The sequence below is a fragment of the Motilimonas cestriensis genome (assembly GCF_021295315.1).
Classification (GTDB): Bacteria; Pseudomonadota; Gammaproteobacteria; order Enterobacterales; family CBDFNC01; genus Motilimonas; species Motilimonas cestriensis.
Genome location: NZ_JAIMJA010000002.1, coordinates 115,343 through 173,013 on the forward strand (window position 1 = coordinate 115,343; position 57,671 = coordinate 173,013).

Annotated in this window: 56 protein-coding genes (2 of these 56 running past the window's edge); 27 read left to right on the forward strand and 29 right to left on the reverse strand. The window is 44.4% G+C overall.

Annotated features, from left to right (window positions below):
* Nucleotides 1–874 carry the final stretch of a chorismate mutase gene (locus K6Y31_RS02270; protein WP_233051231.1) on the forward strand. The gene continues 1,034 nt to the left of window position 1, outside the view, so 874 of the gene's 1,908 nt are visible here — the last part of the coding sequence; its start codon lies beyond the left edge, outside the window; the stop codon is at nt 872–874.
* Between the two features lie 19 nt (nt 875–893).
* The gene (locus K6Y31_RS02275; protein ID WP_233051232.1) at nt 894–1,766 is read left to right on the forward strand and encodes a DUF3108 domain-containing protein; all 873 of its coding nucleotides are present in this window, start codon (nt 894–896) and stop codon (nt 1,764–1,766) included.
* Between the two features lie 90 nt (nt 1,767–1,856).
* On the opposite strand, the gene tyrA is transcribed toward K6Y31_RS02275, so the two are convergent.
* Entirely contained in the window at nt 1,857–2,990 is a 1,134-nt protein-coding gene (gene tyrA / locus K6Y31_RS02280; RefSeq protein ID WP_233051233.1) for a bifunctional chorismate mutase/prephenate dehydrogenase, read from the reverse strand.
* An 11-nt stretch (nt 2,991–3,001) separates the two neighbouring features.
* On the reverse strand, nt 3,002–4,075 hold the full coding sequence (locus K6Y31_RS02285; RefSeq protein WP_233051234.1) for a 3-deoxy-7-phosphoheptulonate synthase: 1,074 nt from the start codon (nt 4,073–4,075) through the stop codon (nt 3,002–3,004).
* 369 nt (nt 4,076–4,444) lie between these two features.
* Between K6Y31_RS02285 and K6Y31_RS02290 the strand changes: the two genes are divergently transcribed.
* The 3 genes from K6Y31_RS02290 to K6Y31_RS02300 all read left to right on the forward strand — a co-directional run bounded on the left by K6Y31_RS02290 (nt 4,445) and on the right by K6Y31_RS02300 (nt 8,680).
* Nucleotides 4,445–6,139 carry a sensor histidine kinase gene (locus K6Y31_RS02290; protein ID WP_233051235.1) on the forward strand — a complete coding sequence of 565 codons (1,695 nt, stop codon included), beginning with the start codon at nt 4,445–4,447 and terminating at the stop codon, nt 6,137–6,139.
* The gene (gene btsR, locus K6Y31_RS02295) at nt 6,136–6,855 is read left to right on the forward strand and encodes a two-component system response regulator BtsR (RefSeq protein WP_233051236.1); all 720 of its coding nucleotides are present in this window, start codon (nt 6,136–6,138) and stop codon (nt 6,853–6,855) included. Before K6Y31_RS02290 ends, btsR begins: the two co-directional genes overlap by 4 nt.
* 397 nt (nt 6,856–7,252) lie before the next feature.
* Nucleotides 7,253–8,680 carry a carbon starvation CstA family protein gene (locus K6Y31_RS02300; protein WP_233051237.1) on the forward strand — a complete coding sequence of 476 codons (1,428 nt, stop codon included), beginning with the start codon at nt 7,253–7,255 and terminating at the stop codon, nt 8,678–8,680.
* Between the two features lie 146 nt (nt 8,681–8,826).
* On the opposite strand, the gene K6Y31_RS02305 is transcribed toward K6Y31_RS02300, so the two are convergent.
* From K6Y31_RS02305 to K6Y31_RS02315, 3 genes are all read right to left on the reverse strand, one after another.
* Nucleotides 8,827–9,453, reverse strand: coding sequence for a LysE family translocator (locus K6Y31_RS02305; protein ID WP_233051238.1), 627 nt, complete (start codon nt 9,451–9,453; stop codon nt 8,827–8,829).
* Between the two features lie 67 nt (nt 9,454–9,520).
* The gene (locus K6Y31_RS02310) at nt 9,521–9,955 is read right to left on the reverse strand and encodes a GNAT family N-acetyltransferase (RefSeq protein ID WP_233051239.1); all 435 of its coding nucleotides are present in this window, start codon (nt 9,953–9,955) and stop codon (nt 9,521–9,523) included.
* 226 nt (nt 9,956–10,181) lie between these two features.
* Complete coding sequence (locus K6Y31_RS02315; RefSeq protein ID WP_233051240.1) at nt 10,182–10,475, reverse strand: antibiotic biosynthesis monooxygenase family protein; 294 nt, start codon at nt 10,473–10,475, stop codon at nt 10,182–10,184.
* Nucleotides 10,476–11,252: 777 nt separating this feature from the next.
* On the opposite strand from K6Y31_RS02315, the gene K6Y31_RS02320 reads away from it, so the two are divergent.
* Complete coding sequence (locus tag K6Y31_RS02320; protein WP_233051241.1) at nt 11,253–12,080, forward strand: SDR family oxidoreductase; 828 nt, start codon at nt 11,253–11,255, stop codon at nt 12,078–12,080.
* A gap of 87 nt (nt 12,081–12,167) precedes the next feature.
* Here K6Y31_RS02320 and K6Y31_RS02325 read toward each other — a convergent pair whose 3' ends face one another.
* Nucleotides 12,168–13,139: an AraC family transcriptional regulator gene (locus tag K6Y31_RS02325; RefSeq protein WP_233051242.1), complete on the reverse strand. Its 972-nt coding sequence runs from the start codon at nt 13,137–13,139 to the stop codon at nt 12,168–12,170.
* A gap of 128 nt (nt 13,140–13,267) precedes the next feature.
* Between K6Y31_RS02325 and K6Y31_RS02330 the strand changes: the two genes are divergently transcribed.
* The gene (locus K6Y31_RS02330) at nt 13,268–13,741 is read left to right on the forward strand and encodes an anthrone oxygenase family protein (protein ID WP_233051243.1); all 474 of its coding nucleotides are present in this window, start codon (nt 13,268–13,270) and stop codon (nt 13,739–13,741) included.
* Between the two features lie 166 nt (nt 13,742–13,907).
* Nucleotides 13,908–14,261 carry a DUF2750 domain-containing protein gene (locus K6Y31_RS02335; protein ID WP_232800121.1) on the forward strand — a complete coding sequence of 118 codons (354 nt, stop codon included), beginning with the start codon at nt 13,908–13,910 and terminating at the stop codon, nt 14,259–14,261.
* A gap of 37 nt (nt 14,262–14,298) precedes the next feature.
* On the opposite strand, the gene K6Y31_RS02340 is transcribed toward K6Y31_RS02335, so the two are convergent.
* Nucleotides 14,299–15,207, reverse strand: coding sequence for a LysR family transcriptional regulator (locus K6Y31_RS02340; RefSeq protein ID WP_233051244.1), 909 nt, complete (start codon nt 15,205–15,207; stop codon nt 14,299–14,301).
* Between the two features lie 101 nt (nt 15,208–15,308).
* Here K6Y31_RS02340 and K6Y31_RS02345 point away from each other — a divergent pair, with 101 nt between their 5' ends.
* Nucleotides 15,309–15,599 (forward strand): putative quinol monooxygenase, encoded by a 291-nt coding sequence (locus K6Y31_RS02345; protein ID WP_233051245.1) that lies wholly within the window; start codon nt 15,309–15,311, stop codon nt 15,597–15,599.
* A 4-nt stretch (nt 15,600–15,603) separates the two neighbouring features.
* On the forward strand, nt 15,604–15,813 hold the full coding sequence (locus K6Y31_RS02350) for a DUF2798 domain-containing protein (protein WP_233051246.1): 210 nt from the start codon (nt 15,604–15,606) through the stop codon (nt 15,811–15,813).
* A 58-nt stretch (nt 15,814–15,871) separates the two neighbouring features.
* On the opposite strand, the gene K6Y31_RS02355 is transcribed toward K6Y31_RS02350, so the two are convergent.
* Nucleotides 15,872–17,218 carry an alanine/glycine:cation symporter family protein gene (locus K6Y31_RS02355; protein WP_233051247.1) on the reverse strand — a complete coding sequence of 449 codons (1,347 nt, stop codon included), beginning with the start codon at nt 17,216–17,218 and terminating at the stop codon, nt 15,872–15,874.
* A 54-nt stretch (nt 17,219–17,272) separates the two neighbouring features.
* Nucleotides 17,273–18,325, reverse strand: a complete 1,053-nt coding sequence (gene rlmF, locus K6Y31_RS02360) for a 23S rRNA (adenine(1618)-N(6))-methyltransferase RlmF (protein ID WP_233051248.1) — start codon at nt 18,323–18,325, stop codon at nt 17,273–17,275.
* Nucleotides 18,326–18,652: 327 nt separating this feature from the next.
* Here rlmF and K6Y31_RS02365 point away from each other — a divergent pair, with 327 nt between their 5' ends.
* Nucleotides 18,653–19,567, forward strand: a complete 915-nt coding sequence (locus tag K6Y31_RS02365; protein ID WP_233051249.1) for a LysR substrate-binding domain-containing protein — start codon at nt 18,653–18,655, stop codon at nt 19,565–19,567.
* Nucleotides 19,568–19,780: 213 nt separating this feature from the next.
* Here K6Y31_RS02365 and focA read toward each other — a convergent pair whose 3' ends face one another.
* Nucleotides 19,781–21,253 (reverse strand): formate transporter FocA, encoded by a 1,473-nt coding sequence (gene focA, locus K6Y31_RS02370; protein WP_233051437.1) that lies wholly within the window; start codon nt 21,251–21,253, stop codon nt 19,781–19,783.
* Between the two features lie 381 nt (nt 21,254–21,634).
* Between focA and K6Y31_RS02375 the strand changes: the two genes are divergently transcribed.
* Nucleotides 21,635–22,117, forward strand: coding sequence for a LabA-like NYN domain-containing protein (locus K6Y31_RS02375; RefSeq protein WP_233051250.1), 483 nt, complete (start codon nt 21,635–21,637; stop codon nt 22,115–22,117).
* A gap of 15 nt (nt 22,118–22,132) precedes the next feature.
* Here the strand turns inward: K6Y31_RS02375 and K6Y31_RS02380 are convergent, their stop codons facing one another.
* From K6Y31_RS02380 to K6Y31_RS02395, 4 genes are all read right to left on the reverse strand, one after another.
* Nucleotides 22,133–22,480, reverse strand: coding sequence for a Fis family transcriptional regulator (locus K6Y31_RS02380; protein ID WP_233051251.1), 348 nt, complete (start codon nt 22,478–22,480; stop codon nt 22,133–22,135).
* 66 nt (nt 22,481–22,546) lie between these two features.
* On the reverse strand, nt 22,547–23,248 hold the full coding sequence (locus tag K6Y31_RS02385) for a hypothetical protein (protein WP_233051252.1): 702 nt from the start codon (nt 23,246–23,248) through the stop codon (nt 22,547–22,549).
* Between the two features lie 103 nt (nt 23,249–23,351).
* Nucleotides 23,352–23,978: a LysE family translocator gene (locus K6Y31_RS02390; protein ID WP_233051253.1), complete on the reverse strand. Its 627-nt coding sequence runs from the start codon at nt 23,976–23,978 to the stop codon at nt 23,352–23,354.
* 83 nt (nt 23,979–24,061) lie between these two features.
* The gene (locus tag K6Y31_RS02395) at nt 24,062–24,535 is read right to left on the reverse strand and encodes an HPP family protein (protein WP_233051254.1); all 474 of its coding nucleotides are present in this window, start codon (nt 24,533–24,535) and stop codon (nt 24,062–24,064) included.
* Between the two features lie 109 nt (nt 24,536–24,644).
* Between K6Y31_RS02395 and K6Y31_RS02400 the strand changes: the two genes are divergently transcribed.
* The 3 genes from K6Y31_RS02400 (at nt 24,645) to K6Y31_RS02410 (ending at nt 26,703) form a co-directional block, all read left to right on the forward strand.
* Nucleotides 24,645–25,253: a TetR/AcrR family transcriptional regulator gene (locus K6Y31_RS02400; RefSeq protein ID WP_233051255.1), complete on the forward strand. Its 609-nt coding sequence runs from the start codon at nt 24,645–24,647 to the stop codon at nt 25,251–25,253.
* Nucleotides 25,250–26,236 (forward strand): Gfo/Idh/MocA family protein, encoded by a 987-nt coding sequence (locus K6Y31_RS02405; RefSeq protein WP_233051256.1) that lies wholly within the window; start codon nt 25,250–25,252, stop codon nt 26,234–26,236. Before K6Y31_RS02400 ends, K6Y31_RS02405 begins: the two co-directional genes overlap by 4 nt.
* 164 nt (nt 26,237–26,400) lie before the next feature.
* Nucleotides 26,401–26,703: a hypothetical protein gene (locus K6Y31_RS02410; protein WP_233051257.1), complete on the forward strand. Its 303-nt coding sequence runs from the start codon at nt 26,401–26,403 to the stop codon at nt 26,701–26,703.
* Nucleotides 26,704–26,719: 16 nt separating this feature from the next.
* Here K6Y31_RS02410 and K6Y31_RS02415 read toward each other — a convergent pair whose 3' ends face one another.
* Complete coding sequence (locus K6Y31_RS02415; RefSeq protein ID WP_233051258.1) at nt 26,720–27,031, reverse strand: TfoX/Sxy family protein; 312 nt, start codon at nt 27,029–27,031, stop codon at nt 26,720–26,722.
* A gap of 215 nt (nt 27,032–27,246) precedes the next feature.
* The gene (locus K6Y31_RS02420; RefSeq protein ID WP_233051259.1) at nt 27,247–27,744 is read right to left on the reverse strand and encodes a fasciclin domain-containing protein; all 498 of its coding nucleotides are present in this window, start codon (nt 27,742–27,744) and stop codon (nt 27,247–27,249) included.
* A 391-nt stretch (nt 27,745–28,135) separates the two neighbouring features.
* Between K6Y31_RS02420 and K6Y31_RS02425 the strand changes: the two genes are divergently transcribed.
* Nucleotides 28,136–29,266: an S-(hydroxymethyl)glutathione dehydrogenase/class III alcohol dehydrogenase gene (locus K6Y31_RS02425; RefSeq protein ID WP_233051260.1), complete on the forward strand. Its 1,131-nt coding sequence runs from the start codon at nt 28,136–28,138 to the stop codon at nt 29,264–29,266.
* A gap of 73 nt (nt 29,267–29,339) precedes the next feature.
* Complete coding sequence (gene fghA / locus K6Y31_RS02430) at nt 29,340–30,203, forward strand: S-formylglutathione hydrolase (protein WP_233051261.1); 864 nt, start codon at nt 29,340–29,342, stop codon at nt 30,201–30,203.
* A gap of 141 nt (nt 30,204–30,344) precedes the next feature.
* On the opposite strand, the gene K6Y31_RS02435 is transcribed toward fghA, so the two are convergent.
* A complete protein-coding gene (locus tag K6Y31_RS02435; protein WP_233051262.1) occupies nt 30,345–31,043 on the reverse strand; it encodes a hypothetical protein in 699 nt (232 codons plus the stop codon).
* 201 nt (nt 31,044–31,244) lie between these two features.
* On the opposite strand from K6Y31_RS02435, the gene K6Y31_RS02440 reads away from it, so the two are divergent.
* From K6Y31_RS02440 to K6Y31_RS02450, 3 genes are all read left to right on the forward strand, one after another.
* Nucleotides 31,245–32,744: an OmpA family protein gene (locus tag K6Y31_RS02440; RefSeq protein ID WP_233051263.1), complete on the forward strand. Its 1,500-nt coding sequence runs from the start codon at nt 31,245–31,247 to the stop codon at nt 32,742–32,744.
* A gap of 403 nt (nt 32,745–33,147) precedes the next feature.
* Entirely contained in the window at nt 33,148–33,723 is a 576-nt protein-coding gene (locus K6Y31_RS02445; RefSeq protein ID WP_233051264.1) for a hypothetical protein, read from the forward strand.
* A gap of 207 nt (nt 33,724–33,930) precedes the next feature.
* The gene (locus K6Y31_RS02450; protein WP_233051265.1) at nt 33,931–34,680 is read left to right on the forward strand and encodes a substrate-binding periplasmic protein; all 750 of its coding nucleotides are present in this window, start codon (nt 33,931–33,933) and stop codon (nt 34,678–34,680) included.
* A gap of 340 nt (nt 34,681–35,020) precedes the next feature.
* On the opposite strand, the gene K6Y31_RS02455 is transcribed toward K6Y31_RS02450, so the two are convergent.
* From K6Y31_RS02455 to K6Y31_RS02465, 3 genes are all read right to left on the reverse strand, one after another.
* Nucleotides 35,021–35,488 (reverse strand): Hsp20 family protein, encoded by a 468-nt coding sequence (locus K6Y31_RS02455; RefSeq protein WP_233051266.1) that lies wholly within the window; start codon nt 35,486–35,488, stop codon nt 35,021–35,023.
* A 262-nt stretch (nt 35,489–35,750) separates the two neighbouring features.
* Entirely contained in the window at nt 35,751–37,508 is a 1,758-nt protein-coding gene (locus tag K6Y31_RS02460) for a response regulator (protein WP_233051267.1), read from the reverse strand.
* 200 nt (nt 37,509–37,708) lie between these two features.
* On the reverse strand, nt 37,709–39,754 hold the full coding sequence (locus K6Y31_RS02465) for a CHASE3 domain-containing protein (protein WP_233051268.1): 2,046 nt from the start codon (nt 39,752–39,754) through the stop codon (nt 37,709–37,711).
* Nucleotides 39,755–40,123: 369 nt separating this feature from the next.
* Between K6Y31_RS02465 and yghU the strand changes: the two genes are divergently transcribed.
* The 3 genes from yghU (at nt 40,124) to K6Y31_RS02480 (ending at nt 43,424) form a co-directional block, all read left to right on the forward strand.
* Entirely contained in the window at nt 40,124–40,984 is an 861-nt protein-coding gene (gene yghU / locus K6Y31_RS02470) for a glutathione-dependent disulfide-bond oxidoreductase (protein WP_251080741.1), read from the forward strand.
* Between the two features lie 158 nt (nt 40,985–41,142).
* Entirely contained in the window at nt 41,143–42,141 is a 999-nt protein-coding gene (locus tag K6Y31_RS02475) for a DUF3080 family protein (protein WP_233051269.1), read from the forward strand.
* 170 nt (nt 42,142–42,311) lie between these two features.
* On the forward strand, nt 42,312–43,424 hold the full coding sequence (locus K6Y31_RS02480) for a DUF3541 domain-containing protein (protein ID WP_233051270.1): 1,113 nt from the start codon (nt 42,312–42,314) through the stop codon (nt 43,422–43,424).
* Between the two features lie 57 nt (nt 43,425–43,481).
* On the opposite strand, the gene speB is transcribed toward K6Y31_RS02480, so the two are convergent.
* The 3 genes from speB to K6Y31_RS02495 all read right to left on the reverse strand — a co-directional run bounded on the left by speB (nt 43,482) and on the right by K6Y31_RS02495 (nt 47,360).
* Entirely contained in the window at nt 43,482–44,408 is a 927-nt protein-coding gene (speB, locus tag K6Y31_RS02485) for an agmatinase (RefSeq protein ID WP_233051271.1), read from the reverse strand.
* Between the two features lie 201 nt (nt 44,409–44,609).
* Nucleotides 44,610–46,523 carry a biosynthetic arginine decarboxylase gene (gene speA / locus K6Y31_RS02490; RefSeq protein WP_233051272.1) on the reverse strand — a complete coding sequence of 638 codons (1,914 nt, stop codon included), beginning with the start codon at nt 46,521–46,523 and terminating at the stop codon, nt 44,610–44,612.
* A 228-nt stretch (nt 46,524–46,751) separates the two neighbouring features.
* On the reverse strand, nt 46,752–47,360 hold the full coding sequence (locus K6Y31_RS02495) for an arylesterase (protein ID WP_233051273.1): 609 nt from the start codon (nt 47,358–47,360) through the stop codon (nt 46,752–46,754).
* Between K6Y31_RS02495 and K6Y31_RS02500 the strand changes: the two genes are divergently transcribed.
* Both K6Y31_RS02500 and K6Y31_RS02505 read left to right on the forward strand, forming a co-directional pair.
* The gene (locus K6Y31_RS02500; protein ID WP_233051274.1) at nt 47,359–48,030 is read left to right on the forward strand and encodes an ABC transporter ATP-binding protein; all 672 of its coding nucleotides are present in this window, start codon (nt 47,359–47,361) and stop codon (nt 48,028–48,030) included. The genes K6Y31_RS02495 and K6Y31_RS02500 overlap by 2 nt on opposite strands.
* Nucleotides 48,027–50,495, forward strand: coding sequence for an ABC transporter permease (locus K6Y31_RS02505; RefSeq protein ID WP_233051275.1), 2,469 nt, complete (start codon nt 48,027–48,029; stop codon nt 50,493–50,495). The genes K6Y31_RS02500 and K6Y31_RS02505 overlap by 4 nt, the downstream gene beginning before the upstream one ends.
* 379 nt (nt 50,496–50,874) lie before the next feature.
* On the opposite strand, the gene K6Y31_RS22485 is transcribed toward K6Y31_RS02505, so the two are convergent.
* The 4 genes from K6Y31_RS22485 to K6Y31_RS02520 form a co-directional block, all read right to left on the reverse strand.
* Complete coding sequence (locus K6Y31_RS22485) at nt 50,875–51,270, reverse strand: GFA family protein (RefSeq protein WP_486624564.1); 396 nt, start codon at nt 51,268–51,270, stop codon at nt 50,875–50,877.
* A gap of 667 nt (nt 51,271–51,937) precedes the next feature.
* Nucleotides 51,938–52,102, reverse strand: a complete 165-nt coding sequence (locus tag K6Y31_RS02510; RefSeq protein ID WP_233051276.1) for a hypothetical protein — start codon at nt 52,100–52,102, stop codon at nt 51,938–51,940.
* A 201-nt stretch (nt 52,103–52,303) separates the two neighbouring features.
* Nucleotides 52,304–52,939: a transposase gene (locus K6Y31_RS02515; RefSeq protein WP_233051277.1), complete on the reverse strand. Its 636-nt coding sequence runs from the start codon at nt 52,937–52,939 to the stop codon at nt 52,304–52,306.
* A 107-nt stretch (nt 52,940–53,046) separates the two neighbouring features.
* Nucleotides 53,047–53,484 (reverse strand): DUF695 domain-containing protein, encoded by a 438-nt coding sequence (locus K6Y31_RS02520; RefSeq protein WP_233051278.1) that lies wholly within the window; start codon nt 53,482–53,484, stop codon nt 53,047–53,049.
* Between the two features lie 408 nt (nt 53,485–53,892).
* On the opposite strand from K6Y31_RS02520, the gene K6Y31_RS02525 reads away from it, so the two are divergent.
* Nucleotides 53,893–54,780, forward strand: coding sequence for a site-specific integrase (locus K6Y31_RS02525; RefSeq protein WP_233051279.1), 888 nt, complete (start codon nt 53,893–53,895; stop codon nt 54,778–54,780).
* Nucleotides 54,777–55,817, forward strand: coding sequence for an IS91 family transposase (locus K6Y31_RS02530; protein ID WP_427901887.1), 1,041 nt, complete (start codon nt 54,777–54,779; stop codon nt 55,815–55,817). The genes K6Y31_RS02525 and K6Y31_RS02530 overlap by 4 nt, the downstream gene beginning before the upstream one ends.
* Nucleotides 55,818–56,128: 311 nt before the next feature.
* On the opposite strand, the gene K6Y31_RS02535 is transcribed toward K6Y31_RS02530, so the two are convergent.
* Both K6Y31_RS02535 and K6Y31_RS02540 read right to left on the reverse strand, forming a co-directional pair.
* Nucleotides 56,129–56,992 (reverse strand): alpha/beta fold hydrolase, encoded by an 864-nt coding sequence (locus tag K6Y31_RS02535; RefSeq protein ID WP_233051280.1) that lies wholly within the window; start codon nt 56,990–56,992, stop codon nt 56,129–56,131.
* 316 nt (nt 56,993–57,308) lie between these two features.
* Nucleotides 57,309–57,671 carry the 3' portion of an IS91 family transposase gene (locus K6Y31_RS02540; RefSeq protein ID WP_233051281.1) on the reverse strand. Its footprint extends 786 nt past the window's final position, so the window shows 363 of its 1,149 coding nt (coding positions 787–1,149); the start codon falls outside the window, past its right edge — the gene reads right to left on this strand; its stop codon occupies nt 57,309–57,311.

A 57,671-nucleotide genomic window follows, 5' to 3' on the forward strand; every position in this document is an offset into this window, starting at 1 on the left:
TTTAGACAGCCCAGCCATGGCGCAAGCATTAGCAGAAATAACACCTCAAACTCAATATCTTAAAGTGCTTGGTTGCTATCCAAGCAATGAAGTAAAAGCGACTCAGGTGCCCGTCGCTCAACTGGCAAAAATTCATCATGAAGCTGAGCTTGCAACACCAGAGCCAAATAGCGAAGCGCACTCAATATCACTAAGTCAGCTTAATCAGGAATTTAACCTTATTGCTTGTGCAACCATCTCTAACGAAGATGACTTCGCCAGCCAAGCGCAACAATTAAAAAATGCTGGTGCGCAAGCTATCTTAATCAACCAAAAAGCAATTGATTCAAGCCTAAGTCAGCAAGGGCTATGGCAAGCTTGCCAGCAAAGGGCAAGAGCTCTTAACTTATTACTCATCATACCGGTGCAACAATTACATGCGCTTAATCACGCCGCCAAATATGCTGATTTACTTTATGTTCCCGGCGACCAAATGCACAACAGTGAACTATTAGAACAACTGGGTCGTCAGCATCGTCCGGTTATTTTAGTGCGCGCCAAAACGGCCAATAACGACAATTGGCTTAGCTGTGCAACCACTATTATGGAGCAAGGCAATCAACAAGTATTATTGTGCGAGCACGGCCAATATCAAGGTGAGCATACCCAGCTGAATTTAATGCAAACTTGTCGCCTTAAAGCCCATACTTCACTACCCATTTTGGTGCACGCCGATGGCGACATAACTGATAATGAGTTTCTTTTATTTAATAAAGACTTATATTCATTAGGTTTAAATGGCTCTATTATTGATACTAAGTCCAATGAGCCACAGCAATTGCAACGTTTAGGCACATTGAGTAAGCAAGTGAACACCTTAAAAAAGCATAACTAAACGGCAGGAGCCAAAATTTATGTGGTTACTTAACCCCTCAAAGTGCGCTTTGTTACCATTGTTAAGTTACAGCAAAGCAGGCTTATTGGCCTGCACCGTTGCTTTTACCGCAACCGTGCAAGCCAACGACGAATTAACGAACAACGAACTTGAAGCGCCAAGCCAAACGCAACAAGAACCCCAGCACGAGGCGGCGGTATCAAAAGCCATTAGCACTAGTTGTACCAATTCACTCAGCTATAAGTTCTTTTATAAAAGCAGTCATGTAGGAAATATTAATCGTCAACAAAAATGGCACAATCAACAAGCCGACATGTCTACCTCGGGTGAGGTGTCTTTTTTAATGTTTAACTTCACCGGTAATCATCAATCTAAGGTGTACTGGAATGACACTCAAAAGCAATATCTAACTCGTGAATTTAAACAAGATGTAAAAGGTTTAACTCACACTAAAGTGAGCGCGCTTTTTAGTGATAATGGCCTAGTCAGTAAAGTGATTGCTAATGATGAAAAGGCCGAATATTCTGATTTCAAATTACCTATTTTGGACTTTGAAGCCATTTCCACACAAATGCGTCAAAACCTGATTAGTAACACTAAAGAATTCGACTTTCTGATGCAAAAGAGTGATGAATTAGGTCATTATTATTTTAGCGTGGTCGGTGAAGAAGATCTCAATGTACTGGGCAAAAATTATCGCACTATCAAAGTTCAGCAAGTGAAGAAGAAAGATCGCAAACTGTATTTATGGTTTGCACCAGAGCTAGACTACCAACTAGTAAAAAGTACTTACAAGCGCAAAATTATTGATATCGAAGCCAACTTGAGCCAGTTTGACTTAGGTTGTGCCAAATTAAGTCTTAACGAAGCTAAACCTCAACAGGGCTTGTAACAAAAAATCAATTCACTTGCATAAAAAAGGAGCCAAACGGCTCCTGTTTTTTAAACACTTATTCTTAACTCGCTGTTCAGCTCACGACAACTAATCGTCTTGATAATGGCGACTATCATGAGCCTGCTGTAGCAGCGCCTTACTTTCTTTCATAAACATCTGCGCATAATCACCAAACCACTCGCTAACGCGGTTAAAAGACGCGACAAAGGCATCTTTATCACCCGCTTCAAGTAATTTAACCCCTTCGCCCAAAGAATGATGATAAGACTGAATCATCTTCAAGTTGTCCGGGTTCGACATGATAATGTCTGCATAGAGGTCAGGATCTTGTGCAAACAAACGCCCTACCATTGCCAACTCCAAGCGATAAATTGGCGATGATAGCTCAAGTAACTGCTTAACATCAGCGTTTACCGACTCCAAGTGCACGCCGTAAGCGAAACTGGTGAAGTGACGTAAGGCTTGGATCAAGGTCATCGCTTCATCATGGGCCTGAGCACTGGTGCGATACAAGCGCGCGCCCCAAATTTGCATTTGGGTAATAAGCCACTGGTATTGCTGCGCATCACGGCCATCACAGTAAGCGATCACTTGCTTAGCAAAGCTTGATATATCTGGGCCAAACATCGGGTGTAAACCAACCACTGGGCCGGAGTGTACATCCAACATCGCTTTTACAGGACCTGATTTGGTACTGGTAATATCCGCTAAAATACAGTCGCTCGGTAAATTGCCTAACCGAGCAATGGTTGATTCGGTAATTTCAATCGGCACCGCCACTAACACTAAACCGGCATTGCCGAGTAAGTCGTCAGCGCGCTGCCAATCATCTTTTTCCAGCACATCCACTTGATAACCAGACAAGCGCAGCATGTTAACAAACAACTTACCAAGCTGACCGCCGCCACCAATCACGACCACATTGCGCAGCTGTGGATGAACCGTTTTAAAACCGGTGTCATTCTCACTGGCATAAGACTCACGCATGGTGCGGCGTAAAATATCCTCAATCAGATCAGGCGGCACGCCTTTTTTTGTCGCTTCGTCACGTCGCTTAGCAAGCATTGCCGCTTCGCGGTCAGGGGCGTAAATGGGTAAGCCATGCTCACTTTTTACTTCGCCCACCTGCGCCACCAAAGCCAGTCGTTGCGCCAGTAAATCAACTAACTGCTGGTCGACTGAATCGATTTGGTTGCGTAAATTATCTAATGGATGCGCCATAAGCTTACCTATTATTGACCTAATCGCGCTTTTAGCGGAGCAACCAAGTTGTCATTGGTTTTCTTTAACAACTCAGCCGTGGTGTCCCAATCAATACAAGCATCAGTTACCGACACACCGTATTTCATTTCATCACGTGGTAGCTCAGCGCTTTGATTGCCCGCATTAATGTGACTTTCAATCATCACACCAATGATCGAGCGATTACCCGCTTGAATTTGGCTGATCACATTGTCACAAACCTTAGGCTGTAACTCATGGTTTTTACTTGAGTTAGCATGGCTACAGTCGACCATAATAGCAGGACGCAAACCGGCTTTTTCCATCGCTTGCTCAGCAAGGGCAACATTTACTGAGTCGTAGTTTGGCTGCTTACCACCACGTAAAATCACGTGGCCATCTGGGTTACCTTGAGTTTGCAGCAGTGCCACTTGGCCTTCTTGGTTAATGCCCATAAAACGGTGTGATGCTGCCGCTGATTGCGCCGCATTAATGGCCGTTGCTAAGCTGCCATCGGTGCCGTTTTTAAAGCCAACAGGCATTGACAAGCCACTGGCCATTTCACGGTGGGTTTGTGATTCTGTGGTACGCGCACCAATTGCGGACCAACTAAATAGCTCAGCTAAATATTGTGGGCTAATCGGGTCTAACGCTTCTGTTGCTACAGGTAATTCTAATTCAGCAATCCAAGCCAGTAATTCACGGCCTAGGTGCAACCCTGTTTCAACATCAAATGAATTATCCATATGTGGGTCATTGATAAAGCCTTTCCAACCAACAGTGGTTCTTGGCTTCTCAAAATACACTCTCATTACGATATACAGAGTGTCTTTATATTCATCATGCAATTTCTTTAAACGATAGGCATATTCTTTAGCTGCGTCTAGGTCATGGACGGAACAAGGACCACAAACGATCAGTAAGCGATGATCTTTACCGTGAATAATATCAGAAATGGTGTTGCGTGCGTCTTGCACAAATTGCAATGCTTTGTCTGATACCGGTAGTTTCGCTTTTAATTCTGCAGGGGTGATCAGAACTTGTTCTGAACTAATATGAACGTTATTGATACTGTCTTTTTGCATGATAAACCTAACTTAATATTTGTTTAGGATTGAAAAATGAGGCCTTAAAGAAACAATCATTCTTTGCCTCGCCTATCGTTTAACCAATCCGACATTGGTCATTTGTAGATAATTCAGCGTATGCCGAGATGACAAAATACCAATCAACGCCTGATTTGCAAGCCAGTTTTAGTTTTTATTAATATTATGAACAATTTTCGAGCTAACAAGGCACAGTAAAACTCAGTATTGATAGGGTTTTATGCGGGGTATTTAACAAAGTTATAAACAAAGCTGTTGTAAGATCAAAAAATCATAGATGACTTCCCTTTTCCTATTATTTCTTAGCTTTGGGAATGTTTTAAGCTTAAACGGGGTAAAAATCGCACTATGGCGCTTATTATTTCATTGATTCAACAGCTCAGCGTATTTTTGGTGATCGCGTACCTATTTAGCAAAACACCAATATTTAAGCCACTCGTTTCCATCTCAGTATCTTTACCTCATAAAGTTGTTATTTACTTGGTGTTCAGCAGCTTTTGTATCATGGGAACCTATTTTGGTTTAGCAGTACAAGATGCCATCGCCAATACCCGCGCCGTGGGGGCGGTATTAGGTGGGTTACTAGGCGGCCCCGTAGTCGGATTCTTGGTCGGGCTGACAGGCGGCTTGCACCGTTATTCGATGGGCGGCTTTACCGATGTGGCCTGCGCCATCTCTACTACATTAGAGGGATTAATGGGCGGGCTCTTGCACTTGTATATAGTGCGAAAACGTAACATTGAAGCCTTGTTTAGTCCTTTAGTTGCTTTTTTTATTACCTTAGCCGCCGAGGCAGTGCAAATGGCGGTCATTCTTGTGGTGGCAAAGCCTTTTACCCAAGCTTGGCAACTGGTCACCCTTATCGCCCCACCGATGCTGATAGCCAACGCCCTTGGCGCCGCCTTGTTTATGCATATGATCCGCGATCAAAAGGCCATGTTTGATAAATTTTCCAGTGCATTTTCAGCCAAAGCCATGTTGATTGCCGAGCGTACAGTGGGAATAATGGCCAAGGGATTAACTCAGCAAAGCGCCGAGCAAATCGCCAATATTATCTTAGAGGAAACCAAAGTCGGCGCGGTTGCGGTCACCGATAAGAAGCAAATATTGGCCTTCACTGGCATCGGCCATCAACATCATAAACCAGGCCGAGTGATCAGCTCACCACTCACCTTAAGCGCCATCAAAGACAACAAAATTGTGTTTGCCGATGGCGTCAACTTGCCTTATCAATGCAGTGTCGACAAACATTGCCGGCTAGGCTCAGCTATTATTATCCCACTGCGCATTGGCGACGGTGAAGTCGTCGGCACCATAAAACTCTATGAGCCAAAACATAAACTATTTCTTAACATCAATCGCACCTTAGGTGAAGGTATTGCTAAATTACTCTCTAACCAAATTTTGTTTGGCCAGTTTTTAGAGCAAAAGCGCTTACTGACAGAATCAGAACTAAAACTGATCCACGCCCAGATTAATCCCCATTTCTTGTTTAACGCCCTCAACACTATCAGCGCGGTTACCCGAACCGATCCAGATAAAGCCCGTGAACTATTGCTGTCTATGTCGCACTTTTTTCGCAAAAACTTAAAACGCAGCTGTGACATCACGCGATTAGAGGAAGAGCTCAAACATGTCGAAGCTTATCTCGCCATCGAGCGCGCCCGCTTTGGTGACAGACTTGACGTTAAGATCACTATCAGTCCCGACGACTACTCGCTGCGCTTACCTTGCTTTACCTTACAACCCATTATTGAAAATGCCATCAAACACGGTACATCACACTTATTAGAGGCAGGCTGTGTCACCATTAGCTTGACCGAACATCAAGAGCAAGTATGTCTTTGCGTGCAAGATAATGCCGGCCTTTATCGCAGTAAAACCAGTGATGGCTTGGGCTTAGACATCGTCGATAAGCGAATCAAAAATGCCTATGGTCAAGACTATGGTTTAAGCATTGAATGTGAGCCAAATGTTTATACCAAGGTGAATATTTACTTACCCAAGACAACAGCAAAAACTATCCAGGAGCCCAGCGCATGATCCGTTATTTAATTATTGATGATGAACCCTTGGCCCGTGATGAACTCAGACATTTGATTAGTGAGGAAGGTGAGTTTGAATTCGTCGGTGAAGCGGCCAACGCCATTGCTGGCTTAAGCTTAATTAATAAACTTAAGCCGGATTTGATTTTTTTAGACATTCAAATGCCCAAAATTACCGGCCTTGAACTCGCCAGCATGCTCGATGACAGCCAACTACCGCGTATTGTGTTCGTCACTGCCTATGATGAATACGCCATTAAAGCATTTGAAGAAAAAGCCTTTGACTACATTTTAAAACCCATAGAAGCGCCGCGCTTACAGCAAACCCTCAACCGCTTGAAACAAGATCACGCGCCTAAGCCCATTCAGTTTGCTGACAAACCTAACTTAACCATCTTACCTTGCTACTATCATCACACCATCAAGCTGATCCAGCTGTCGGAAGTCGAATATGTGATGAGCGATCATTCTGGGATCCACGTCATTACCGCAGCCGGGCAAAGCCACACCCATCTCACCCTAAAAACCTTAGAAGAAAAAAGCGCGTTACTGCGTTGCCACCGGCAATACCTGATCGCCGAGCAAGCCATCAAAGAAATCCAACTACACGATAATGCCAGCGCAGACATTATCACGCCGTCCGGTCACAAGGTGCCCGTTAGCCGACGCTATCTCAAAGCAATCAAACATCACTTTGGTATTCAAACAGGCTAACGCGTTATGAGATAACAATACCAGCATAAGTATCATCACTCACCAATCACAGGCCACAAGGTGCCCGTTAGCCGACGCTATCTCAAAGCAATCAAACATCACTTTGGTATTCAAACAGGCTAACGCGCTATGAGATAACAATACCTGCGTAAGTATCATCACTCACCAATCACAGGCCACAAGGTGCCCGTTAGCCGACGCTACCTCAAAGCAATCAAACATCACTTTGGTATGCAAACAGGCTAATATTCACTGTTGCTGAATGTCTATAAGACCGCTAACTCACCATAATAACCACTTAACTATCGAATACCGCCGCTCACCTTAATAAGCGATGCAAATATCAACCAGGTTACTTAATCTGATATCTGTCAACTAATGGATTAAGGAATAACGTATGTTATGGTTTTTACTTTGCACCGGCCTACTTGTCGCCGGTTATTTTACCTACGGTAAAGTGATTGAAAAAATCTTTGGCCCCAAGCCCGAGCGCCAAACACCCGCACATAGCCTCGAAGATGGCGTCGATTTTGTGCCGATGTCGAATAAAAAAGTCTACTTAATTCAATTGCTCAACATCGCTGGTGTTGGCCCCATTTTTGGCCCCATATTAGGCGCCCTATATGGCCCAGTTGCCATGTTATGGATTGTAATTGGTTGTATTTTTGCTGGCGCAGTACATGACTATTTCTCCGGCATGATGTCGGTGCGCGCCAATGGCGCCAGTGTGCCGACCATAGTCGGTGAACAATTAGGCAATGTTGCCAAGCACTTTATGAACGGCTTTGCCGTATTATTGCTGTTATTAGTTGGCGTGGTATTTGTACTTAGCCCTGCCGGCTTATTAAGTAGCCTCTCTGATACTAGCGTAGGCATCTGGATTGCCGTTATTTTCGCTTATTACATTATTGCCACTATCGTGCCCGTCGATAAGATCATTGGCCGCTTGTACCCTTTCTTCGGCGCTTTGCTGATCTTCATGAGTGTTGGCTTAGTCATCGGACTAGCAGTAAGCGACCATACTTTTTACTCGCAAGGTCTCGATTTTAGTAATCTACACCCCACAGATTTACCACTATGGCCCCTATTATTTATCACCATTGCTTGTGGCGCCGTTTCAGGTTTTCACGCGACTCAGTCACCATTGATGGCGCGTTGCATGCAAAATGAAAAATCAGGCCGCTTTATATTCTATGGCGCCATGATAGGTGAAGGTGTGATCGCGCTGATCTGGTGTACGCTAGGTTTGTCATTCTATGAAAGTACCGATGCCCTTAACGCCACACTGGCTGCTGGCGGACCATCAGCCGTTGTCCATGAAGTATCCACTTCATTACTGGGCACCGTAGGCGGTATATTGGCTATCTTGGGTGTCATTGTCTTGCCGATCACCTCCGGCGATACCGCATTTCGCAGCGCTCGCTTAATCATTGCTGATTTTTTGAAAATGCCACAACAAAGCATGCCAAAGCGCTTATTAATCGCTATTCCTATGTTTATTATTGGCTATCTCATTACCAACGCAGAGTTTGGCGTTATCTGGCGCTACTTTGGCTGGGCCAACCAAACCACAGCCATGATCATGCTCTGGGCTGCGGCGGCTTATTTAGCCCGCGAAGGTAAATTCCATTGGATTTGTACCGTACCCGCCGCCTTTATGACCGCGGTGACGTTTACCTACCTTGCCAACGCCAGCATCGGCTTTAACTTGCCCATGACCACTTCTACGGTATTTGGCTTAGCCATGGCCACACTGGCCACCGTTGCGCTGCTGGTTAAAATTAAAGGGCCACAAGTAACGCCAGTGGTTAAACTGCCTGACTAACTCATTAGTAGGCTTCATAAACTGTTAGCTGCAAACAAAATCAATATAATAAAATGGCGGTAAACTCTTTCACTTACCGCCATTTTTTATCTGATGAGAATTTGTTACAGCAAAGAGCAACGGAGCCATCGAGGAATAAATCAGACCTAACGTTGTTTCATGAATGCCACCGCTAAACCTGAAGCAACAAACGTAACCCCAGCGCCAATATTTAAACCCGCAACCAACTTAGGCTTATTTTGTAGCCAACCAGATAGCTGCGCAGAAAAAACACCCATTAGGCTAAAGCCGATTGCGGTGAGGACCGCAAACCAAACACCGTAGCCCATCATCTGTAGCGACACAGAGCCTAAGCTTGGATTAACAAATTGCGGCACAAACGCAAGCACAAATAAGCCTGGTTTTGGATTAAGAGCAGCGGAAAGGAACCCTGTTGAAAAAATGGCTTGTAACGATTGTTGCTGCGCTGACGCGACTGAGAATAAACGCCGTGCGCGTAGAGCCTTAATGCCCAACCAAATCAAATACCCCGCCCCCACAATTTTCACCGCATAAAATGCCAACTCTGAGGTTTGGATCAGTAAAGTAAGCCCAAAAGTAGCCGCTAGCACATGAAACAAAATGCCTGCGCCAGATGATATGCCTGATATTGTAGCGGCCAGCTTACCTTGGCTTAACCCCCGCCCAACGGCAAGTAAATTATCTGGGCCCGGTGATATGACCAATAGTAAACAAGCAAGTGTATAGGTCATAAATACATCTAATGGGAACATGTAACCTCTATTGTCACTGCCATAACAAAGCGACTAGCTGACTCGACGTTTATCTTAGCGCCGAGCATCAGGGTTTAATAACAAAACCTTTTTCGATATCGCCTTTAAAACCTACTGATTCATAGACAGAGTGAGCCCCTATTAACTGAGCCCCCGATAGCAACATCACTTTGCAGCAGTTATTTTCCCAAGCCAAGGATATCGCAAATTCCAGAACCTTCTTACTTAACCCTTGTCGGCGAAATTTATGTAACGTTACAACATGCTCAATAATGCCAAACGGCCTTGCACCATTGGCAATACTTTTATTTAATCCTAATGCACATGTTGAGGCTAACTCACCGTCTATTTCTGCCACGATGATGTGTGTTTGTGGACCATTAATTATCTCCGCCCACTTTTCTTTAGCAAAGTCACTGTCTAGGTTTGGGTCTAAAGGACGGAGCTCTTTATACAGATGTAGAACGCCGCCTAAATCATTAATATTTGCAACTCTAATCATAAACTTTCAAATCCGTTTAACATCTCTTTGAACGCTGCAAAGGTGCAAGGACATGTACCTTCATACCTTTCTACTGCGCTAACAATCTCATACTAACTCCGTTTACTGAGCCCCATTACCAAACAGACAAAGTTCTGGTTTTATTTGGCTGTAACACTACCCACCGTTTTGTTCCATGCTAATGTATTGCTGCTTGCCATCGCAGCTTTGCGACGTATATTTTTACTTATGGATTGAACTGGTACTCTCGCTTTATTTCGACCACTTGCACTATATATGACTCATACCATTTTGTACGCCCCAGCTCTTGTGCTAACGCATGTTCTGAGTCGCTTTTCCATTGCTTGATTGCTTGTTCACTTTCCCAATAAGAAATAGCTATTTCTTGATCGCCTTCCGTTACAGCGACGAAATCTAAGCAACCGTACTTTTCAAAGGCAAGTTCTCGCATGTTAGCAACGGTTTTACTGTATTCATCGTCTTGAATACCGGGTTTTGCTCTAAATATTACAGCGTACATTTACACACCTTGATATGCCGAACCTCAATAACTTACTGGACGCCTCTAGATGGAGACGTAACTTGCTTAACACTTGAATATAGGATCTAGGCTGCCTATCTATTCTTATGTTTAAAACGTTAGTCAAGGTGATCAGGTGACTCCAAATATGTACCACATCGACTACATTTGTAATCCCCCGCAGGCTCTGTCGTAACAAATGCAGACAACAATTTTTGTAACAGTCCAACCTCCTTAGGTGACTGCTCAGTTTGACTGCCAAACATGGTGTATTGGTGTCGCGTTAGCTCCTTGCAATTACAACAAAAAGCGCTCATCTCCTTACTTCCATACATATTGAAATCCTTCTTGATTGATCTTTGTTCCTAGCTGATTGAACAGCTAACCGTGACAAATAAGTTAACGCTTCTAACATCGGCTTAGCTTAGTGGGAACCTACACGCGCATGTGAATTACCACTTGGTCTTATCACACAAAATACAAACAAAATAAACAGCTTACCCAACCTTCGGACGGGTTTAAGACGACCATTTAGCACCTACATCAAGATACTTTAAAATCCTAGAAAAACAAGCTGGTTTTTAAGGCATAAAAAGCAGGGTGAGCAAACAACAATCAAGCCTCACTTAGCAATACAGCAAATAATATGCTCCCTAACCGCCTCTTCGGACTTTACGCAAACAAAGCCGGTTTTTACATCATTCATTAAACAGATATTTACAGCCATCATAACGTTGCTTTGCAGTCATCCGTTAGCAAGTCTATGAGGAGTTCAACATGTTAAATCAATCATCACCTATCGTAATAATCGGCAAAAATGCTAAGACCGGTGCTCGTGTCAACCAACGCCTTCGCGAACGAGGCGTTAATACACGCCCAGTATCGCGAACAACAGAAATCCAATTCGATTGGGATAACCGTAATACATGGGCCAATGCCTTACGCGGTGCTAAGTCTGCTTATGTTACTTATCAACCTGATTTAGCCGTCCCCCGTGCAGCAGATGACATCACCGCTTTTATTGGTGTTGCAAAAGCAGAGGAGATTGAACACTTAGTGCTACTTTCTGGCCGCGGCGAAGAAGGAGCTCAAACCGCGGAGCAAATTTTAATTAATAGCGGCCTTACGTGGAATGTGGTTCGCGCATCATGGTTTGCGCAAAATTTTAGTGAGAGCTTTATGGCTGAGGGCATTTTAAGTGGCGAGCTTATTTTACCTGCTACTAATACTCCTGAGCCTTTTATCGATGTGGATGATATTGCCCAAGTCGTTGTAGCGGCGCTAATAGAGCCGACCAAACATAACTGCTTGTTCGAAGTAACAGGACCAGAGCTGCTCACGTTCCAAGATTGTGTTAATGAAATTGCCCAACAACTGGGTAAAGCAATTAAATTTACCGAAATCACTATCGATGAGTATTTGCAAATGCTAAAGGTGCAAAATGTACCTATAAGCCACCAATGGTTGCTTAATGAATTATTCACGGTTGTGTTTGATGGCCGTAATTCAAGGATCACTGATGACGTAAAGCTCGCGACCGGAGATGCTGCCACTAAATTCTCAGATTATGTAGCTAAAACAATCGCGGCAGGCCATTGGAAGTAATCACCAACCAACGTGACTTGCCAGCCTAACTATCAAGCTGGGCTGGCAGTATGAGTAAAGAACGGCCCCAATAATGTAACAAGCTGATTACTCACCCCTTTTGGTTTGCGAAGGAGGCACGCCAAACTTTGCCTTATAAGCTCGGCTAAAAGACGCTTCTGACTGGTAACCCACTTCAAGGGCAATGTTTAGCACATTGTCACTGCTGCCAATTAAGCGCGTTTTTGCCAGTGCGAGACGCCAATCAGTAATATACTTTTTCGGAGTTTGCCCCACGACTTTTTTAAAGTAATCGATAAAGGTGGTCCGAGACATTCTGGCCAGTCCTGCCAATACAGCGATATTGATATTTGCCGCTGGGTCAGTGTGTATAAGCTCCATCACTGGCGAGAGGCGCTTATCGGTGTGCGCCATTAGCCAGTTTGGGTTGTCACCCGACAGTTGCGATACCCACGCGCGGATGCACTGTAAAATAAGCACATCAGCAAGTTTTGCGACGATTAAGCCGGCGCCATAACCTTCACTCTCGGTTTCCAGTTGTATGGCTTTTACGATACTGGCTATCGGTTGATGAGCTTCAGAGTTAGCGGGTATAAGCACGTAATCTGGCATGGAATTAATGATCGATGCTGTGATCTCATTTTCAAATAATACGGTACCGCAGAGCGCCGTAGTGATAGGGCCTTTACCCTTTGAGGTGAGCTTCTCATAATGTTCCGTTACTTGCTCTATATTTTGCTCAAATAGTCCGCTGGCTGGCGTATTATTAATATCCACAATATCATGCCCCTTACCACGCGGCATAAGAATGAAATCTCCAGCGCCGAGCGTAATACGCTTATCCGATATAGAAACAATGGCTTCACCATCAAGGATCAGGTGGAACATGGTACTCAAAGGAATAGCCGGCATCGTGACTCCCCACGGTTGCCTCATCGTTGAATGGGTATAAAAAACGCCGCTCATACTTAGCTGGCTAAGGGATGAGATCGTCCTCCCTTGCTGACGATGACTCAAGTTGAATTTTTCTAACTCAGCATTATTGGCCTTTTCAGACATTCCGTACTTCCTGCAAATTAAAAGCGACAAACTGACAACTAAATAATCACTGATGTTGGTGTAATAAACAAACATTCACTAGCGCTGCAGCTTGATGAGTAAAGTGTATAACGCAGGAGAAAAACATCATGTCTATTGTATTATTGCAATCTTTAAGCCTTATTGCCGCCGTGACGAGCGCCTTGCTGGCTGGGGTCTATTTTATTTTTCACAACACCATCATGACTGTACTTGATCAACAAAACGCTATCGCAACCATGCAACGAATTAATCAAGTCATTTTAAATAAAGGTTTCTTGACGATTTTCTTTTTGTCACCTCTGAGTAGCCTACTGCTCCTAGTTACGGGCTTTATGTTGGATGAGTTGGGATTTCAATCGCTTTTATTCATCGGGGCATTAACGGCCATTATTGGCTTCATGGTAACGGCTTTCTTCAATGTGCCGTTAAATAATGCACTAGCCGCAGCAGGTGAAGATAAAAACGCGATGCTAGTGTGGCAACGCTACACAAAAAACTGGGGCAACTGGAACTACTATCGGTTGTGGCTATCGACATTATCGTGCATCGGTATCATCTCTCACTTTGTGTTCCAGACATAAAGCAAAGTTAACTGGCTAGTAAGCGCGAGATATGTGGTGTTTTTTCTGCTCAAAATTTAAATAGATAGACATTCAAGCTAAGGGTTCTTATCCTTGCCACATTCCGCTGATATTGATCAGTGCTGTCATAGACTTATTACCTAGTATTCACCCATGAGAGAATCAAATGTCTAATTTAACTGCTGATGTGAAAAAAAATACCGCACTATTTGTAAAAGAGAGCCAGAAAAGTGAAACCGTTTGGGGTTTATGTAATGCCCAAGGCCAATGGCTATCATTAGACTCTTCTGAATTTGAAGAGTCAGAAGTAATGCCATTTTGGTCACAAGCTGATGACGCGCAAGTACATTGCCTTGAAGAATGGGCTGATTTTAAACCGACCAAATTGACCTTAGAAGAATTTGTTGAAGACTGGCTAACCACGTTAGCGGAAGATGAGGTGCTCATAGGCCTCAACTGGAACAGCGAACTAGAAGGTGACGAGCTTGAGCCTAAAGCCGTGTTAGAGCTTTACCTATAATTTGTCTATAAAATGGCCAGGCGCTCTTGCTTGGCTGTTATTTTATATCTGTTAATATTGCGCCATTTAACAGCTCATTGTTAGCAATAAATTGCAACATATAGTCACGGCAGCACTTGGCTTTTTGACTCAACAACTGACCACTGGGCCAAACGGCAAACAGTTCTCGCACAGGACCTGACCATTGCGGTAATACGCGCACCAAACGACCATTTCGAAGCTCTTCAAACACTTCACTCATAGGTAACAAGGCGACACCTACTCCATCCATTGCAAGCATCGCCGCCATGCGGATATCGTCCACTAACGTTGTTGCTCGCAAGCGCAAATCAACAACCTCATTCCCATCTGATAATAACCAAGTGGTGATGTGCTTCACTCGAATAATACGTTGTATTTGTAAGTCAGCTAATGAAAGTACCGTGTTACTTTTTCCTAAGTAGTCTGGTGATGCGACTAACACGGTTTGCACACTGCCAAGCCGTTTTTGATAAAGTAATGAGTCTGGTTGCGGGCCAATACGCAGTGCTAAGTCGGCCTGAGCCGACAGCATATCTAACGTATTATTGCCTAACAATAATTCTAATTGTATATCGGGATACGCCTTAATAAACCCTGACCACATAGGCTGTAACAAACCAATAGAAATATTGGTCGGTGCTAACACCTTAAGCTTCCCACTCACTTTGTGGGTACTTTGCTGCAAGTCTCGCCGTTTTGTCTCCATGGCATAAATGAGGTCAGCATATTCTTGGTAATACACTTCCCCTTCAGCGGTCAAATAAAATTGCCTGGCGGAGCGATGTATAAGCTTACAACCAAGCGCACGCTCTAATTGCTTTAACCTTCTCGTTACCGTGGCCGCGGGCAATCCCAATTTGTTTGCGGCCGCAGCTAAGCCACGCTGCTCCACAATATGAATAAATAAGGCTATATCATCAAACATAGTTTCAATATTGGAATTTAAGATTGCTAGCAAAGGAATATTGATACTAAATGAAATTATATATCCTCGTCTAATCCTTTAATAAGAGAGCGGGAATATCAATGGAACAATTATGGATAAATGCAACTCTAACGACACTAGATAATGTGACAGCAAGCGATGCTTATTCCGCTTTAGTCAAGCTAGCGATGGAAACAGAGAAAGAGCCCGGCTGCATCTACTTTAAGGTGCTACAGCATCAAGCCGCTCCCCATAAATTTACCTTATGGGAGCAATGGGTGAATGAAGCAGCATTAGACAAACACTTTACTCTGGAGCATACCAAAGCTTATTTGTCGCAAAACATTACTGTTGCAACAAACATTGAAAAACTAACCATGATTAGCGAGTAATAATATGAAGCACAGAATTATTTTTGCAGTAATTATGTCATTTGTCTTGTCCTTGTTGATGACCATGTGGGTCACTTGGCTTAACTTAGGCGCAACCACTCACTTCGTTCAACATTGGCTGAAAGCATTCATTTTAGCTTGGCCTGCGGCGGCAGTCATCTCAATGATGTTTGCCCCGCGGATACATCGCTTAGCCGGTAAACTAAGCGCTTGATGGTTTGGCTGATCAAGCGCTAAAAACTTACTGTAACAAGGAGAGGCCCTCTCTCCTTTTACCCTTTGTTGGTGCTGAAGTAAGCTTTGGTTAAGCCAAATACCACCGGGCTAAGTAACGCTAACGCAATCAGATTCGGAATAGCCATCATCGCATTGAGAGTGTCAGCCAATAGCCAAACGAAGTCGAGCGACATCAACGCACCAATCGGCACGACCGCTGTCCATACCACCCTAAATGGCATCACCGCTTTTTCACCTAATAAATACTGCACACATTTTTCACTGTACACACTCCAGCCGAGAATCGTGGTGAAGGCAAAAATAGCCAAGGCAATGGCCACAATATAGTTGCCAAACGGAATGGCCTGAGCAAACGCAAGGGAAGTCAGAGATGCCCCCGTTTCGCCCGAAGTCCACGAACCCGTAACAATGATCGCAAGACCGGTAATAGAGCACACGATCAAGGTATCGATAAAGGTACCTAACATTGCCACTAAACCTTGCTCTATTGGGTTATTGGTTTGCGCCGCTGCGTGAGCAATCGGCGCACTGCCTAAGCCAGCTTCATTAGAAAACACGCCGCGCGCCACACCAAAACGAATAGCAGCCCATACCGCCGCCCCAGCAAAGCCACCTTGCGCCGCCACAGGATTAAACGCACTGTGCAAAATCAACTCAAACGCAGCCGGAATTTCACCAACATTAATGATTAAAACCGCCACCCCAGCAGTAAAATAAAACACCGTCATCAATGGCACTAATTTACCAGCCACATCGGCAATACGTTTGATGCCTCCCATCAGCACGGCGCCTACCAGCACCATTAAAATAAGTGCCGTAAGCCACATCGGAACGCCAAAATTACTATTGAGCGCATCGGCAATAGAATTTGCCTGCACCGTATTACCAATACCAAAACCAGCAAATGCACCAAATACAGCAAAGGTGGTGCCCAACCAAGTCCACTTACTGCCCAAGCCATTTTTAATGTAATACATCGGGCCACCGACATGCTGGCCATTAGCATCCACTTCACGGTATTTCACTGCCAAAACCGCTTCAGAAAACTTAGTGGCCATGCCCACTAACGCGGTGCACCACATCCAAAATAACGCGCCTGGGCCACCAATAAAAATAGCCGTGGCCACCCCGGCAATGTTACCAGTACCAATCGTGGCAGAAAGGGACGTCATTAATGCATTATAGGGGCTTATTTCCCCCGCTTTTGTTTGGTCACTGCTGCGGCCAGACCAAAGTAATTTAAAGCCAGCGCCAAGTTTTAAAATCGGCATTAACTTCAGGCCAAAAGACAAAAATAGCCCTACCCCTAAGATCATCACCAACATTGGTGTGCCCCACACAAAGCCATTTACTAGCTTGATAAATTCATTCAATCCTTCCATCTTTTCCTCTTGTTATCGTTTTTTTAATTATGTTGTGCTTATCAAATTCCTAATTTAACGCCCCCAATGCTGCTCAGCCCAAGCTTGCTGCTGCTCAAGTGTTTTAAAGCTCCATGCTAAGATGCGGCTAATTTTTTGTCCTTGTTGCATTTGGATCACTTCACATTGCGCCACATTAAGCTGCTGTAAGTGCTTTTTCAGTGGCCGCACATGTTCACCTTTCGCCACTAAGCTACTAAACCAACAAACTTGTTCGGCAAAGCCCACGCTTTCGGTGGCCATGCGTTTTAAAAATGCCAGCTCACCACCGGGACACCATAGTTCGGCCTTTTGACCTCCAAAGTTTAATGTTGGCGCGTTACCCGACCCCGTCGTCTTTTCTTTACCTTTATTTAAGTTTTGCCATTTACGTTGGCTGCCTTGGTGCGCCTCAGCTAACGAGGCATGAAACGGCGGGTTACAAACGGTCAAACTAATGGGCAGCTTCGCCTTAATAATGCCTTTGAAAAAATATTCAGACTGGCTTTGCTGCTTCACATCGATCAAGCCCGTTAAGTTGGGGTTAGACTGCACAATCGCCTGCGCCGTTTTCACCGAAACGGGGTCAATATCACTGGCGATAAATGACCAGCCATAACTCTGACTGCCAATAATGGGATAAATGCAATTTGCACCCGTACCTATATCCACCAGTTTGATCTTCTTCCCAATTGGCACTTTGCCTTGATTGAGACGCGCTAATAAATCTGCGCCGTAATGAATGTAGTCGGCGCGCCCTGGGATCGGCGGGCATAGATAACCAGCTGGAATTTGCCAAAATTTAACCTGATAGTAATGGGCCAGCAGCGCTTGGTTTAAGCAAAGCACGGCCTGCTCATTACTAAAATCAATGCTGCTATCCCCTTTCGGGTTCGGTACTAAAAAACGTGATAATGCTGGCAGAGCAAGGCATAAAGCCGAAAAATCATACCGGCCAACATGTGGATTTCTCGGATGCAACGCACCTTTACCAGAGGCTTTATTATTTGGCTGATTTGCGTCTTTTTTTAGCTTATGCGTTTCAGCGGAAGATACGCGGGCTTTACGCGGCACATTGTGAGAAGACATGAATAACCACTTAATTAAAATCGAAAACGACTATTATGCTGAATGACGCTAACATACCGCTAGGTCACTCAACATAAAAAACGAAATAACCATTCTACTGATTTGCAGTAAAAAACCCTAATAACATCATATTTCCACAATAAACACCGATCTATATCAAGTTTTGGCTGCATAATTACCTTGCTGAACCGCCCTTGCCACATCTAAAATCATCATCAAACAAACCATCAATTTTATTGATACTGTATAAGAAACAATTTCAGTATATATTTCACTCAATTTCGCAAAGCAAACCTATACACTAATGAATAAGGCTCAAGTTCAACCATGAAGTATTCTCTCAAACAACTGGCCGTTTTTGATGCGGTGGCCAATTTAGAAAGTGTCAGTGCTGCCGCGAGAAAGTTATCAATGACCCAATCTGCCGTTAGCATGTCATTATCGCAACTTGAGAATTTACTCGACCGCCCGCTGTTTATTCGCCAAGGTAACCGCCTGAGTTTAAGCCATTGGGGAAAATGGTTAAGGCCACGGGCTAAGCGTTTACTACAAGATGCCCAGCAAATTGAACTCGGCTTACATGAGCAGCACATAATTAGCGGTTGTATTCAATTAGGATCAAGCCAAACCGCAGCCGAACATTTACTGCCACAGCTAATCAGTAAAATTGATGAAGACTTTCCAGAATTACGCATAGAGCTGATAGTTGAGAATACCGAAAATGTCATCGATGGATTGCTCAACTATGAATATGAGCTAGGTATTATTGAAGGGCGTAATGATGACTCGCGTATTCATTCAGAAACCTGGATGGACGATCACTTAGTGGTGATCGCTTCTCCGCACCATCCTTTTGCCCGTCACAGCACCGTTAACCTCGCGCAATTAGAGCAAGCTAAGTGGGTGTTACGTGAACAAGGCTCGGGCACCCGCCGCATTTTTGATGGCGCAGTCCATGGCTTAATTGAAAATATTAATGTTTGGAAAGAATACGAGCATATTCCCGTATTAAAAGCGTTAGTGAAAAACGGCCCCTATTTAGGCTGTGTTCCTTATTTAGATGTTGAGAAAGACATAGCTGATGGCGTTTTAGTAGTACTAAACACCCCGCAACTTAACATGAAGCGCAGTCTTTCTTTTATTTGGCGTAACGACGCCGGGGATAATCCATTACGAGACTGTTTTTTATCTGAAGCACGCCGCTTAGTTAAACGCCGCTTGAAAGAAGCAACTAATAAATAAAAGATGGTGCTAAATACAGCAACACCAATCACGGCTAAACATGAAGCGCAGTCTTTCTTGTATTTAGCGCAACGACGCCGGAGATATCCATTACGAGACTTTTTTATCTGAAGCACGCCGCTTAGTTAAGCGCCGCTAGAAAGAAGTGGCTAATAAATAAAACAGCGCCTAATTGGCGCTGTTGTTGAAAAAATGTCTTAATTTTTCGCGTTTTTATGCCGCACTGGTTTCAGACTCTTCTGCCTCAACAGCTACCGGCTTTTGCGTACGCACTAGTTTAGTTAGCACTTGCTCGCGGCGGATCACCCCACATAAGCGGCCACCTTCTACCACAGGGTAGGCACTAGGACGGTTAGCACGCGCGCTGCGCAAGCGCTCTTCATAACTTTGGTAACTACTGCCGATATACATACCGCCATCTGACACTGGGAATAACTTGTCTTTATCGACAATCATTAGCTCTAACAACTGTGCCACAGAGTCACTCGGCTCTACCGTTAGCATTTCAAATTGCATTAAATCACGGACCAACAACTGCAAATCGGCGCTGTATTCTTCCGACCACAAACCACGTAATAGGTCCTGCTCTGAGATAAAACCAATCAGTCTTTGTTGCTGATCAACCACTGGTGCACTGCGAACATCACTTTGCGCTAATAACTCTAAGGCTTGGTACACATTCATTTCTGGCGTTAATGTAACAGGTTGAGCGTCCATAACATCGCGGATAACTAAATTATTGATGGCTGTTTTCATAGTGGATTCTTCTCCGTAAGATTTTGAATAGTTTAAATTTTGTTCTATATGATCAACTTTACTCGCGCTGCCTTTTTCAACAGCCCAGTAACCTAGGCCAACAAAGACCCCGCCACCGACAATGTTGCCCAAGGTCACCGGTACTAAGTTGTGACTAATAAAATTACTAAAGGTTAAATCGCTAAATTGCCCTGCGGGAATGCCTAATGCGGCAAACAAATTCGCGCCAGCAAAGTGCTCAATCGCAATGCCCAGCGGCACCATAAATAAGTTAGCGATACTGTGTTCAAAACCACTGCTAACAAACATCGCCACAGGTAAAATCAGCAGTGTGCTTTTGGTTAATACATCTTTGCTACTAAAGGTCATCCAGACACCTAAACAGACCAATAAGTTACAAAGCACGCCCAAAGCAAAAGCTTGGCCCCAACTGTGATGCAGCTTATGTTGCGCAATGTGCAAGGCATTTAAACCCCAATGCGCGCCATCGAGCTGCCACATGCCGCCCCACATCACTAAGCCCAATATCAACGACGCACCGATAAAGTTGCCGCAATACACCCGAGACCAGCACACTAATAGCTGCTTGGTGGTAATACTGCCTTTAGCCCAAGCTATCGTGGTTAATACGGTGCTAGTGAAAAGCTCACCACCACACACCACCACTAAAATCAGCCCCATACTAAAAGCTAAGCCACCAGCCAAGCGTATTAGCCCCCAAGGCGCACCAGCTGCGCCGGTGGTCACTGTGATATAGAAGACAAACGCCAAAGCAATAAACGCCCCCGCAAACACAGCTAAACCAAATGACTGCCAAGGTGATTTGACCGCTTTGTCTTTGCCATATTTCGCCCCTTGCTCAAACATACTGGGCTGAGCGTTAGCTATCTGAGTCGCTTGTTTCAACGGCGTCACATTCAACGCTGACATAGTCATGGGCTCAGGTGTCACGATTAATTGCCGCGCTCCTTTCATAACGAACTCCCTATGGCGACATGCCCTTTCAATGGCAAAGCCCCCTTTACTTGTACAACCATCTCCTACTCCTTTTGTCTGTTGGTCTATGGGTGTTGTTGATTTTGGTTTTGGTTATTGTTGTTTGCTGAGCGTTGACGCGGTGTTGTTGACCGATGTCACGCCTTAACGCCCATTCAGATTAGGGTGAGAAGAGTGATAATAAAATCTGATAATTTTGAAGGTATGATTCAATTAAATTGATGGATAAATATTATCGACTGACTTGCCTTAACAAGTCAGTAGAACTGGTGTAGGGTTAGTGGCTTCCATCACTTCAATCCTAGGCGCTATTTTTTGGATAATAATCAACGCAGAGTGGCTATTTTTGTCGATGTGCAAAACATCTACTACACCACGCGAGAGGCTTATGGCCGGCAGTTTAACTACCGCGCGTTTTGGCAAAAAATAGCCGAGCAAAACAACATAGTCGCCGCTACCGCCTATGCCATTCATCGCGGTGATGATGGTCAGCATAAGTTTCAAAGTGCATTGCGCCATATCGGCTTTGAGGTGAAATTAAAACCTTATATTCAGCGCAGTGATGGCTCTGCCAAAGGCGATTGGGATGTGGGGATTACTATCGATATTATGGAAGCCGCACGCGAAGTGGACGCGGTGATCTTACTCTCTGGCGATGGTGATTTTGATATGTTGCTCGATAAAATAGGCGATTATGGCGTCACGTCCGACGTCTACGGCGTACCCAGCTTAACCGCCAATTCATTGGTTGAAGCTTGCAGCGTGTTTCATCCCATCACCGAAGCCGACCTTCTTTAACCTAGTATTATTAATTTATTGCTTTGCCAAGCGCTTGCTCCAGTTGCCATTGTGCTGCTCCTTGCAAGCGCTTTCACTGTCGAACTGCACTTGGCGCTGCACATTCTTTAGTTTAATGCCTTGTTTTGCTAACGCTTGCTCGACCCATTGCTTAAATAGCGCATCTTGCTTATCAACCAAACATTGGCGCAGCTGATCTTGCTCAGTAAAAACACATGTCACTAATAAGCTGGTACTTACCTGCTGATAGTTAACACTATGGGTTAGCCATTCAAAACCAGCTACCTTTGTTAATGCTTGGTCACAAACTTGGGTTAATGCCGTCACGATTTGTTGTTCTATTTTTTTATCTATTTTTCGCATCTGTTCCTCAAACACAATAGGGCATGCTTACAATAAGGCTAACTCGTCATCAAAGCTCAACAGCTCCTAACAACCACGAGCATAAAACCATAAGTTTAATTGCCCCGCTGGAGTATAGGCAGGCATCCAGCCTTGCAACACCACATCAGGTTTTTCTGATGGATCGCAAATAGAATGGCTCATAACTTGAACGTACAACCACAGCTTATCATCAACATTAGTACTCTTAACAACCGAAACTGATGTTTCGCCGCTAACTGAAGCTGAAATATCACTTCCGCCGGGACGCGTAAAAATGTGACCTGCTGAAGCCGGAGTAATATAACTCAGTCTTTTCTGCAATAAAGAAGCCAGTGAATGGTATTTGGCTTGGGGAGTTGCCTGAATCCATACTGGGCCATCAGCCGTGCGTAGTTTAAACCAATCATTATGCTGCTCAAGCACAACGGCAGCTGGCGACTCATAATCAAACTCTTGTGTATCTAACAGGCTCACACTGCCGTCGGCCTTGTTGTGAACATTAACAATTAAACCTTCACAACCACCAACGGCAGCAAAGCGCCAAAATTGATCCACTCGGATCACCCCAACAGCTTGTTCAGACTCGCTCACGGAGTAAAGCGGGATCACTTTTGGTGAAAACTGTTCACAGGGACCATGACCAAAAAGTTCTGGTAAGGTTAATAAGCCAACAATGGGCGCTTCAGCAAATGCTGATGCCATGTGAATAATTAATGCCGCAACGACTGAGAATGCAGTTAGCATCATTCTCGTGCGCTTTACCTTGTAACATGTCATACACACGGCACTCCATTAATAGAGCTTAGCTATTTAGCTTGTCATCTCTAATGCTTTTTACATCTAGGCATCATTAACTTCTCGTGGCAATAATCTTGATCCCTAATGCAATCATGGCTCCGCCTAACACGCGATCTACCCAATGGCCTAGCTTTTTAAACTTCAAGTTAATCGCAGGGCGTGATAGCAAGCCAACCACGGCCGAAAACCATGCCATTTGGATCACCATCATCCACACACCATAAATCGCGATTTGCGATACGGGCATGTCAGGCGACAACACCACCGTGAACAATGAGACAAAATAAATCGGCGCTTTGGGGTTTAACGCATTACATAAAAAACCCATGCCGATGGTTTTTAAACCTGATCGAGCCGGTGCGATAGCTGCATTAGTGGTCGCTAACTCCGCTGGCTTAGCCATTAATCCTTTGATACCGATGTAAAGCAAATAACCGCCACCCAATATTTTGATCATCCACAATAAGCTAGTAGAGTTAGCAATAATGGCGGCCAAACCAAAGGCCGAGTACAAAATATGAATAGAGAGGCCAAGGGTAATGCCAATGCTACAAAGTAAGCCGGCTTTTTTACCATGGCTGAGAGTTTGCTGTGACACTAGAACAAAGTCTGGTCCAGGCGAAGCCGCCGCCAATAAATGAATTGAGGTAATGAGTAACAAACCTTGTATCAAATCCACAGCACGCTCCAACTATTATTTATTTCAATGATGATTCAATAAGCTAACAGATAATAATATGTCTTTCTAGCAGGTAGAGAGCATCAGTGATTCAGACTGACAAATCGCTGTTGTAGCTTTCTCATCAGCCACCCCACTAACACTAAGGTAACGGCTCCCGTTAACACGGGCGAAAGCAAAAACGGCCAAGCCTGCCCTGTTAACATGATTAGAATAGGATTCGCCCCCGCTGGTGGATGCGTCGTTTTCGTTACTAACATCGCCGAAACAGCCAACCCGGTTGCTAACGCTACAGTTAACGGAGTCACTCCGATATATTGAGCAAACACCAGCCCGATAGTCGCGGTGATCAAATGACCGACTATCACGTTTTTTGGCTGCGCTAGCGGACTTGCCGGCACACCAAAAACCAATACCGCTGTTGCTCCCAATGGCGCCATCAACCAAAGCCCCTGAAAACCTATTCCATGGGCAGCAAAACTGTCCGCTAATGAAAGTAAACCTATCGCCAAAAAAGCCCCTAACCCTGCCAATAACGACACCCCAATATGTCCCATATCATTCTCCCTCTCAATAAAAAAGTAGACAGATTTGTCTACACACCGCAAATGGTAGACAATTCGGTCTCCTTGTGTCAACATGTTTCTGTGCATGAAGGAGCAACACATGGGTAATGACAAGCGGCAATTATTGATCGACACAGGGCTTACTTTGTTTTATCAGCAAGGCATCAACTCTGTCGGCATCAATGAAATACTAAAAGTATCCGGGATAGCCAAAAAAACCCTCTACCACCACTTTTCGAGTAAAGAAGAATTAGTATTAGCTGCACTCGAAGCGCGGGATCAACGCTTTATCACTTGGTTAAACAATGAATTAACTCAGGTTCAGCAAGGCTTACCTAATGAGCTCAGTGACCACGCTAAAAACCAACGAGTGATCATCGGCTTATTTAATGCCTTAACTGCTTGGTTTAATAATCAAGTGCCCGAGCTTAGCCCATTTCGTGGCTGCTTTTTTATCAATAGTTCTTCTGAGTGCCACGGCCAATACCCTCAGGCAGCAGACTACTGCAAGGCGCATAAACACAAAATACGTCAACTGATTCAACAGCACTTACCCGAGGCGGACACGCCGCTATTGGATTTAGTTTATCTGCTAAAAGAAGGGGCCATCGTCTCAGCTCAAGTGGATCACGATTTACAAAGTGCACAAAAATGCGTCACTATCATAAAATGCTATTTAGCCAACCAATCAAGCGAGAGGAATCAATGACAAATATTCAATGGGGCATCATCGGCACCGGTAACATCGCCCACCAGTTTGCCAACGCACTGCAGCAGCTTGATGAAACAACCTTACTTGCTGTTACTTCTCGTCAACTTAGCTCAGCCAAAAAATTCGCCGATGAGTTCGCTATTGCAAGCGCTTTTGACACATTAGATACAATGCTAGCTCAGCCGGAATTAGATGCTGTCTATATCGCAACGCCTCACCCCCAACATTTCGCGCAGGCCAAAGCTTGCTTATTAGCGGGTAAATCGGTGTTGTGTGAAAAGCCAATGACATTAAATAAAGCTCAGTCTGAAGAGTTAGTGGCACTAGCGCGCAAACAGGGTGTGTTTTTGATGGAAGCCATGCTTATCCCCCTATTCCCTGCCATCGCCAAATTACAACAGCTTATCGAGCAAGGCACTTTGGGCGAAATAAAAGGTATTCAAGCCAGCATGGGCTTTAACGCACCAAGAGATTGGAGCAGTAGAATATTTAACCCTGAATTAGCAGGCGGTGCGCTGTTAGATATCGGTATTTACCCCCTTACTTTCGCTTATATGATCGCCCAATCAGCTCCGCTCTCGATACAAAGCCAAGTTGAAAAAGCGGTCACCGGCGTTGACTTACAGTCGAGCATCGCATTGAACTATAGCTCAGGCATTATTGCCAATTTATCCTGCAGTGTCGGTCACTACTTGCCTTGTACGGCTTGTGTCTTTGGCGATAAAACATGGGCAGAGGTAGTCAATTTTAGCTTTGGCCCTAGCCAAGTCATCATCAGAGATCAAATGGGAGAACAGCTCGAAGTGATTAATTGCGCCACCGAGCACAGCAGTTATTACCTTGAAGCGAAACACGTTAATGAGTGCTTGCGCGCTGGCTTGACTGAAAGTCCACTGGTTCCCCATCAGCAAACCTTAGCGGTGCTAGACATGATGGATAGCCTCAGGGCCCAATGGCAACTTACCTACCCAGGTGAATAAGAGTGTATAAAACTCATGGTTAAAAACATATGCAAAAACAATTAAAACGATAAAAGTAAACGTAGCTCACAAGTGCAGTTCAAACTATGTGCCTGAACGGCAGAATAAGGCAAAAAGTAAGTATTTAGTATGGGTCATATTTATAATTTATAACCATCTCATACATGGATGAAATAGTATTAGAAATGAAAATGGATTATTTCAAATTTGGCCTGTTCACCCTTTGGTACTTGTTGGTTGTTTTACTTAATCAAACACTCACGGTGCCGCTGGTGCTTAATTTTTATTTATATGGCCTGCCACTAATACTAGGTTTTATCTTAGGCGGCAAAGAAGATAGCCTAGAGAAAGTCGATTTAACGTTAGATGAGCTGAAACAGCTGAGAAGAAAAGAGCTCATCTACAAAACAGCTGGCGCCTTGGTGCTAACTGGGACGCTAGGCTTTTTTGCATTTAGTGTCGCTTAACCTTGTCATTCTAATATTACTTTCTCGCCAATAGCTGCAGCTGTTTGCCCTCATCAGCAAACAGCGGTTCGAGTTGTTGCAACCCTTCCAGCGCCATCACCAACTCGGCTCTTTGTGTCTTGGCAATGGTTAGCCAGTGTTCACCTTCCAATGCACCAACCAAGGCATAAAGCAAATTTAAGCTTGGCGTCTTACCTTGGTGCTGCGATACCTTAATAAACGCTTTGATAGCCCCCAGCTGGCGTAAAACTGTGATGCTATCGACACCAGCCGCCACTAACATTTGCTCTGATTTTGGCCCTAGACCAGGTAAATTACGTAATTTCATACCAGATAAAACCTCTTGCCCTAGATACAGAATAAGCAACTCATCATTTTAGCCAGTATACCCAATCAACATAGAGATGCTTGATTTCAGCATCTTCAAGTTGATTGGGGATATACAGCAAACAAAAAACCAGCCCGCAGGCTGGTTCATGGAGTAGGTATAACATATTCAGTGCGCTGCAAACATTACAGTCACGCAACTGAGAATTGGAATCTTTATTTTGGCATAATAACCGAGTCAATTACGTGGATCACGCCATTGCTCGCTTTAACATCAGTCATAACGACATTGGCATTATCAACTTGTACTGCACCATCTTTCACGGTAATCATCACTTTTTGACCTTGTACCGTTTCTGCGCTGTCTAGCTTAACAACATCCGCCGCCATGACTTTTCCAGCAACCACATGGTAGGTAAGAATAGACACTAGTTTGTCTTTGTTCTCAGGTTTGAGCAGCATTTCAACGGTGCCTTCAGGCAATTTTGCAAAGGCCTCATCTGTCGGAGCGAAAACCGTGAACGGACCATCACCTTTCAACGTATCCACAAGCCCTGCTGCTTTAACTGCTGCAACCAAGGTGTTAAAAGAGCCATTGCTTGCTGCCACATCAACGATGTCTTTTTTCATACCATGATGATCGGCATGAGCAGTTGCGACAAAAGCAAAGCTTGCCAAAACCAACGTGAAACTCGCACAAATTTTCTTAAACATTGTTAAGTCCTCTTTAAATTGCTGATTAATTGCTAAGCTTGCGCCTGCGGAGATGTTACGAGGTAGGTTGAATAAAAGATCAGCAATAAACAGACTTTAATCAATGAAACGGCAAATAAACAATCCGTTTTTATCAATCTTTTCCAACTGTTACAAAGAAACTAAAAACTACAAATAAAACTCAACAAAATACTTTAAACTAAATAAATCGCACAAATAATTACTTTATACCAAACAAAGGGGTTACTTTTTTCTTACAACTTTTATTACATGCACAAAACCAAACTCGTCGTGATAATAGAAGAGAAAAAACCTCAGCTTGATTGATCTTGATAGCGGATAATAAAGTAACCAGACTGTTAGCAACCCATATATTTTAATAGGAGCCACCATGAGCGACCAATTTATCAAATCCAAAGCGGCTATTGCATGGGGACCAAACCAGCCTCTTAGTGTTGAAGAAGTGGATGTCATGCTGCCGCGCAAAGGCGAAGTATTAGTGCGCATTGTCGCGACCGGTGTTTGTCATACCGATGCCTTTACCCTTTCCGGCGATGATCCTGAAGGTGTATTTCCTGCGATTTTAGGCCACGAAGGCGGCGGTATTGTTGAGCAAATTGGTGAAGGCGTCACCAGTGTCGCGGTCGGCGATCATGTCATTCCGCTATACACTGCTGAATGTGGCGAATGTAAGTTTTGTAAGTCAGGGAAAACCAATTTGTGCAGCGCCGTGCGCGAAACTCAAGGCAAAGGGCTAATGCCCGACGGCACCACCCGCTTTTACAAAGACGGCCGACCCATTTTTCATTACATGGGCTGCTCAACCTTCTCGGAATACACTGTGCTACCGGAAATTTCACTGGCTAAAGTCAGTAAAAAAGCGCCATTAGAAGAAGTGTGTTTATTAGGTTGCGGCGTCACTACCGGCATGGGTGCGGTACTCAACACTGCCAAAGTAGCGCCCGGCGATAACGTGGCTATCTTTGGTTTAGGCGGCATCGGCTTGTCTGCCATCATCGGCGCAAAAATGGCCGGAGCTAATCGCATTATTGGCGTCGATATCAACGAAAGTAAATTTGAGTTAGCCAAACAATTAGGTGCAACCGACTGCATTAATCCGAACAAATTCGACAAGCCGATTCAAGAAGTCATTGTTGAAATGACCGACGGCGGCGTCGAATATTCATTTGAATGTATTGGTAATGTGGATGTGATGCGCTCGGCTCTTGAGTGTTGTCATAAAGGTTGGGGCGAGTCAGTGATCATTGGCGTGGCGGGTGCGGGACAAGAAATTTCCACTCGTCCATTTCAACTGGTAACGGGTCGAGTATGGCGCGGCACCGCTTTTGGCGGCGTTAAAGGGCGCTCAGAGCTACCGGAATTAGTCGAGCGCTACCTTGCTGGTGAATTTGCCCTTAACGACTTTATCACCCACACCATGGCACTGGAGCAAATTAACGATGCATTTGACTTAATGCACAAAGGCGAAAGTATTCGCTCAGTGGTGCACTTCGCTAAATAGCTGCACTTTGCTAATTGTCAAATAAGTGCTGACCCGTTGTTATTTCGGGTCAGCATCACAAAAAGAGGACGCCATGAGCTCAAACGCCCCATCAACTCAGCTAGCGCAATTAAGCCAAGCCAAAGTCGCGGGTGGCTGGCATCAGCAATATCAACACCCAGCCAGCACCACCGCATGTAACATGCGCTTTGCCATCTTCTTGCCACCCAATGCCAGTGCAGCTAACAAGGTGCCGGTATTGTACTGGCTATCAGGACTCACCTGCAGCGATGAAAATTTCATGCAAAAAGCCGGCGCCTTTAAAATGGCCGCCCAGCTCGGCATGGCGATCGTCGCCCCTGATACTAGCCCGCGCGGTGATGAGGTGCCAGATGCGCCCGATGGCGCTTATGACTTAGGCTTAGGCGCGGGGTTTTACCTCAACGCCACTCAAGCGCCGTGGCAGCGCCATTATCAAATGTATGATTACATAGTGCATGAGCTCCCCCCATTGATTGAAGCTCATTTTCCCGTCACCACACAACGCGCCATTTCAGGTCATAGTATGGGTGGGCACGGCGCCTTAACCATTGCCCTGAAAAATCCGCAGCGCTACACCTCAGTATCGGCCTTTAGCCCGATCTGTCATCCAAGCAATTGCCCTTGGGGACAAAAAGCCTTTAGTCATTACTTAGGGGAGGATAAAGCAAGCTGGCTGGAATATGATGCAGCTGAATTACTCAAGGCCAATAAAACCGAGCTGTCGATATTAGTTGACCAAGGCGACGCCGATAACTTTTTAGCCGAGCAACTCAACCCGCAAAGCTTAGTCGATGCCGCGGCGGTATCAGGCAGTGCGCTCACCTTAAGAATGCAGCCGGGATATGATCACAGCTACTTTTTTATCTCGAGCTTTATTGATGAGCACTTAGCGTTTCATGCTAAGTATTTAGCATAAATGAGACAGGCCATTAAGTTGTACTTAATGGCCGTGCAGTTCAATCAAACTTGCCTGAACTCAGGGCACTCACTTTAAACTTAAAGCCTTGGTGAAATGGGTACTCCCTCTGCTCCAACAACACTAGCAAACCCATGAGCTTTATTGGAGTTCGTTTAATTCTTGGCTCGGCACAATCCTACGGCTATCTAGTAACCGCTCATTACCAATGACAAATATAATCCCCTCTTGCCAATCCTGCGGGGGCGTAAATACCACTTCGCCATTAAAAATAATGCGCCCAGCAGCACTCAACTTCCCAGTATCTTTCAACTCCCCTAGCCCCCAAGAAGGTGAGTCAGGATAGGGATTTGGCTTGACCTTAACATTATTTGAGGTGCCATCAAGTGCCCCCGGCAAGGCATGTACGACTAGCTGAGCAAATAAGCGCTCATCCCTTTTTATCACTTTAACGTCGATCAGCGAAAGAGGCCTTTTCGGATCATGAAGCGGGCGACTCTGTGGGTCGGATTCATAGCTTTCTTGCACTCTTACATCGACTTTAAATTGGTTATAAAGCATAAACATATTTACTAGAAAAAAATTTATACCTACTGAAACGAATGCAGCAAGAAAAAAATGAGATAAACGCTGCTGCTCAACCAAGCCAGCCACGACCAAAGCCGCGCCAAGTATTGTTGCGGGATAAAGCACAATAAGCCACATTCCTAACGCTATTCCAGAATGAAACCCATCCGTGATCTTCAATAGCTTACCAAGCATACCTGTTACGATAAGCACATGAAAAAGGGTAGCGATCGCTAAAGTCACCCCAATAACCATTGACCACTGTATTTTCATATAATCCCAAATATGCTGTTAAACAAAAGCAAACTCGCCAAATCTGCACAACCTAAGCTTGCTCAAAGAATGGCAAGCGACTGCCCTCTACTTCCAAACTTTATCAAAAATAAATACGTAACAATACTGATTCGCACCTCGACATAGATAAATCAAATAGATAACCTACCAAGCCAACTATGCACTGATGAGGATTTTTTTATGCGCAATATAGTTTCGGCTTTGTTTCTATCTAGTGTCAGCGGCTTGGCCTTAGCCAATAATGGCCAATTTGTTATTGCCAAACACGAGCTTGGCACATCACTGGCAACAACACAGTATTCCTATGTGCCCGTTGAGATACACGCCGATACCTCTGGCAAAAACTATACCACCCTCAGTGGGGCTTACGCCTCATATGTGCAAGAAATAGACGGAAAACATGGCCTGCACTATCGCCACTGGCTAAACGAAGTGAAAGCAAAGCTGACGGCTGCGGGCTACCAAATTAACCTTGAATGCGCAGAGCAATGCAGTACCAAACCCTATCGAGCCAAAATTGATGATAACTTCCGATATGACGGTTTATACAAAGTTGGTTATACCAACGCGAAAAAAAATCAATTTGGCTATATCACTGCGGTTAAAGGCAGCGCAGACCAGCAAGAGGCTGTCATTGTTTTCGCAAAACAAGGCTATAAAGACGCGTTATTACTCGCCTATGAGCAGATCTCTAGCACGCCAATGCCAAGTGCAGGGGTAAAGGTAGATAATAACTTTACTATTAAACCGATAGATTTTTCACAGCTTAAACCCGCCAAAAAAGATGCAAATGGCGCGGTAGACCACCCCATGCTGACACGTTTTCCCGGCAGTTATCTTGTTTGGTCTAGTCGCAATGATTTTGAACCTTACCCGTTAATTACCGGACCTTACAAGAAGAAGATCCCGACGAAAACCGTGGAAGGTAAAGTGACAACACTAAACTACCGAATTGATAAACATGTTGGCCCTTACGCGGTGCACAAAAATTATATGAATGCTTTATTAGATAATGACTTCCAAATCATTTTTGAGTGCTCGGCAACAACCTGCGGCAACATGATCCTGCGTGACAACTTGAAAAACACAGTGTTTGCCAAAAATCACAAGTCTGACATCTACAACATGGATAAAAAAAGTCACTTTTACCTGTTCACAGCAGAGAAACAAACACCCGAAGGAAAGATTTATACCTCAATGTATAGCTACCAAAACAGTGGTAAATACGAAGTTGAATTTGTTGCTGACATCATTGAAGAAAAATCAGTAAGCCAAGCCGATCTCAATATTGATAGCGATAGCTTAACGAAAGAAATTGCCGCTAAAGGCAGTGTTTCTTTGTATGGGATAGAATTTGATTTTAATAAACACACCATTAAAGAAAGCTCAACGCCACAGCTAAACGAGATAGCCGATTTTCTAAAAAAACAAGATCAAATTACCTTGTACGTGGTTGGTCACACTGACAATAAAGGTGCATTTGACTATAACCAAGGCCTGGCACAAAAACGCGCGGCAGAAGTGGTGAAAGTGCTGACACAAAACTACCAGATAAAACCCTCGCGGTTACATCCTGTCGGCGTTGGCCCTGTCGCGCCCAAAGCAGCGAATGACAGCGATAGCAACATGCAAAAAAATCGCCGAGTAGAACTGGTACTGAAGTCACCACTCGCGATTTAATCGCGTCGGCATAGTTGCGCAACCTACCTTGTCGTTAATGGCATGCAAGCCTGATACATCACGGTAGGTTGCTTGTTTTCTAGCGCTGGCAATCCACTTAAAAGGCATCGTTTATTGCGCCAGCAGATAGACAAAGCAGTTTATTGGTTTAGTTATCGGTTGTGTTCATGAGATGACCCCAGCAAGCACCATCAAAATGAGGGGATAACTTGAGTATTATATGTAATATTAAAGGTCGGTCACACTCTACAGCGCAGCGGCTTCATTCAACACGGCATTTAAACACAATTAACACAGTGAGTTCAGCTTGGTTACTCAACATTATTTCCCGCTTGCTCATGCGGGCTACATTGCAGTTTGTATGTAGATAAATATACTAAAATCGTCAAAATAGGTCTTTATAATGAAAGTTCATATTTATCAACAACATCCTAATGCAAACCCAGATAAAGGTTTGAGTATCCATAGCGATAGTGACAAAAATGTTAAAACGAATGTCTCAACGCCTCAGTCTCATGTTGCAGAACGTGAGGAGACAAAAGTTAGCTTATCCTCTGAAGCATTAACAATACTTGATATTGATAAAAAACAAAGTAAAAAGACCTTTGAGCAGAAAGAAATAGAATATGGGTTAGCCAAACAACAGTATGAGGAAAAGGTAAACAACCTACCTGTTGATTACAGGAAAATGAAACAGGTAAAAGATAGGCTTGCCGAAGAAATAAAAATATTGAAAGCTGAAGTATCGAAAATAAAACAGTCAAATACACTCAATAAAGAGAAAAAAGAACAAGAAATAACGGCACTCGAACAACAGATAGCCAGTAAAAGTTTGACTGTAATTGAAATAAGCGAAGAATTTGCCCAAAAGCTCAAAGAACAAGAGCGAAGTAAACAAATTTCTCCTGAAAGTGCGGCTGATATGCTGAAAACCTTCCACTCTTCTCCACCAAAAGCTCCTGAAGAAAAGAGACTGTAAATAATTAATCATCAATGAATCAGGCAATTACATGACATGTGAATCTAGCGGCGACATTGTAAAAGAAACATCATATAACCTATAGTCAATCAAGCTTATCTAAAATGCCCCCCCTCGAAACGCGACAAATTGAACCGAGTGCAGATTAATATGGATAAAAACCATTGTGAGCTATTCTTTAAGAAGCGCTTTTAAGGGAGGCTGATAATGGCCAAATATTATAGCCTGTTGCTAACAATTTTTTTTGCCACCACCAGCTTTGCCCAAAAGATCGATCTGGTAACGTTGCAATACCCGCCCTACCAATACGAGTCAGCCGGAGAAGTAAAAGGCATTGCGGTCGATATTGTTAAAGAAGCCTTTGGCCGCTTGGGCATTAAAGCTGAAATTAGAGTATTGCCTTGGTCTAGGGCCATTCGCTATATAGAGCAAGGACAAGCAGATGCCATTTTTACTGCGTTTAAAACCCCTGAACGAGAAAAGTTTGCCGATTACTCTAATGAAATACTGCTTTGGCAAACCATTTCTTTGTTTGTTAGATCTGATTCTACCTTGGAATTTAATGGCGATTTGAAAACCCTCAGAGGAATGACTGTCGGCGTTGTTAAAGGTGTTAATTATGGCAAGTCGTGGGATGCGGCAATGAATGAAGGTGTATTTAATAGCGTCGAGCTAAGTAATGAAGGCGAACAAAACATGCGTAAATTACTGGTTGGCCGAGTTCCCATCATTGTCAGTAATCGCTTTGGCGCTTATGCTAACGTGAACAAAACGGCCCAACTTAATGATATTCGTGAACTCAAGCCAGCCTTAGAGCATATTGCCAGTTATATTGCCTTTTCAAAAAAGCGTAACTTAGCACTAACGCGGGATCAATTTGACCAAACGCTAAAGCAGATGAAGCAAGATGGTAGCTATCAAAGGATCATTAGCACCTACTATAATGAGTTTCGCTAACTAGCACTCGCCCATTATTCTAACGAGTCAGTTAAAGCTGCCAATACTTGCGTGACGATACGTTGGTGATTTTGCGGCCTAGACTGATGCCCAATTTCTTGGCAAAGAATCGCCTCTCCCTCTGAAGTAAGTATTTTTATACCTTGCTTTGTACAAACAGCAAAGGCACTAAATTCTGTTGCATTGTTTATTTTTGTTAGCTTTAACCTTGGAAGAGCAGATAGTAATTTGGCTGGTTTTAGTACCTGATTGTGATCCTTGAAGGCTATGAACTTGCAATGGCTCTTGATCACGGTGACTTGTGATCAAGAGCCAGGCTTACGGAGCCTTAATAACAACATTAAGCAGCATTATCTTTGCCTTCAGCAGTATGCTCTAAAACAGGATGATGTTGGTTAATCACGATGGTTTTAGGCTTCATCGCTTCCGGGATTTCTTTCACTAAACTAATCATCAATAATCCGTTGCTCAGATCCGCTCCTGTTACTTTGACAAAGTCCGCCAAATTAAATTTACGTTCAAAACTGCGATTTGCGATACCTTGGTATAAATATTTACGCTCTTCCTTGTTAGGCTTTTTACCACAGATACTGAGTACATTCTTTTCAACCTGAATATCGAGTTCATCCTCTGTAAAACCCGCTACAGCAAGGGTTATCGCGTAACGATTTTCATCAAGCACTTCTATGTTGTAGGGCGGGTAGCCAACTGATGCGTGATCAGACGCTAGCGCATTATCAATTAACGCACCTAAGCGATCAAAGCCAATGCTGCTGCGGTAAAGTGGGGTTAAATCAACTGGGTTCATAATACATCCTCCATTAGAAGCAATATAAAACAAAAGCAATTAATTTGAGGGAGTCTCATTAATTGAGCATCTCTCCTCATCCATTTATCTAGGGGCAAGTAAAACACTTTCAAGTATTTTTTTATCTTTTTTTCATCTCCCGCTAAGCGCATATTGCATACACATCTTGTGCGCTATTTCGCTTAGTAACTGAGCGTTACGATACTAAAAATACTGAACAAACGGTGAATATAAATACAAACGTAGCAATCGATAAAGAAGCCTAATTACTGACGCCATCAGAGGGCAATGTATTTAAAACATCTTCAATGCTTTGCATGCTGATGGGTTTATAAAAGTGGCTATTAGCACCTAGCTGGTAAATTCGCGTTAAAGTACTATTAGCAATATTCGCGGTAACCACCACAATTGGCGTACTAATGTTCAGATCTCGGCGAATAATATCAATGGCTTGAAAACCATCCATAACGGGCATATTCAAATCCATAAAAATCACGTCAAAGGCTTGGTGCTTAACTAACTCGATAGCCACTAAGCCATTTTCTGCCCATTGCGAAGTAATATTTAGGCTTTTAAGCAACTGCTCTAAGATCATGGCATTGACTTTATCATCTTCAACTATCAACACATGCTTGATAACTTTACCGGTCTTTGGCTTTAGCTCTGATGGGTCAATTTGAATGGGTAAACTTATATTGACTGCTGCGCCATGGGGCTGCACATCACTAAACTTAACAATGCCGTTCTGCGCAGCAACAATGTATTGCACTCGCGCTAAGCCGGTTTGTAGGCCTTGAAAGTGGTTATCTTCTAAATGCTTTTCCTGCTCGATATAGGGATAAACCTGCTGAAAACCGACTCCAGTATCGCTAACATGAATGTGTAATTGCTGTTCACTGAGGCTCAATGAGATCTTAATGCTGCCTTGGTTGGTGTACTTTAGCGCATTAGTTAATAACGCCATCATAACCTGCTGTAAGCGGGGATGATCAAACTCAGCGCTGCAATCAAGCGCAGGGTCGAGATGAACCTCAAAGCTTAGTATCTTCTCTTGGCAAGCAAATTCAAAAGGAGCAATAACGGACACTAAGGTATGCTGCAAGTTTGCCTTGGTAGGATTAAGCTGCCATTGGCCGATGCTCAACTGATGGAAATCGCGTAATTCATCCAGCATAACGACTAACCTATTCACACAGTAGTGAGCCTGGGTTTTAACCGCCTGTTGTTCATCAGCTAAGGTGAGTGTATCAATAGCAGTAATTAAACCTTGTAATGGCGTTCTAAACTCATGGCTTACTCTCGCGATAAAACGATCCTTGCCTTGGCTAATTTGCTCGGCGCGGTTTTTTTGCTCCTTGTAACGCGAGAGCGAATCGGCGATAGTTTGCTCCATCGGCGCAAATATAAATTTCAATTCAACAAGCAAGAGCGTCAGCGCTAAAAACCAAAAGCCATACTCGATCTTCGAGACTAGGTTTACTTTAGCCACCGCTTGTTGCTCAAACAGAGTGACCGCACCATCAAGTTGACGTAATAACCGCTCAACTTCTTCAACCTCAAACTCACTCATATCAACATCTACAAAATTAACAGCTCGCGGCAATTGAAGTTCAGCTACCAACTGATTTGCACTGGCTAAGTAATCGCGAGTGGTGGCATCAAGACCCGCAGGCATCGCAAAGTAATATTCTTGTAGTTCACTATCCAACAGTAAGTATTGCCCTTGTTCATTCTTCTGTGTAATAAACTCATGGCCCGACAAAAATTGGCTCAATGCCTGTTTCAGCATCTTAAGATGTTGCAGCTGATGCTCAGCATTACTGACTAAGAGCGCATGACCGTGCAACGCAATTTTTTGCGATAACATGCGCTGCTTACCGGCTATGTTTATAACCTTAGTATCCGCTTGTTGTACTGAAATTAAGTGCTGAATAAGCAATCCTGAGCCACTGATCAATATTGCAATTGCCAGCAACGCCCAACGGTAGCGAAAGCGGATATCAGCAACGATATCAAGCATAAAGGTTTCCTTAGAAGCATTTTTTTAAGTGTAGCAGATCGACTTTTAATACTTAGCAGGCAAGATTAAATAGCGTGATGAGCAACAACAAAGGTCACAAAAGGCCTCTAAGGAGATGCTTCTATTGCGATGTGGGCTAGCCGCACTTACATAAAATTAAATAAGTGCGGCTATGGTTCTTCGGGTAAACATTGCTCTTCCTAAGCAGCCTGCACCTTAAATTGGGCCACAAGTCGCTGTAAGTTACTACTCAGTTTGGCCACTTCTTGGCTGGTTATGCGGGTTTGCTCCGCGCCAGCTGATGTTTCTTCGGCGACATTTTTTATATTAACAATATTTCGGCTCACTTCTTTGGTCACCGATGACTGCTCTTGAGCAGCAGTAGCAATTTGCGTGCTTAACTCTAAAATGGTGTTGATCGCTAAGGTCACTGAATTTAAAAATTTACCGGTTTGCTCGCCTTGCGCCAACGTAGTACTTGAGTTGACACGGCTTGTTTCCATCACATTCACCGCTTGCTCAGCTCCTGCTTGTAACTCTGAAATAATCACTTCTATTTCCGAGGTTGAATCTTGTGTACGCTGAGCTAAAGTTCTCACTTCATCAGCAACCACTGCAAAACCGCGCCCTTGCTCACCCGCTCTGGCAGCTTCTATCGCCGCGTTCAAAGCCAATAAATTTGTTTGGTCGGCAATGCCTTTAATTACATCCAATACTTTACCTATGCTCTCACTTTGTAACTTAAGTTTGTCGATCACATCCGCGGCACTGCCCACATCTAAGGCCAAGGTTTTAATCGAGTTAAGAGTCTCGACAACCAATTGATTACCCGACATAGCTTCGTTGTCGGCATTTTTTGCAGCTAAGGTTGCGCTTTCAGTATTGTGCGCCACCTCTTCAATGGTGAGCGCCATTTGATTGATGGCTGACGCTAATTGGGTGGTTTCACTGTTTTGTTGATTTAATCCTTTACTCGATTCATGACTGACCTGAGTCATTTCTTCTGCTGCCTTGACCAGTTGATTAGAAGAACTGACAACCTCTGCAATAATACTTTCTAATTTAGCCATGAACGCATTGAAATGATTACTTAATTGGCCCACTTCATCATGAGAATGAATAACTAGTCGCCGCGTTAAATCACCTTCACCTTTAGCAATATCACCCAAGATAACATTGGCTTGTCGCAGCGGACCAACAATGCCTTTAGCAATAACGATAGCAATTACTATGCCCATCGCAATTGCGATGAATGTTCCCATAATACTGACGGTTTTGGCTGTTTGCGAGGCCGCTAACTGGGTTTCACCGCGAATAACAATTAACACTTCCTCTGCATCAACGATGTCTTTTAACACCTGACGCGTTTGATCCATATACAACTTGCCTTTACCTTGCGCCATCATGTCAGAGATATTCTCGATAGTCATAGGGAAGCGGCTCATTTCACGTCGTGCATCGATTTCAGGTTGCGCGGCTTGTTTTATCCAATCAGCAATTCTATTTTGCAATGCATCGACATCGGCTGCCGAAACAGCTGAATAGGCAAGCCCACTACGCAATTGCTCAATGTGACCCTTGAGGCTTTGTTGCCCTTGGTTAAAAGGCTCTAATGATTCATCTAAACCTGTCAGTAAAAAACCGCGCTGCCCTGTTTCCATATTCACTAGGTCTAAGGTAAGTAACGTGACTAATTGAGCGCCACTAGTATTGCCCTCGCTATCGAATTTGCTATTTAAGCCTGCCAACATAGCTCGAATACTGTCGAAAATTTGCTTGCCGACGGTGCGTGACGATACCTCTTTAAAATGTTGATTAGCTTTTGCACCTTGGCTCACTAACCTACGCGCTGCAATTTCAGGCTCAGCGACTTCTTCTAGCCATTTAGACTTTAACTCATTAACTTCATTCCAGCGCTCAACTTGAGCGGGATTATCACTGGTTAGCTGCTTGCCCTTGCTAATCAACTCATTAAAACGCGCCTTGCCTGAATTATACGGCTCTAAGTATTCGTCTTTACCCGTAATCATAAAGCCACGCTGGCCGGTTTCCATATCCACCATGGCAGCATTTACAGAATCAGCATTGCGGATAACATCATAGGTATGATTGACCCAACGAGATGCATCACTAATGGACGAAATACTCAAATAAACGACCGTTGACACGATAGCCATAAGCAACAAAACCAGCCCGTAGCCGGCAAAAATCTTTTGGCGGATCATCATCCGGTTAAACATAAGCATGAGCTATTCCTTTTAGCAAAATGAACCCTTGAAGGTTGATTTAATTTTTACATTGCCATCAAGTTATCGGATAGAAATAGCAAACAATCAATTTTCTTAATTAAAATAATTTCTAATAAAACGTATGTGCAATAAGAAATATATTTAATATAAGGACAAATAATTCAGGAGATAAATAAGGTTATCAAATAAATAGCGCAGATCCTTTTCCGGCGGCCTGCGTATTGAACCGTTATTTTGAAGAGCTTGATTAAGGCAACTTGTGTAGCCAATCGGTTTTGCCCGAGCCGATGATTTGCAAAGTGAGTTATGCTAGGTTGTTAGAAACTCGGCGCACGACAATGGAATAAAAATAGAGGAAACAACATTATGGCAAGTTATGTTCCAGCAAAAGTTTGGACGCAAGAAAGTGATAATGGTGGTACTTGGGCCAGCATTAATCGCCCTACAGCAGGCGCGAGACACGAGCAAACACTCCCCAAAGGTAAACATTCACTGCAGCTCTATTCCATGGGCACGCCCAATGGCCAAAAAGTGACTATTATGTTGGAAGAGTTACTCGCACTGGGTGAAACGGCTGCTGAATACGATGCCCATTTAATAAAAATTGGTGACGGTGACCAATTCTCATCAGGCTTTGTTGATATTAACCCTAATTCCAAGATCCCAGCCCTACTCGATACTTCAATCCCAACCCCAATTAATGTGTTTGAGTCAGGCGCAATTTTGCTTTATCTGGCCGAAAAATTTAGTCATTTTTTACCGAAAGACTTAGCTGCACGCACCCAAGTAATGAACTGGTTGTTTTGGCTACAAGGCTCTGCGCCTTATCTCGGCGGTGGCTTTGGCCATTTTTACGCCTATGCGCCAGAAAAGCTTGAATACCCAATTAACCGCTTTGCCATGGAAACCAAGCGGCAATTAGACTTGCTTGACAAGCAGCTGGCTAAGCAGAGCTATATCGCCGGTGAAGAGTATAGCATTGCCGACATCGCTATTTGGCCTTGGTACGGCTGCTTAGTGCTGGGTGATATATACGATGCCGCCACCTTTCTAGATGTTGAAAGTTACCCTAACTTGCAACGCTGGGCTAAGCAAATTGCTGCCCGTTCAGCCGTGCAGCGTGGCAAGATAGTTAACCGCACTTGGGGTGAGCCTTGGGAGATGTTGGCAGAGCGCCATCAAGCTCAAGATATTGATGCGGTTTTAGCCTTAGCGCCCTCAACATAGATAAAGGTTAAAAAAGGCTTACTGGTAAATACCAGTAAGCCACTTTTTCGCCAATTGAGACTCATCAATACTGATGGAATACCCATATCAAAAACAGCCCTGATAATTGCAAACACATGATTAAACTAGCCACAATTATAATAAGTTGTGCATTACTTTTGAGCTGCAGTAAACCTGAGCAGCTAGCAATCAACCAATACAATGAGTTGCTTGCGCAAGCATTCGAACACCCCGTCACATCAAAAAGTAGTCAGCACTTTCCAGCGCGTCGTGATTTAACCTTGGCTGAACTCGACTCGCAGCTCACCCTGCTGGAGAGTTTGCAATTAAAACAGTGTGATTTACTGTATCTGGCTAGCGAAAAAAATCAGATTTTAAATAAACATCAAAGCGGGGCTGACAATTTTGTGTTTCAACTGACCTTACTTAATCAGTTAACTCAGTGTTTGCAAACAGAGCAAGAAATGCCCAATAGTGAGCGTGATTTTTTATCCGCTCTGGCGCAAGAAAAACGCGCCAAGCTACCCAGTTATTTTTGGAACCTATTATTTAGTGATGAACCCAGCTATCACTTTTTTGCCCAATACACTCAGCTATATCCACTGTCAGGTCACCGCTTTGCTGTAGCAAGTCAGCAAAGCCTTAGTTACTTAATTGAAATTAAACAGCAAATTAACACCATTTCAGCATCATCAGCGGCGAGCATTCCAGCGTCTTTGCTAACACAGTTAAAACAATTACCTGAGCACTTAGCCATTTTGGCGCAAAGTCGCTATATCGCTAGCCTGCTACACAGTGCTGATCTTGCCAGTACTCAATTAGAGCAAGCGACTTCCCTACTCACCACGCACCAAGCCGACATAGACTGCCATAGTAAGCGTAACAACGTGCCTTTTAGCCAGTTGAAAGCCATTTTTTCGCATCGCTTTATTAAACAAATGCAACCTTACCTAAGCCAAATAAACACTGAGTTGCATCAGGTAATGCCATTGTTAGCTTCCTTACTCAAGCCCTATCCCACCCAACTTGAGGCTGATGTCACTGCACAACTAGATAACGTATTAGCAACGCAACAGCGCTTACAGCAAGCTAACCTTGCCCACCAGCAACAGTGGCAAACCTTGTTTGAACGCTGCCAACAAAAAGTCGGTAGCTAAGCGGAAAATAAAATTTTGTCGTAAAACATACGACATCTGGCAGTGATGAGCATAAACAGAACTGAAGTTAAAAATTGTTTTCAACTAAGCTGTGATCTAACGCCAGCGTTTTTTATTTGGTTTGCTGTTAGCATCCGAAAAATTTGGCGATGTATGCACTAAGGAATATGATGAAATTGCGTTTTTACCCCCTGCTTGCAGTCTTACTGTTCGGATTTAGCTCCGCTCAACTTAGCCACGCCGAGGTAAAACCAGAGCTACTGCGCACAAGTACCAACACACAGCACAGCTTTAAACAAGACGCTCAGTTAATCAAAGCCAAATATGAAGCCGCCTTATTTACCCTAACGCCTTACACCTTTGCGCATTTTGGCCTGCGCATGTATCGACAAACTCAAGACCCTAAGTACGCCTTATCACTCTGGGTGGATGCCGTGCGCATCGCTAATAGCCTCAGTAAATTTGCCAATGAAGTTGAAACGCCTGAGCAAGTTCATCAATATTCATTACAAAAACTCAACCAGCTTAAAGGAAAAAAAGACGAGCGCTCAAAGCGCCGTTATCAAGCCACGTTAGCTTATCCTGAGTATCTGTTTCTCGGTATTAATTTACTCAGCAATATGGCCAGGGCTAACGAGTTTGGTCTGAAACATCAACAAGATGCTAAACTACGAGCGATACTTAGACGCTATGATTTTGCCGCTTATGCCAGCGCCCCTGAAATGATTAAAGCATGGGCAGCGCAACTGGCTAATCAAGTGTATTGGCTGCGTCAATTAGGAGAGCAAGACGTGGTGGCGGAGTTTACTAAAGGACTTCGCTTGGCATATCCTGACGCGCGAGATCATCTTCTGAGTGAGCAACAGTTTAATAATAAAATTTACGGCCTCAGCCATATTATTTTTGCTGACTCACAATACTATTTACACCCAGTCAAAGAGTCAGATCATCAATGGATTTATGACTACTACCGCAACAATATCGACGAGATCCTGAAACGCTGTAAAGAAGATGTGATTGCCGAGGTAGGCATTAACTTTTTATTAGCCCAGTTAGATAACGATCCTGTGGTGTTGAAAACCCGCATCGCTATTAGCGCGGCGATCGACCGTCAGCACCATATGGTGCCATCTGTGACTGGGGACCTCGAGCTAGAGCGCGGCGAGCACCGCAATGTGTTAGCGATAATGCTACTGGATTGGCAAGGTTTCTTAACTGAGAAATCGTTGCAAGCGTCGCCAGATATAGTAGTTAATCCGCCTTATGGCTTGGTGCGCAAATAATCGAATAAATAATAGGCTCATGTCTAAGCTAGCTTGGTCATGAGCCTTTTCAAAAAATTAAACCTGTTTGTTTTGCAGTGTCCACAAGTGCATTAAATCCAGCGCGATGGTAGCACCGGCTAACGCTGTTACTTCACTATTATCATAAGCCGGAGCCACTTCTACCACGTCCATGCCCACAATCGGTAGCCCTTCAAGACCACGAATAATTTTTAATACCTTGTCGGTAGTTAAACCGCCACACACCGGCGTGCCCGTACCCGGTGCAAACGCAGGATCAATACAGTCGATATCAAAGGTTAGATACACAGGTAAATCGCCCACCGTTTGTTTGATTGATGCAACGATGTCTGCCACCGATAAATCATTAGCCTGCATCGCGTTAATAACATTAAAGCCATGCTCTTTTTCGGTATATTCAGTGCGAATACCAATTTGCACTGAACGATGCTTATCAATTAAGCCTTCATTAGGGGCATGATAAAACATGGTGCCGTGATCGTAGCGGCTACCGTTGCTATAGGTATCGGTATGGGCATCAAAATGAATTAACGCCATTTGACCGTACTTTTTCGCATGGGCACGTAGCAGCGGTAAGGTGACAAAATGATCGCCGCCTAAACCTAATAACGTTTTGCCGCTGGCCAATATTTGGTCTGCTGCCGATTCAAGCTGATCGCAAAACGCTTGCGAGTCGCCGCAGCTATAGACCAAGTCGCCAGCATCGACAATTTTAGTATGTTGCAGCAGATTAAATTGCCAAGGAAAACGGCGGCCTTCCCAAGCTAAGTTAACCGATGCCCGGCGAATAGCATCAGGCCCCATGCGCGCACCTGAGCGGCCTGACGTGGCCATATCAAACGGCAATCCCAGCACCACAATATCAGCATCGGTGTGCAATGGGTTTTGCACTAGGGGCTGACGTAAAAACGTCATGGCATTGGAATACAAGGAGTTGTCCACTTGCTGAAATACATCGTTCATCTGCATTGAGCCTTTCATTGACTTGCTATTACCTTAACTACCAACGGGTAAGTTGGCTTGGTTATTCTTTTATTGTTGCTTCGCGGTATAAATACCGCTCCCACAAAGTGCGACACAGCACGCGCTTCATCGCGGTATAAATACCGCTCCCACAAAGTGCGACGCACACGTAGGAGCAGCATTTATGCTGCGATATTTAACTTAAAGATCTTCTAAATAGGTATAACCTTTTAAGCCTAAATCCAACTCAGCATATACGCTGTCTTGCTCATCGGCTGGGATTTTGGCCTTAATCAACTCAAGGTAAGACGCTCTAAACTCGTCGGCGTCTAAATGCACATAACGCAACATGTCTTCTACGGTATCCCCTTCGTTGATCTCAGTGACTGTGGCGTTACCTTCATCATCCATCATCACCACTGCACTGTGGGTATCACCAAATAGGTTATGCATATCACCCAAAATTTCTTGATATGCCCCAACCAAGAAAAAGCCCATTAGGTATTCTTGCTCTGGCGACCAAGCCGGTACAGGCAAGGTGGTTTCAATACCTTGACCGTCAACGTACTGATCAACTGTGCCATCAGAATCACAAGTAATATCCAACAGTACCGCACGACTGCTCTGCTCTTGGTCTAATCCCGTTAATGGCAATACAGGGAACACTTGATCAATCCCCCATGCATCCGGCAGTGACTGGAACAACGAAAAATTAACAAAAAACTTATCCGCTAACTTTTCTGTTAGTTCATCCATAATCGGGCGATGAAAACGATTCTTACTGTCTAATAACTGGTTTAACTCAAAACACAAACGCAAGTTAAGCTGCTCAGCCCAAGCACGTTGCGGTAGGTTAAGTACACCCATCGAAAATTGACTGTGCACTTCGGCTAAGTCACTTTGACAGTCATGGTAAATTTCAATTAACGCGCGATCGTCATTGCGATCACTTAGCTGCAACCAAGAGCGCCACATGTTTTGCAGCAATAATGGATCATCCACAGCCGGTGGCACCAATTTTTCTGGGGCATAACTTTCTGCGCCAATCACATTTGAAATTAGCACCGCATGGTGCGCGGTTAACGCACGGCCCGACTCAGAAATAATCATAGGCATCGGCTGATTATACAGCTTACAAATATCACCGATGGTGTAAACGATGTTGTTAGCGTACTCCGCCAAGCTATAGTTCATTGAGTTAGATGACTGACTACGTGTACCGTCGTAATCCACCGCTAAACCGCCGCCCACGTCCATACATAACAGTTTTGCGCCAAGCTCACGCAGCTCACAATAAAAGCGCGCCGCTTCACTTACACCTGTGCGCACGTCACGAATGTTAGCCATTTGTGAGCCTAAGTGAAAATGCACTAACTGCAACGCTTCTACTTGGTTGTTTTGCTTTAGCACTTCTAAAACATGTAACACTTGCGATGCCGATAAACCGAATTTCGATTTTTCACCACCACTGGCTTGCCACTTGCCTTTACCTTGTGAAGCCAAGCGTACTCGTAAGCCTAAGCGCGGTGACACATTTAGTTTTTTCGCTTCAGCAAGTACCATCTCTAGTTCAGACATTTTTTCTAAAACAATATGAACCTTATGGCCTAACTTTTCACCAATCAGTGCCAAGCGAATGTATTCACGGTCTTTGTAGCCGTTACAAACAATCACCGAGCTAACTTTTTGTGCTAGTGCCAACACTGCTAACAATTCAGCTTTACTGCCCGCTTCTAGGCCCAACTGCTTAACTTCATTGTTTTTTTGGCTTGCTAACAGCTCATCTACCACTTCTTTCTGTTGGTTTACTTTAATCGGGTAAACCAATAAGTATTTTTCGTCATACTGGTAGTCTGCAATAGCTTGGTTGAATGCTGCACATAAGCTATGCACACGTTGATGCAAAATTTGCGGGAAACGTACCAACGCAGGCAAGGTTAAACCTTGCGCCTGAATTTGTGCACTGATATCGCTTAGGGCTATTGTGTGATCCGGTTGATTGGCTTTTGGCGCAACATAAACATTGCCCTCATCATTAATGCCGTAAAAACCTTGGCTCCAGTGACGTACATTGTAGCTAGCGCGAACGCTCTCTAGATCTGTTGCTTTTTTCATGGGTGTTCCAAATACAATACGATAAAAAATTGGGCTGATTTTTTGCTCAACCCACTAGCCGTACTTCTTAAGCCTGCTTAGCTTCGCAACAGTCCGGTTGGGCGCATAAAAAACGATTGCCCCCGTGCCGTCCAACGAAATAATTTTAGCCTTAAGAAAAGAAAATTTTCCACTTCATATAACCTAATAAAATTAATAGGTTAAATAAATATTTATACTAGATTTAGTTTAAAGGTACTCTTTTATTTGCTCAGCGACAAATTCCGCGATGATAGGTTGCGCTTCTGCTTTAGGATGTAAGCCATCTGCCATCATTAAATTGGGCTGTAAAATAATCGGCTCAAGAAAAAATGCCAGTAAGGGAGCTTGATTAGCTTCACTCACTTGCTGAAACACCTGAGCAAACGCTTGGCTGTAGCGTTTGCCATAATTAGGCGGCGCCTGCACTTGCATCAACATGGCTTGGCCACCCGATTGCTTAATTAAAGTGATCATTTTAGTGAGGTTGCTGCGTATGATGTTTGGCGCAAAGCCACGTAAACCATCATTAGCGCCTAACGTAATAAACACTTGCTGCGGTTGGTGGCGCTTAAGTAAATCAGGTAGTCTGGCTAAACCATTGCCGGTAGTGTCACCGGAAATACTGGCATTGATGACATTAATAGATTTTCCTTGCTGCGCCATCACTTGTGGCAGCAAGGTTGGCCAGCTTTGCTGCGCCGACATTTGATAGCCGGCACTTAAGCTGTCGCCCAAAATGAGTAACGTTTGGCTGTGTACTGCGCCTGATATCAGGCTCCAGCCAAGTAAAATACAATAAATAAAAGGTTTAACCATGTCTGATCCCGTAATTAAAGCTGACCACCTAGTCAAGCAAGTTAGCACAGCTAACGACACTTTGACCATTTTGCAAGACGTTTCCTTACAAGTTAATGCTGGCGAGAGTATCGCGCTGGTCGGTCCTTCTGGCGCCGGTAAATCAACCTTGATGACCTTATTGGCCGGGCTTGATGTACCAAGCCAAGGCGAGATTCATTTACTCGGCCAACCTCTTTCTCAATTAGATGAAGAGGCTCGCGCCGCCTTGCGCTGTGAACATATTAGTTTTGTGTTTCAAAGTTTCTTGTTGATCCCAACTCTTACTGCCATCGAAAATGTCATGTTGCCTTTTTTAATTCAAGGCCAAGATCAAGATGTAGCCCGTGCTAGCCAATTATTAGAACAAGTCGGATTAGCAGGCCGTGCCCATCACCTACCGTCACAGCTTTCTGGTGGCGAACAACAACGAGTTGCTTTAGCGCGCGCCTTTATTAGCCAGCCGAAAATTTTATTTGCCGATGAACCAACCGGTAACTTAGACCAACAAACAGCCAGTAAAATTGTCGAGTTGCTGTTTCAACTTAACCGTGAACATGGTACTACGTTGGTACTGGTCACTCACGATCAAACCTTGGCCGAACGTTGCGATCGCACTTTAAAAATCGCTGCGGGTAAGGTGGCATCATGAAAAATAATCTGCTGTTAAAATGGCGCTGGCGTGAATGCTGGCAAGGCCAGCTTTGGCCGATCACCCTCGCACTGAGTTTAATTATTGCCTGTGTCTTCGCGCTATCTGCACTGGTAACGCGAGTTGATAAAATCATGGTTGACCAAGGTCGAAGCGCCCTTGGCGCCGACTTAGTGCTGGTATCAAACCAACAACCTATTTCGCCCGACACCTTAGCTAGCGCGAAGAAGCTTGGCTTAACCATTAGTCAGCAAACGCGCATTCGCACCATGGCGTTTAGTGACAATGGCATGCAACTGATCAGCTTAAAGGCAATGGAAACAAACTATCCACTGCGCGGTGAGTTACAACTGGATGCCAACCCTTTAACAGCCAATGCAAAAACCCTTACCATGCTCCAGCATGTGCAGCCCAATGAATTGTGGTTAGCAGAAAGACTGTTTAATTTGTTAGACGTCAGCATCGGCGACACCGTCGCGATTGGCGATGCTGAGCTAACAGTATCAGGGAAAATAGCGGAAGATCCTGAGCTGTCGTTTAACCCCTTTAATCAAATGCCGAGCGCCATTATTCACTTGGATGATATTGCCAAAACGGGCGCAGTGGTGCCGGGTGGACGATTAAGCTATCGCGCGTATTTTTCCGGTCCAGATAGCGCATTAAACCAGCTACAACAAGAAATAAGCATTACCGCCAGCCAGCGCTGGTTGAGCGAGCAAAGCCAAGGTCGCAGTGCTGAATTTATTAACAAGGCGCAGCAATACCTATCTCTTACCTTATTGTTAGTGCTGCTGATGGCGTCGGCCACACTGGTGCTGACCAGTCAGCATTATCGTAATAGTCAACAAAGCACCGTGGCCATGCTGAAAAGTTTAGGTGCAAGTCAAGCGTGGCTACGACGTTGGTTAGCGGGTCAGTTGGCGATGTTATTTGGCCTCTCCATTGCCATTGGCATTAGTTGTGGTTTTTTACTTGAGCAGCTATTGCGCCTGCCTCTGACGGATTTACTGCCTGACCCACTTCCCAGTATCGGCTTTAGTCCATGGCTGGTGAGTATCGGCATTGCGCTATTAGTTGGCCTACCAAGCATGGGCATTAGTTTATTGCATTTGCTGGCCACGCCGGCCACGTCTATCATCGGCCAAGACACGCCAACTAAAAAACAGTATTGGGCTTACTCTTTGTTGCTGTTGCCTTTGATCAGCTTAATCGTTTGGTTTGGTAACAATAAAATGATGTGGCTAACCCTCGTCGGGCTAGCGGTGATCCTAGTGCTATTAGGCGCACTGGGTTTACTCATCACTAAACTACTGCAGCAAAAGCGCTGGGGGCCAGCCGTTACGCTGGCTTTAAGCCGCTTAAATCGCAGCCGTGTCGCCAGCATGGCGCAGTTAGGCGCCCTCACCTGCTCACTAATGCTATTAAGTGTTATCTGGCTACTGCGCAGTGATTTACTTAATGACTGGCAACAAACCTTGCCCGCCAATGCGCCCAACGTGTTTGCCATTAACATCGCCCCTGAACAAGTTGACGCTTATATTAATCAACTTGACCAATGGCAATTGGATCATTCACAAGCTTACCCAGTGATCCGCGGCCGCTTAACTCAGCGCAACGATGAAGTGCTGCAGTCGGTATCGCCGGCGGTGGCGACTAAACCAGAAACTGAAGCAGACAAGGAAAAAGACTCCGCACTGCGCCGCGAGCTGAACTTTACTTGGCTACCACAACTGCCAAGTCATAATGAAGTGCTTGAGGGAGAATGGAGCACGGAGCGCGGGGTGTCCGTTGAGCAAGATATTGCCGAACGGCTCAACATAAAGCTCGGTGACACACTGCATTTCAGTGTTAACAGTCAAAGCTTTAGCGCCAAAGTAAACAGCATTCGCAAAGTTGAATGGCGCAATATGAAGCCAAACTTTTACTTTATATTCAGCCCTGATGTGATGGCCGATTTGCCTACCACTTGGCTAGTTAGTTTTCGTATTGATGACCAACAAACTGGCCTACTGAATCAGTTAGCGCGTGATTACGCTACCGTGAGCTTGTTAGATTTACGCAGCATGGCCACAAGGATCCAATCCTTGCTCCAGCAAGTCGCTTGGTCACTCACCGTATTAGCGGCATTAGCGGTGTTAAGTGGTTTGTTGTTAGTGCTTACGTTACTGCGCTTAAGCGTGTCGCAGCGCCAGCAAGAGATAAAACTTTATCGCACCCTCGGCGCCAGCAAAAAACGCATTAGCGCCACCTTGTGGGCCGAGTACGGTTTAATGGCATTAATTGCCGGCTTTACCGCCGCCCTTGGTGCCCAAGGCATTATTGCCGCTGTAGTAAAATGGGGCTTTGAATTGCCAGTGCAACCGCACTTCTACCTGTTTATTACCCTGCCAGTGTTGGCGCTTGCCTTGATCTACGTGATCACCTTAAGCATGTTTAAACAACTGCTAGCGCCGTTGCGAGCATAATAAACTTAATGAAACGCTGGTGGGTTACTACCCCACCAGCGCTTATATACCCAAACTACTTGGAGTTGCAGGTAGGCGACAAATGAGTGCCCCCATGAGCATAGATAAACATTGTACACTCTCTTTAATAATTGGATCCCACTGCAAACTTCAAATTTAGGAGGGTGCTGCCTTTTTCCTTCCTGCCTTTTTGCCTTTCTGTTTCTTACTTCATTTCTATGAAGTGAAATAAGAAAGAACCTGTCATTATCGACTTCTTTGAATAAATGGTAAGTCTTCTTCTAACTCTCAAGCAACATACGCCCGAGCACAGCGGTACGAACGAAGTGAGCGTCTGGTGCCGCAGGCACGAACTGCTTCAACTTGTTAACTGTACTTGTCATCTATTTGGCTGCCAGTCTTGATAGGTTGGAACATCCTCATACTCCAACCAACTAACGTCATGTGATGACCAAATATGCGCTTCTGGCTTAACTCTCGGATCTTCGTCCAAAGTGGCCACACGCAATATTACATGAGGTTGACTAGGTCTTTCAGCTACCAAATGTGTCCCGCATACTGAACAGAAATGTCTCAACTTTCCTTGACTAGATTCAAAGCTAGAAAGTTTTTCTTCACCACGAATCCAACGGAAATTTTCTCTCAGAACACCCGCTGTTGGTGCGAAAGGAGCAGCATGTGCCTTGCGGCAAGTTTTGCAGTGACAAAAAATAATCGGCATGTCCAGCGAGGCAATCTCATACTCAATGGTTCCACACAAACAACTCCCTTTCACGGATACCTCCTTGGCCCAGTTAACGAGACTGTAGAATAACTCCAACAGCCAGGTTTGACTAAAAAGCGGGGCCCTGCAATCAATCCTAAGCGCTTCGAAGACAATAGGTAATGCATTTGGAACCCATAAAACAGGCTATTTTTCTTAAAAAAAGAGAAATTCTACAGCCTCAACGCCGCGTTAAGCGGACTAAAATTGTGGGTTAAAATGTGTAGCGAAGCGGAACGTAACCCACTGTTTTAGTTCCGTTTAAATGCCTTATTATGTGCTTTTAGTTACTTTCAAGGTAGTGAATCAACCCTGAGTAAAACTGTATTGCGATACCTTTTATTTGCTTTAAATTATAATATTGCTTATTAATTTCTAAATATAAACTTGGCTCTACAGATGTAAAAAAGTATTGGTAATAATCTTTTAATTGGGGCTCTTCCTCAACAGACTTCACCGGATAGACTAATTGGACACCCTCTTAAATACTGACCAACTTCCCTCACAAAATGAACCTAAAGGACTGTCAAAAAAGCCGCTTCAGTTTATGACAAGCGATGCGAGCAAGCACCTAAGCGTTCAACATAAGCGAACAAATGTATATTATCTGAAATATCGGCGCACCAAAACCTACTCATTCAAAGCATTTGATATAAAACGATAAATTAATGAATATGGCTTAGCCGTAACCACTCAGTTGGTGGCAAGCAACTTGACCGCGAGACCAACAATGGCCCGCTAACTCACTGTGGTGGGTCAATGCTTCCCAGCTACCTGCTGCGCTGCCAAAGCTGCGACTAAAATCTTTCACCAAATGTAACCAAGTTTCTTGCTCAATGCCCAAGCTTTGCAACAGCTTAGGCTGGTTGGCGGGGATAAAACCGCGCTTATCATCGCGAATAGCGCGACCTGTCCAGTCAACAAGGTGTAAATATTCTTCGAAATAGTAAGGAATTTCGGTGGGTTGCTGTGTGTCGAATTGCTTTTCAAAGGGGAGTAACTGGGTTTTGTTTGAGCTGGTTTCCGCGTTGTGATAATTGGCATGTCATTGCTGTAAACGCGCTTGTATTGAAGTGAACTCTTGCTCTTCAACCGTCTGACACATACCTGCTCGAATCGGGTTCAGGTCGACATAGGCCATGCAAGTCAGCAGCGCTTTTTCATCCAGTAATGCTTGGCTTTTAAAGCGGCTTTCCCAGAAGTGGTCCTTACAGCCGTCTTCTTTATTGGCCTTGCGTGCGATATCTTCATTAAGGCAGCGCATAAACCAGCTGATGTCCGTCAGTCTGCCACGCCATTTGGCAATACACTCACTAACCACCACCTTTTCAGCACTGTTTTGTGGTTTCTCAGCTAACCAATCACCCACCAATAATGGCAAAGCGAATAATTGCTGCCAGCGATAGGCCACCTCAGCATCAGTTAAGTCGCGGTTACGCTTGGTATCAATATGCAAAATCAGGTGGTAATGATTGCTCATAATGGCATAGGCACAAATATTGATGGTGAAGATGCTAGCTAGTTGCTTTACCTTATCCACCACCCAAGGCTTGCGGTGCTCGTAACTTTGCTGCGTATAGTGGTCAACGCCACACAGAAAAGCGCGGCGTACACAGCGGCTAGTAACATGATAATCAGGGGTCGATTCTGGGCAAATAAGCTGCTTGCGCGGTAGTGTCATAACCTTTATCCAGCTTGATAGATGGTCACTTAACTATGGCGCAAGATGTGATAGGCTTCAAATTTAGGAGGGTGTCCTGTCTTTTGTTAATTGACTTTTATGGCTTATCACTCTGGGCGGACCTGATTAAAGAAATAGCCCCATTCAGGGTCATTTTCGGCCTCTATTTCAATAGGATATGGATCGGTCTCTTGAGGCATATTATGCAGTCTTTCTGCAAATACATCAGTTGATAGGCAATACCAAACCCATTCACGATAGCCATTAGTTGTAATTGCCGCCGCCAATACACCTGACACGTCAGTTTCTAATGCATCTACTAGACGATTTTCGAAAACTTCCATACTTTGGCTATCATCGGCGGAAGGCATTCCTGATTCGTGCGGGGAGTAATCCCAATATATACGAATAAGCTGAGGGTGATTTGAAATACTAGAGTCTGGACTTAATTTATTTCGGAAACGAATCATTAGAGGAAGATCATTGTGCGTTCCCTCTGCTACAGCCCATTGATCATTTTTTATAATGTCACTTAATACTTCCATGCTTTTCTCTGCGTGTGTTGATACTGTAATCAATAGAATGCCAGTGAATAATATTACTCTGAACATTGCGAAAGCCTAACGAGACTGTAGAATAACTCCAACAGCCAGATTTGACTAAAAAACGGGGCACTGCAATCAATCCTAAGCGCTTTTAAGACAATAGGTAATGCATTTGGAACCCATAAAACAGGCTATTTTTTCTTAAAAAAGAGAAATTCTACAGCCTCAACGCCGCGTTAAGCGGACTAAAATTGTGGGTTAAAATGTGTAGCGAAGCGAAACGTAACCCACTGTTTTAGTTCCGTTTAAACGCCTTGTTGAACGAAGCCGCTGCGCGGCAGAGTGTGGCTGATATTTCATACTCAAGTAACCCCTGTCACTTTGATCGGGCTTACTGGAGTAAAACCCATGAATACCACCGACCAACAACGCTTTGAATTTCTTTATGAACAACATCTTACCAACTTAACTTTGCAAGGAAAACGTCCCGCAACGATTGATGCCTATTCTCGTGCGGTGCGTCGCCTTTCTTCGTTTTTTGACCGTGCGCCCGATGCCATGACCGCGGCGGATTTGAAGACCTACTTTGCCAGCCTGATTGCCACTCACTCTTGGAGCACGGTTAAAATTGACCGCAATGGCTTGCAGTTTTTCTATCGCTACACCCTAGACCGCCAGTGGGAGTGGCTTAACATTGTTAAACCGCCGCAGGTGAAGCGCTTGCCGGATGTGTTAACCTCAGCCCAAGTCGGCTTGCTGATTTCCATGACGGTTAAATGTCGTTACCAAGTGCTCTTTTTGGTGCTCTATACCTTGGGTTTGCGCTTAAGCGAAGGGCTTAATTTGACCATATCGGATATCGACAGCGCATCAATGCAGGTGCATGTGCGTGACGGTAAAGGCGGTAAAGACCGACTCGTGCCGTTGCCATCGCGCACGCTTGTCGCATTGCGTGGCTATTGGGCCACGCATCGCCATCCTCGCTTGTTGTTTCCGAAGATGGGGCCCGACAGTGACCGCCCCATGGACAAAGGCAGCGTGCAAAAAGCCCTCAAGCAAGTGTTAACTGATTGCAATATCCATCAACACATTAGCCCCCATTCGCTGCGCCATTGCTATGCCACCCATTTGCTTGAGCAGGGCTTAGATTTACGTTCATTGCAAGCGTTGCTCGGTCACGCCAGTCTCAATACCACGGCGCGCTACACCCACCTCACTCGCGTGAAACAAGCAGACAGTGTGTTAGCGGTGAACCAGCTCGCCGACAAACTGGTGTTGATGTGGGCAAACTCATGAGTGCCTTTATTGAACTGTTGCGAGCAAATCAGGATGCGCTGCGCCAGCAATACAACCTCAACAACGACATGCGCCGTGCCATTCATGCTTTATTACGATGCCAAACTGAGCAACAAGGCAGCTCAAAATGGCAATGTCGTCACTGCCCGCATCAGGAAGTGACGCCATTATCGTGTGGGCATCGGTTTTGCCCGCAGTGCCAGCAGCGCACCGCGTCCCAATGGTTATGGCGACAACAAAGTAAGCTGCTACCCACCACCTATTTTATGGTGACCTTCACCTTGCCTTATGAGCTGCGCCCCTTAGCCGCCTCACACCCGCGTCATCTGTATCCGCTGATGTTTAAAGTGAGCGCCCAAATCCTTAAAGACTTCGCCGCCAAACAAAACCAAGGCGAGCTCGGCTTTACCTCGGTGCTGCACACCCACAGCCGACAGCGTAATCTGCATCCGCACTTGCACATCTTAGTGGCCGGAGGGCGCTATGACGCCAGCAAAAAACACTGGTACAAAGGCAAAAAAGATTACCTGTTTAACGCCTTTGCACTGGCCAACGTGTGGCGAGCCAGAATGCTCGACGCCATTAATCAACACCCGAGTTTAAGCCTGACCAATCATATTCCAGCGAAATGGATAGTGGATTGTCGCGCCGTGGGGGAAGGATTACCGACGCTGAAGTATCTCTCGCGCTACTTGTATCGCGGCGTGCTGCCAGACAAAGACATCATTAACATCACCAAGGATAACGTCACGTTTCGTTATCGCGATGGACAAACCAACCACTGGAAGCAGCGCACACTGCCAACACTGAAGTTCTTGATGTTAATGTTGCAACACGTGTTACCAAAGGGGTTACAACGCGCCCGTGATTACGGCTTTTTACGCGGTAACGCCAAAGGATTACTGCACCAAATACAGTGCTTACTGCTGCCGTTATTGCAATTGCTACTGGGGGTTGAACCACCGAGCCAACCCACGCGCACTTGCCCGTGTTGCCAGCACAGCATGCAATGCATTGGCATCAGCCGACCGAGGTAATCAACCAAGCAAGGACGCAATAAGGATAATGGCCTTCACCACGCCAAGGGCGACAACAAGAGGAATAAACAGACAGACACAACACATAGGCAAGAAGTAACAAACTGATAAGGTTAGCGTTTACAACACGACGCCCCTTGCATCAATCCCGCTCGCCTTGAGAAAGGTACTCAGGCTAAGCGCGGCCAAGGCAGCACAGCGTAATTTGCTTAATAAGGAAAGAAGTCGAGCTTATCGAGGCTCCGGGCTTGTCCAACACCTGAATATGGGGTGTCGGCTTCGCGACACCTATTCTTGTATGTTATGTGTTTTCAATTTAAGAACTCTTCAATTAGCTGGCCACTATCTCTGAATTGTTCCCTGTTCCATAAATGGCCTGCATTTGGCAATATCTTACATTCTGCACTTGGCACTAATTGTAGCAATTTTTTATGGATGTTTAACGCTTTGGCTTTATTCACTTTATCTTTCTCTCCGAGTATAAGTAAAAAAGGCATCGATAATGTACTTAGTTCTTTATCTGATAATAAGCGGGGTACAACTTTACTAATCACCTTGCTTTCACTCATAGCAAGATACAATAATTTGTATAAGGGGCTAGAAGATTTAACATTCCCTTGGCTTGATGAATTCAGAAAGCGTTTAGTTAACCCTTTGAATGGCATCATCAAAGTTAAAATAACTTGAAATATATAAAGGAAACTTATGTTTGCTACTGTCGCTGCTGGCGCTGTTAAAATAACTTTATTGACTCTTTCTGGTCGGCGACTTGCAAAACTAGCCACCATAAATGAACCTAAAGAATTCCCAACAATATCTACTTTAGAAAGATTTAAAGCATCTAACGTTTGCTCAATCCATTCAACACAATCCTTCGGACTAGTTAATATTCGTTCAGGACGAGAGCGCCCAACCTGATCAATCAAATCAAATGAATATATACGTCGACTATTGCTTAGTTTAGAAATAGCAGGGCCCCACATTGCAGCGGTTCCTTGTGCACCTGGCAACAGCACCAATGGCTTTCCATTATCAGGGCCCGTAACAATAATATGCGTTTCACCAAACTCTGAGCGAACCCATTGGCTTTGAGTTTCTACACCCCAGTCTTCTAATAAATTATCGTATGCTTTCTGAAACTCTATCTCGCTTTTTTTTGATTTGAAAAGCTTCATAAATTGTCCTTTAGATATTGATTCGAGTGTGGATAACACTGACACATAACGCTTCAATCAACCTCATCGTTTCATCCGCATGACTCAACCTTATCCACCTTACCGATGTAGGTTGCATTGACCTTGTTAAGTCTGCCGCGTGAGGGCTTATAGCTCGCTATGGCGTTTTAACGCAACGCTCAGCCAGCTGATTAAAATTTGAGGACCAATATACTGGGTTGAAGCGGGTTTGAATAGCCTTTATTTTCTCTATTTATCTGGATGTTACGCAGGTTCAAGCCTTCCACGCTAGCGTAGAATTTTCGTCTATCCCGTTTTAGTGCAGCTGTATTTCTGATTGTCTGATCACCCCCATATTGAGCTTCACTAGCCGACTCAACGGCTGGCCACATTCTTTGCAGCAAGTGGCTTGCTGGCCTTGCTCCATTAATTCCTGCCACTTAATGGCGTTGCTTTTGCTGACGGCAATTTGCCCCCACTCCGCTCTCGCTTGGTTTAATTTTTGAACGCATCGGCTGTGGTACAAGCCCATGTATTGATATTGCGGTTTTTTCGGCAACGCGATGTGAGCCAGTATTCGCTGGATCAAGTCTTGATGGCTTAAGGTCAGAAATTCACGCCGCTCGGTTTGGTGAGATTGATAGCTAATTCGCACGTTTGTTTCCGTGAATTTAAGTAA

Bases quoted from the DNA above. Each gene is read 5' to 3' on its own strand.
- K6Y31_RS02300 (WP_233051237.1), top strand. From the start codon at position 7,253: ATGTTATGGTTTTTACTTTGCACCGGCCTACTTGTCGCCGGTTATTTT.
- K6Y31_RS02325 (WP_233051242.1), bottom strand. From the start codon at position 13,139: ATGTCTGAAAAGGCCAATAATGCTGAGTTAGAAAAATTCAACTTGAGT.
- K6Y31_RS02350 (WP_233051246.1), top strand. From the start codon at position 15,604: ATGAAGCACAGAATTATTTTTGCAGTAATTATGTCATTTGTCTTGTCC.
- K6Y31_RS02320 (WP_233051241.1), top strand. From the start codon at position 11,253: ATGTTAAATCAATCATCACCTATCGTAATAATCGGCAAAAATGCTAAG.
- K6Y31_RS02410 (WP_233051257.1), top strand. From the start codon at position 26,401: ATGGATGAAATAGTATTAGAAATGAAAATGGATTATTTCAAATTTGGC.
- K6Y31_RS02530 (WP_427901887.1), top strand. From the start codon at position 54,777: ATGAGTGCCTTTATTGAACTGTTGCGAGCAAATCAGGATGCGCTGCGC.
- K6Y31_RS02535 (WP_233051280.1), bottom strand. From the start codon at position 56,992: ATGAAGCTTTTCAAATCAAAAAAAAGCGAGATAGAGTTTCAGAAAGCA.
- K6Y31_RS02335 (WP_232800121.1), top strand. From the start codon at position 13,908: ATGTCTAATTTAACTGCTGATGTGAAAAAAAATACCGCACTATTTGTA.
- K6Y31_RS02365 (WP_233051249.1), top strand. From the start codon at position 18,653: ATGAAGTATTCTCTCAAACAACTGGCCGTTTTTGATGCGGTGGCCAAT.
- K6Y31_RS02285 (WP_233051234.1), bottom strand. From the start codon at position 4,075: ATGCAAAAAGACAGTATCAATAACGTTCATATTAGTTCAGAACAAGTT.
- focA (WP_233051437.1), bottom strand. From the start codon at position 21,253: ATGTCAGCGTTGAATGTGACGCCGTTGAAACAAGCGACTCAGATAGCT.
- fghA (WP_233051261.1), top strand. From the start codon at position 29,340: ATGAGCTCAAACGCCCCATCAACTCAGCTAGCGCAATTAAGCCAAGCC.
- K6Y31_RS02420 (WP_233051259.1), bottom strand. From the start codon at position 27,744: ATGTTTAAGAAAATTTGTGCGAGTTTCACGTTGGTTTTGGCAAGCTTT.
- K6Y31_RS02400 (WP_233051255.1), top strand. From the start codon at position 24,645: ATGGGTAATGACAAGCGGCAATTATTGATCGACACAGGGCTTACTTTG.
- K6Y31_RS02305 (WP_233051238.1), bottom strand. From the start codon at position 9,453: ATGTTCCCATTAGATGTATTTATGACCTATACACTTGCTTGTTTACTA.
- K6Y31_RS02275 (WP_233051232.1), top strand. From the start codon at position 894: ATGTGGTTACTTAACCCCTCAAAGTGCGCTTTGTTACCATTGTTAAGT.
- speA (WP_233051272.1), bottom strand. From the start codon at position 46,523: ATGAAAAAAGCAACAGATCTAGAGAGCGTTCGCGCTAGCTACAATGTA.
- tyrA (WP_233051233.1), bottom strand. From the start codon at position 2,990: ATGGCGCATCCATTAGATAATTTACGCAACCAAATCGATTCAGTCGAC.
- K6Y31_RS02500 (WP_233051274.1), top strand. From the start codon at position 47,359: ATGTCTGATCCCGTAATTAAAGCTGACCACCTAGTCAAGCAAGTTAGC.
- K6Y31_RS02465 (WP_233051268.1), bottom strand. From the start codon at position 39,754: ATGCTTATGTTTAACCGGATGATGATCCGCCAAAAGATTTTTGCCGGC.
- speB (WP_233051271.1), bottom strand. From the start codon at position 44,408: ATGAACGATGTATTTCAGCAAGTGGACAACTCCTTGTATTCCAATGCC.
- K6Y31_RS02480 (WP_233051270.1), top strand. From the start codon at position 42,312: ATGAAATTGCGTTTTTACCCCCTGCTTGCAGTCTTACTGTTCGGATTT.
- K6Y31_RS02515 (WP_233051277.1), bottom strand. From the start codon at position 52,939: ATGACACTACCGCGCAAGCAGCTTATTTGCCCAGAATCGACCCCTGAT.
- K6Y31_RS02405 (WP_233051256.1), top strand. From the start codon at position 25,250: ATGACAAATATTCAATGGGGCATCATCGGCACCGGTAACATCGCCCAC.
- K6Y31_RS02355 (WP_233051247.1), bottom strand. From the start codon at position 17,218: ATGGAAGGATTGAATGAATTTATCAAGCTAGTAAATGGCTTTGTGTGG.
- yghU (WP_251080741.1), top strand. From the start codon at position 40,124: ATGGCAAGTTATGTTCCAGCAAAAGTTTGGACGCAAGAAAGTGATAAT.
- rlmF (WP_233051248.1), bottom strand. From the start codon at position 18,325: ATGTCTTCTCACAATGTGCCGCGTAAAGCCCGCGTATCTTCCGCTGAA.
- K6Y31_RS02495 (WP_233051273.1), bottom strand. From the start codon at position 47,360: ATGGTTAAACCTTTTATTTATTGTATTTTACTTGGCTGGAGCCTGATA.
- K6Y31_RS02290 (WP_233051235.1), top strand. From the start codon at position 4,445: ATGGCGCTTATTATTTCATTGATTCAACAGCTCAGCGTATTTTTGGTG.
- K6Y31_RS02525 (WP_233051279.1), top strand. From the start codon at position 53,893: ATGAATACCACCGACCAACAACGCTTTGAATTTCTTTATGAACAACAT.
- K6Y31_RS02445 (WP_233051264.1), top strand. From the start codon at position 33,148: ATGAAAGTTCATATTTATCAACAACATCCTAATGCAAACCCAGATAAA.
- K6Y31_RS02435 (WP_233051262.1), bottom strand. From the start codon at position 31,043: ATGAAAATACAGTGGTCAATGGTTATTGGGGTGACTTTAGCGATCGCT.
- K6Y31_RS02505 (WP_233051275.1), top strand. From the start codon at position 48,027: ATGAAAAATAATCTGCTGTTAAAATGGCGCTGGCGTGAATGCTGGCAA.
- K6Y31_RS02385 (WP_233051252.1), bottom strand. From the start codon at position 23,248: ATGATGCTAACTGCATTCTCAGTCGTTGCGGCATTAATTATTCACATG.
- K6Y31_RS02455 (WP_233051266.1), bottom strand. From the start codon at position 35,488: ATGAACCCAGTTGATTTAACCCCACTTTACCGCAGCAGCATTGGCTTT.
- K6Y31_RS02330 (WP_233051243.1), top strand. From the start codon at position 13,268: ATGTCTATTGTATTATTGCAATCTTTAAGCCTTATTGCCGCCGTGACG.
- K6Y31_RS02415 (WP_233051258.1), bottom strand. From the start codon at position 27,031: ATGAAATTACGTAATTTACCTGGTCTAGGGCCAAAATCAGAGCAAATG.
- btsR (WP_233051236.1), top strand. From the start codon at position 6,136: ATGATCCGTTATTTAATTATTGATGATGAACCCTTGGCCCGTGATGAA.
- K6Y31_RS02520 (WP_233051278.1), bottom strand. From the start codon at position 53,484: ATGGAAGTATTAAGTGACATTATAAAAAATGATCAATGGGCTGTAGCA.
- K6Y31_RS02450 (WP_233051265.1), top strand. From the start codon at position 33,931: ATGGCCAAATATTATAGCCTGTTGCTAACAATTTTTTTTGCCACCACC.
- K6Y31_RS02345 (WP_233051245.1), top strand. From the start codon at position 15,309: ATGGAACAATTATGGATAAATGCAACTCTAACGACACTAGATAATGTG.
- K6Y31_RS02425 (WP_233051260.1), top strand. From the start codon at position 28,136: ATGAGCGACCAATTTATCAAATCCAAAGCGGCTATTGCATGGGGACCA.
- K6Y31_RS02460 (WP_233051267.1), bottom strand. From the start codon at position 37,508: ATGCTTGATATCGTTGCTGATATCCGCTTTCGCTACCGTTGGGCGTTG.
- K6Y31_RS02340 (WP_233051244.1), bottom strand. From the start codon at position 15,207: ATGTTTGATGATATAGCCTTATTTATTCATATTGTGGAGCAGCGTGGC.
- K6Y31_RS02315 (WP_233051240.1), bottom strand. From the start codon at position 10,475: ATGTACGCTGTAATATTTAGAGCAAAACCCGGTATTCAAGACGATGAA.
- K6Y31_RS02440 (WP_233051263.1), top strand. From the start codon at position 31,245: ATGCGCAATATAGTTTCGGCTTTGTTTCTATCTAGTGTCAGCGGCTTG.
- K6Y31_RS02310 (WP_233051239.1), bottom strand. From the start codon at position 9,955: ATGATTAGAGTTGCAAATATTAATGATTTAGGCGGCGTTCTACATCTG.
- K6Y31_RS02380 (WP_233051251.1), bottom strand. From the start codon at position 22,480: ATGCGAAAAATAGATAAAAAAATAGAACAACAAATCGTGACGGCATTA.
- K6Y31_RS02395 (WP_233051254.1), bottom strand. From the start codon at position 24,535: ATGGGACATATTGGGGTGTCGTTATTGGCAGGGTTAGGGGCTTTTTTG.